The organism is Arthrospira sp. PCC 8006, from assembly GCF_046480465.1.
GTDB lineage: Bacteria > Cyanobacteriota > Cyanobacteriia > Cyanobacteriales > Microcoleaceae > Limnospira > Limnospira platensis.
The window spans coordinates 1-53,714 of record NZ_PKGG01000011.1; the positions used below are offsets into that span (position 1 = coordinate 1).

The 53,714-nt window shown below is 44.7% G+C and carries 48 protein-coding genes and 1 pseudogene; 29 read left to right on the forward strand and 20 right to left on the reverse strand.

The genetic code is table 11. From position 1 onward, the window contains the following. The first annotated feature begins 64 nt into the window (after positions 1-64). Positions 65-817 (forward strand): hypothetical protein, encoded by a 753-nt coding sequence (locus B9T16_RS03370; RefSeq protein ID WP_410244099.1) that lies wholly within the window; start codon positions 65-67, stop codon positions 815-817. 17 nt (positions 818-834) lie between these two features. On the opposite strand, the gene B9T16_RS03375 is transcribed toward B9T16_RS03370, so the two are convergent. Genes B9T16_RS03375 through B9T16_RS03395 form a run of 5 tightly spaced genes read right to left on the reverse strand, consistent with a single transcriptional unit; the run spans position 835 to position 6,406 of the window. Continuing rightward, on the reverse strand, positions 835-1,401 hold the full coding sequence (locus B9T16_RS03375) for a hypothetical protein (RefSeq protein WP_410244100.1): 567 nt from the start codon (positions 1,399-1,401) through the stop codon (positions 835-837). Beyond that, on the reverse strand, positions 1,401-2,459 hold the full coding sequence (locus B9T16_RS03380; RefSeq protein ID WP_410244101.1) for an NAD-dependent epimerase/dehydratase family protein: 1,059 nt from the start codon (positions 2,457-2,459) through the stop codon (positions 1,401-1,403). The genes B9T16_RS03375 and B9T16_RS03380 overlap by 1 nt, the downstream gene beginning before the upstream one ends. Further along, a complete protein-coding gene (locus tag B9T16_RS03385; RefSeq protein ID WP_410244102.1) occupies positions 2,452-4,575 on the reverse strand; it encodes a hypothetical protein in 2,124 nt (707 codons plus the stop codon). The genes B9T16_RS03380 and B9T16_RS03385 overlap by 8 nt, the downstream gene beginning before the upstream one ends. A 51-nt stretch (positions 4,576-4,626) precedes the next feature. Next, positions 4,627-6,045 (reverse strand): GMC family oxidoreductase N-terminal domain-containing protein, encoded by a 1,419-nt coding sequence (locus tag B9T16_RS03390; RefSeq protein ID WP_006619137.1) that lies wholly within the window; start codon positions 6,043-6,045, stop codon positions 4,627-4,629. Next, the gene (locus B9T16_RS03395) at positions 6,038-6,406 is read right to left on the reverse strand and encodes a hypothetical protein (protein WP_006619138.1); all 369 of its coding nucleotides are present in this window, start codon (positions 6,404-6,406) and stop codon (positions 6,038-6,040) included. The genes B9T16_RS03390 and B9T16_RS03395 overlap by 8 nt, the downstream gene beginning before the upstream one ends. 218 nt (positions 6,407-6,624) lie before the next feature. Here B9T16_RS03395 and mnmA point away from each other — a divergent pair, with 218 nt between their 5' ends. Together mnmA and B9T16_RS03405 are read left to right on the forward strand one after the other, a co-directional pair. After that, complete coding sequence (mnmA, locus tag B9T16_RS03400) at positions 6,625-7,704, forward strand: tRNA 2-thiouridine(34) synthase MnmA (RefSeq protein ID WP_006619139.1); 1,080 nt, start codon at positions 6,625-6,627, stop codon at positions 7,702-7,704. A gap of 133 nt (positions 7,705-7,837) precedes the next feature. Continuing rightward, positions 7,838-8,479, forward strand: a complete 642-nt coding sequence (locus B9T16_RS03405) for a ParA family protein (RefSeq protein ID WP_014277482.1) — start codon at positions 7,838-7,840, stop codon at positions 8,477-8,479. A 61-nt stretch (positions 8,480-8,540) separates the two neighbouring features. Here B9T16_RS03405 and B9T16_RS03410 read toward each other — a convergent pair whose 3' ends face one another. From B9T16_RS03410 to B9T16_RS03420, 3 genes are all read right to left on the reverse strand, one after another. Further along, positions 8,541-9,950, reverse strand: a complete 1,410-nt coding sequence (locus B9T16_RS03410) for an NAD(P)(+) transhydrogenase (Re/Si-specific) subunit beta (RefSeq protein WP_006617138.1) — start codon at positions 9,948-9,950, stop codon at positions 8,541-8,543. Further along, the gene (locus tag B9T16_RS03415; protein WP_006617139.1) at positions 9,947-10,243 is read right to left on the reverse strand and encodes an NAD(P) transhydrogenase subunit alpha; all 297 of its coding nucleotides are present in this window, start codon (positions 10,241-10,243) and stop codon (positions 9,947-9,949) included. Before B9T16_RS03415 ends, B9T16_RS03410 begins: the two co-directional genes overlap by 4 nt. A 115-nt stretch (positions 10,244-10,358) precedes the next feature. Continuing rightward, positions 10,359-11,504 carry a Re/Si-specific NAD(P)(+) transhydrogenase subunit alpha gene (locus tag B9T16_RS03420; protein WP_006617140.1) on the reverse strand — a complete coding sequence of 382 codons (1,146 nt, stop codon included), beginning with the start codon at positions 11,502-11,504 and terminating at the stop codon, positions 10,359-10,361. Between the two features lie 479 nt (positions 11,505-11,983). On the opposite strand from B9T16_RS03420, the gene B9T16_RS03425 reads away from it, so the two are divergent. The 9 genes from B9T16_RS03425 to B9T16_RS03465 all read left to right on the forward strand — a co-directional run bounded on the left by B9T16_RS03425 (position 11,984) and on the right by B9T16_RS03465 (position 18,118). After that, on the forward strand, positions 11,984-12,499 hold the full coding sequence (locus B9T16_RS03425; RefSeq protein ID WP_410244103.1) for a DUF2808 domain-containing protein: 516 nt from the start codon (positions 11,984-11,986) through the stop codon (positions 12,497-12,499). A 132-nt stretch (positions 12,500-12,631) separates the two neighbouring features. Beyond that, the gene (rpmH, locus tag B9T16_RS03430; RefSeq protein ID WP_006617142.1) at positions 12,632-12,769 is read left to right on the forward strand and encodes a 50S ribosomal protein L34; all 138 of its coding nucleotides are present in this window, start codon (positions 12,632-12,634) and stop codon (positions 12,767-12,769) included. Between the two features lie 176 nt (positions 12,770-12,945). Continuing rightward, positions 12,946-13,335: a ribonuclease P protein component gene (gene rnpA, locus B9T16_RS03435; RefSeq protein ID WP_410244104.1), complete on the forward strand. Its 390-nt coding sequence runs from the start codon at positions 12,946-12,948 to the stop codon at positions 13,333-13,335. Beyond that, positions 13,307-13,699 (forward strand): PH domain-containing protein, encoded by a 393-nt coding sequence (locus B9T16_RS03440; protein WP_006617144.1) that lies wholly within the window; start codon positions 13,307-13,309, stop codon positions 13,697-13,699. Before rnpA ends, B9T16_RS03440 begins: the two co-directional genes overlap by 29 nt. Positions 13,700-13,839: 140 nt before the next feature. Further along, on the forward strand, positions 13,840-15,012 hold the full coding sequence (gene yidC / locus B9T16_RS03445; protein ID WP_006617145.1) for a membrane protein insertase YidC: 1,173 nt from the start codon (positions 13,840-13,842) through the stop codon (positions 15,010-15,012). 8 nt (positions 15,013-15,020) lie between these two features. Next, positions 15,021-15,497: a protein jag gene (locus B9T16_RS03450; protein ID WP_317266817.1), complete on the forward strand. Its 477-nt coding sequence runs from the start codon at positions 15,021-15,023 to the stop codon at positions 15,495-15,497. A gap of 37 nt (positions 15,498-15,534) precedes the next feature. Beyond that, a complete protein-coding gene (locus B9T16_RS03455; RefSeq protein WP_014277485.1) occupies positions 15,535-16,038 on the forward strand; it encodes a YceD family protein in 504 nt (167 codons plus the stop codon). A gap of 7 nt (positions 16,039-16,045) precedes the next feature. After that, positions 16,046-17,551 carry an AAA family ATPase gene (locus B9T16_RS03460; RefSeq protein WP_035737329.1) on the forward strand — a complete coding sequence of 502 codons (1,506 nt, stop codon included), beginning with the start codon at positions 16,046-16,048 and terminating at the stop codon, positions 17,549-17,551. A 126-nt stretch (positions 17,552-17,677) separates the two neighbouring features. Next, entirely contained in the window at positions 17,678-18,118 is a 441-nt protein-coding gene (locus B9T16_RS03465; protein ID WP_317266820.1) for an SH3 domain-containing protein, read from the forward strand. A 355-nt stretch (positions 18,119-18,473) separates the two neighbouring features. On the opposite strand, the gene galT is transcribed toward B9T16_RS03465, so the two are convergent. From galT to B9T16_RS03480, 3 genes are all read right to left on the reverse strand, one after another. Further along, positions 18,474-19,484 (reverse strand): galactose-1-phosphate uridylyltransferase, encoded by a 1,011-nt coding sequence (gene galT / locus B9T16_RS03470; protein ID WP_006619272.1) that lies wholly within the window; start codon positions 19,482-19,484, stop codon positions 18,474-18,476. Between the two features lie 55 nt (positions 19,485-19,539). Further along, positions 19,540-20,595: a 4-hydroxyphenylpyruvate dioxygenase gene (gene hppD / locus B9T16_RS03475; RefSeq protein ID WP_410244105.1), complete on the reverse strand. Its 1,056-nt coding sequence runs from the start codon at positions 20,593-20,595 to the stop codon at positions 19,540-19,542. Positions 20,596-20,681: 86 nt separating this feature from the next. Next, a complete protein-coding gene (locus B9T16_RS03480) occupies positions 20,682-22,082 on the reverse strand; it encodes an NYN domain-containing protein (RefSeq protein ID WP_410244106.1) in 1,401 nt (466 codons plus the stop codon). A 344-nt stretch (positions 22,083-22,426) separates the two neighbouring features. Between B9T16_RS03480 and B9T16_RS03485 the strand changes: the two genes are divergently transcribed. Next, positions 22,427-23,944: a UbiD family decarboxylase gene (locus B9T16_RS03485; RefSeq protein WP_006619275.1), complete on the forward strand. Its 1,518-nt coding sequence runs from the start codon at positions 22,427-22,429 to the stop codon at positions 23,942-23,944. Between the two features lie 92 nt (positions 23,945-24,036). Here B9T16_RS03485 and B9T16_RS03490 read toward each other — a convergent pair whose 3' ends face one another. Next, complete coding sequence (locus tag B9T16_RS03490; protein ID WP_410244107.1) at positions 24,037-24,834, reverse strand: pentapeptide repeat-containing protein; 798 nt, start codon at positions 24,832-24,834, stop codon at positions 24,037-24,039. A 131-nt stretch (positions 24,835-24,965) separates the two neighbouring features. Then, positions 24,966-27,338 (reverse strand): DNA phosphorothioation-associated putative methyltransferase, encoded by a 2,373-nt coding sequence (locus B9T16_RS03495; protein ID WP_410244108.1) that lies wholly within the window; start codon positions 27,336-27,338, stop codon positions 24,966-24,968. 140 nt (positions 27,339-27,478) lie between these two features. Here B9T16_RS03495 and B9T16_RS03500 point away from each other — a divergent pair, with 140 nt between their 5' ends. Continuing rightward, positions 27,479-28,708 (forward strand): potassium/proton antiporter, encoded by a 1,230-nt coding sequence (locus B9T16_RS03500; protein ID WP_014277492.1) that lies wholly within the window; start codon positions 27,479-27,481, stop codon positions 28,706-28,708. A 28-nt stretch (positions 28,709-28,736) separates the two neighbouring features. Then, positions 28,737-29,291, forward strand: a complete 555-nt coding sequence (locus tag B9T16_RS03505) for a DUF3124 domain-containing protein (protein WP_014277493.1) — start codon at positions 28,737-28,739, stop codon at positions 29,289-29,291. Positions 29,292-29,355: 64 nt separating this feature from the next. On the opposite strand, the gene B9T16_RS03510 is transcribed toward B9T16_RS03505, so the two are convergent. Beyond that, positions 29,356-30,378, reverse strand: coding sequence for a serine hydrolase domain-containing protein (locus B9T16_RS03510; protein WP_043468783.1), 1,023 nt, complete (start codon positions 30,376-30,378; stop codon positions 29,356-29,358). A 15-nt stretch (positions 30,379-30,393) separates the two neighbouring features. Next, the gene (locus tag B9T16_RS03515; RefSeq protein WP_410244109.1) at positions 30,394-33,612 is read right to left on the reverse strand and encodes a hypothetical protein; all 3,219 of its coding nucleotides are present in this window, start codon (positions 33,610-33,612) and stop codon (positions 30,394-30,396) included. A gap of 323 nt (positions 33,613-33,935) precedes the next feature. Between B9T16_RS03515 and B9T16_RS03520 the strand changes: the two genes are divergently transcribed. From B9T16_RS03520 to B9T16_RS03535, 4 genes are all read left to right on the forward strand, one after another. After that, positions 33,936-34,163, forward strand: a complete 228-nt coding sequence (locus B9T16_RS03520; RefSeq protein ID WP_006619282.1) for a hypothetical protein — start codon at positions 33,936-33,938, stop codon at positions 34,161-34,163. Between the two features lie 330 nt (positions 34,164-34,493). Beyond that, positions 34,494-37,601 (forward strand): phosphoenolpyruvate carboxylase, encoded by a 3,108-nt coding sequence (gene ppc / locus B9T16_RS03525; protein ID WP_410244110.1) that lies wholly within the window; start codon positions 34,494-34,496, stop codon positions 37,599-37,601. 184 nt (positions 37,602-37,785) lie between these two features. After that, positions 37,786-38,388 (forward strand): hypothetical protein, encoded by a 603-nt coding sequence (locus B9T16_RS03530; RefSeq protein WP_317265443.1) that lies wholly within the window; start codon positions 37,786-37,788, stop codon positions 38,386-38,388. 45 nt (positions 38,389-38,433) lie between these two features. Beyond that, the gene (locus tag B9T16_RS03535) at positions 38,434-38,937 is read left to right on the forward strand and encodes a YbjN domain-containing protein (RefSeq protein ID WP_006619285.1); all 504 of its coding nucleotides are present in this window, start codon (positions 38,434-38,436) and stop codon (positions 38,935-38,937) included. Between the two features lie 108 nt (positions 38,938-39,045). Here B9T16_RS03535 and B9T16_RS03540 read toward each other — a convergent pair whose 3' ends face one another. Further along, a complete protein-coding gene (locus B9T16_RS03540; RefSeq protein ID WP_410244111.1) occupies positions 39,046-40,347 on the reverse strand; it encodes an LCP family protein in 1,302 nt (433 codons plus the stop codon). 64 nt (positions 40,348-40,411) lie between these two features. On the opposite strand from B9T16_RS03540, the gene B9T16_RS03545 reads away from it, so the two are divergent. Beyond that, positions 40,412-41,461, forward strand: a complete 1,050-nt coding sequence (locus tag B9T16_RS03545; RefSeq protein ID WP_410244112.1) for a mannose-1-phosphate guanylyltransferase — start codon at positions 40,412-40,414, stop codon at positions 41,459-41,461. A gap of 154 nt (positions 41,462-41,615) precedes the next feature. Continuing rightward, complete coding sequence (locus B9T16_RS03550; RefSeq protein ID WP_410244113.1) at positions 41,616-42,581, forward strand: aldo/keto reductase; 966 nt, start codon at positions 41,616-41,618, stop codon at positions 42,579-42,581. A gap of 252 nt (positions 42,582-42,833) precedes the next feature. On the opposite strand, the gene B9T16_RS03555 is transcribed toward B9T16_RS03550, so the two are convergent. Next, complete coding sequence (locus B9T16_RS03555) at positions 42,834-43,052, reverse strand: hypothetical protein (RefSeq protein WP_006619289.1); 219 nt, start codon at positions 43,050-43,052, stop codon at positions 42,834-42,836. A gap of 216 nt (positions 43,053-43,268) precedes the next feature. Here B9T16_RS03555 and B9T16_RS03560 point away from each other — a divergent pair, with 216 nt between their 5' ends. Next, positions 43,269-44,585: a hydrogenase gene (locus B9T16_RS03560; RefSeq protein ID WP_035737334.1), complete on the forward strand. Its 1,317-nt coding sequence runs from the start codon at positions 43,269-43,271 to the stop codon at positions 44,583-44,585. A 10-nt stretch (positions 44,586-44,595) separates the two neighbouring features. Here the strand turns inward: B9T16_RS03560 and cobS are convergent, their stop codons facing one another. Beyond that, complete coding sequence (gene cobS / locus B9T16_RS03565) at positions 44,596-45,396, reverse strand: adenosylcobinamide-GDP ribazoletransferase (protein ID WP_315669731.1); 801 nt, start codon at positions 45,394-45,396, stop codon at positions 44,596-44,598. Between the two features lie 511 nt (positions 45,397-45,907). On the opposite strand from cobS, the gene B9T16_RS03570 reads away from it, so the two are divergent. From B9T16_RS03570 to B9T16_RS03590, 5 genes are all read left to right on the forward strand, one after another. Next, positions 45,908-46,357: a hypothetical protein gene (locus B9T16_RS03570; RefSeq protein WP_006617290.1), complete on the forward strand. Its 450-nt coding sequence runs from the start codon at positions 45,908-45,910 to the stop codon at positions 46,355-46,357. Positions 46,358-46,402: 45 nt separating this feature from the next. Continuing rightward, a complete protein-coding gene (gene tgt / locus B9T16_RS03575) occupies positions 46,403-47,515 on the forward strand; it encodes a tRNA guanosine(34) transglycosylase Tgt (RefSeq protein ID WP_014277499.1) in 1,113 nt (370 codons plus the stop codon). A 102-nt stretch (positions 47,516-47,617) separates the two neighbouring features. Then, on the forward strand, positions 47,618-47,755 hold the full coding sequence (locus tag B9T16_RS03580; RefSeq protein ID WP_006617292.1) for a photosystem II reaction center protein K: 138 nt from the start codon (positions 47,618-47,620) through the stop codon (positions 47,753-47,755). Between the two features lie 196 nt (positions 47,756-47,951). Continuing rightward, positions 47,952-48,749 carry a tetratricopeptide repeat protein gene (locus B9T16_RS03585; RefSeq protein ID WP_410244114.1) on the forward strand — a complete coding sequence of 266 codons (798 nt, stop codon included), beginning with the start codon at positions 47,952-47,954 and terminating at the stop codon, positions 48,747-48,749. Between the two features lie 379 nt (positions 48,750-49,128). Continuing rightward, positions 49,129-50,373, forward strand: a complete 1,245-nt coding sequence (locus B9T16_RS03590; protein WP_410244117.1) for a hypothetical protein — start codon at positions 49,129-49,131, stop codon at positions 50,371-50,373. Between the two features lie 65 nt (positions 50,374-50,438). On the opposite strand, the gene cysK is transcribed toward B9T16_RS03590, so the two are convergent. Beyond that, positions 50,439-51,407, reverse strand: a complete 969-nt coding sequence (gene cysK / locus B9T16_RS03595) for a cysteine synthase A (RefSeq protein WP_006617295.1) — start codon at positions 51,405-51,407, stop codon at positions 50,439-50,441. A 277-nt stretch (positions 51,408-51,684) separates the two neighbouring features. On the opposite strand from cysK, the gene rnc reads away from it, so the two are divergent. Both rnc and B9T16_RS03605 read left to right on the forward strand, forming a co-directional pair. After that, positions 51,685-52,425, forward strand: coding sequence for a ribonuclease III (rnc, locus tag B9T16_RS03600; RefSeq protein ID WP_410244115.1), 741 nt, complete (start codon positions 51,685-51,687; stop codon positions 52,423-52,425). Further along, positions 52,418-53,497 (forward strand): Gfo/Idh/MocA family protein, encoded by a 1,080-nt coding sequence (locus B9T16_RS03605; RefSeq protein WP_410244116.1) that lies wholly within the window; start codon positions 52,418-52,420, stop codon positions 53,495-53,497. The genes rnc and B9T16_RS03605 overlap by 8 nt, the downstream gene beginning before the upstream one ends. A 55-nt stretch (positions 53,498-53,552) precedes the next feature. Here B9T16_RS03605 and B9T16_RS03610 read toward each other — a convergent pair. After that, positions 53,553-53,714, reverse strand: a pseudogene (locus B9T16_RS03610) (photosystem II q(b) protein); the annotation flags it as partial.

Consider the following 53,714-nt stretch of genomic DNA (forward strand, 5'->3'; position numbering starts at 1 on the left):
TCTGCGGATTCTGACTGATTATATTTACCGCCAACAGGATGATTTTTAATTTGCTAGTTTAAAGATGAGTAAAAAATCAAAAAATAGGAAACATTATTGTTTAAATAATCCTGGCAATAAGGATATATTATTGCTGAGAGATGCAGTACATAAGGCTTTAACTAATGAACAATTTATAGTTGAAATTCCAGTCCGTGATGATGAAATAATAGAAATAGAAGAAAATAAAAATAAGAACTCCCCAAATAATCGTCTAGTATCAATTAAGATTAACAAATTGGATTATCATAATGAGAAATCTAAAGTTGAAAAAATTTGGAAAGTTGATTTAGAAAAACCCATACCTGGTATCTCAACCCAAAGTAAAACTCCTGAATGTGCTATTTTAGTATTACAAAAATATCAGGATAAAACACAAAATTTGATTGATGAAAAAATTTATAGATTGATGATTATTTTAATTGAATTAAAATCCTCCATAAATGTGAAAAATTATCATGATTCTATTTTAAAAAATATTGAGGGTAAATTTGCGGATGGCATGAGTAGGATGTATATTTTATTGACTTTAAACAATCACTTAAATCCAATTCAAGGTTATCACGAGGAAACCATATATATAGATTTTCAAGGTATTTTGTTTTATCTCAAAAGCAATTTGATAGATAACAATAGTCAATTGTATTCAATTTTAAATAATGAAACTGATTTGTTAACTTGTCCTACTCTTTTAAAGGAACAAGATAAAATCAAGATTAAACACTTTAAAGTTACCAATCAAATGACTATCAGTTTGGAGACTATCTTATCAAAATAGAAGTTGTTTACAAGTTTTTATGGACTACCGCTAACCTTCCAAATAATGACTCTGCCAGCATCGTAAACTAATGTCGCCAATTCGTAAAGGAATTGGATCGGCGGATAATTATAAAACCATAATCGGGGGGCGATCGCCATAGAATTATCAACCTTTTCGGGACGACAACTTACTACTTTTTGCACGGGAAAATCGCAGGATTTAAACATAATCCAACTTCGGAAACTGTGGGGTTTATTGCAGTATAAAATAACTGACTCTAGGGGCCAATATTTTTCCTGCTTTAACCAATAACGCAATACCCGCGCATTATCAAAGGTATCTAAATAGGTTTTATCTCGGACATTTTGGGGAACCAAAACCTGTAAATCTGGGCGCAATTGCTGGAGAAATTCCCCTGCATAATCTTCCTCAGATTGGGAATGTCCGAAGGGATTACCAGGGGCAACAAACACGCGAGAATTGGGTTCAGCATCGGCGGCTAACTGACAGATTACTGCTTTAAAATAAGGGGATAAGTTATCGACGGCTGCAGTGGCTTCTGTAGCGGTTAATCCCTCGGTGACGATGATATAATCAGCCATTAGTTATCAATTCCTCCGTAATTATCGAACACCCATTTAAGACTACGACGCATCCCTTCTTCTAGGGAAACTTTGGGAGAATAGCCTAATTCTCGTTGGGCTTTGGCAACTGAACAGGCGATGGTTTTATTCATTTCAGATAATACATGAATTTTTTGCTGATATAATCCTAAACTCTGCAAAGTGCCATCTACTAAGGTGGCGATATCTCCGGTAATTCCGGGTAATTTTAAACGTTTGTGGGCGCAAGTTTGGTTAAATTCGGATTCTAGGAGTTTCTCGACTGTATCGATAATTTCATTCATGGAATAGGGGCGATTATCGGCTATCCAGTAGGTTTGACCGTTGGCTTTTTCGGATTCGGCTGATAGCAAAAGTCCCTGACAGAGATTGTCGATATAAGCCATCGATCGCAAATTATTTCCATCTCCCACAATGGGACCTTTTCCATCCCGAATCATTTGGAAAAATAGGGTTTGTCGGGGGGGTTGGTTGGGGCCGTAAAACCAAGGCGGACGGACAATAACGGTTTCTATTTTCCCTGATTTCTGTACCTCGGACACGGCTAATTCCATCAGCATTTTGGATTTGCCATAATTCATATAGGGATGGTAGGGGGATTTTTCATCGAATAGATGATCCGGGTGAGGATTGCAACCACAGGGAGAATTAGAAGAGACAATCACGGCCCTTTTTACGCGATTTGTGATTGCGGAATTTAACAGGTTTTGGGTTCCGTTGACATTAATATGATAAAATTCGGAAACGCGCGGAGGGTGAATGATTCCGGCGGTATGAAATAGAATGGCATGGTTCGCATTTTCACAAAAGCGATCGCAGTCTTGGGGATTCCGTAAATCGCCGACAATCACTTCAATTTTATCGGAGAGGTTGGTGAGACTTTCGGGGTTTTGACCGGGTAAAATTAGACAGCGAATCATCAGATTATTTCTGGGTTGGGAAAAAGCCTCAATATCTGGGAGTCCTTTAACTAAGGCTTTAACTAAACTGAATCCTAACCAGCCTAAAGCGCCTGTAACTAAAACTAGATCACTCATGGTTTCCTCCTTGGTCTTCTGAGAGAATAATTAACGGAATTTCTCGTTGTAGGGTGACAAACTCCCCCCTATCAGGATCATAAACCCAAGCGTGAATAGTGGTTTCTCCGGGGGGAATATCTGGGGCGGAAAGTTCAGCGATCCAAGCGGATTTTGAGTAGCGATCGCTGTTAAAATGTTGCACAATATCGGGGGTCTGTATGTTAATTTCTGTGTCGGCGAAGAAAAAGTCCTGGTCGTTATATGAAAAAAAGACGCGATCGGGTTGTTGGTCGCGATCGCCAAACGCCGCCCAACCGTCTACCATAAAGCGATCACCGGGGTTTAAAGTTAAGGTGGCGAGGGGGGGATTAATATAGCCGTAAATGGTTTCAGGTTGGCGGTTAAAGCGGGGGTTAGGGATGCCATCAAGAATTACTTTAATTTGAGTTTCTCCAGCCAAAGGTAGTAATTCTGCCGATTCCCCTACCCTGATCCAGGCCTGAATTGATGTGTTTTGATACAGATTAAAAACGGCTGTTTCTATGGCAGCCCGCCACATATTTTGGTTGATTTCGGAGTAAGCAATGGCTGTGGTTTCTGAGGAATTGGAAAGTATCAAAAGCTGATTATTGTCATCAACTAGCTGGGGATTAAGTTGTAATTCTCCGGTTAATAGAATCCAGCCATTTTGATGGTTTTGGGAAAACACACCTGGGGAATTATCCCAGATGATCGCACCATAATTTTCGGAACTCTTGATAAATTGTAGGTTAGGACTATCGATAAATCCTAAGTCATTTAAGACCATTGCTGTTTGTTTAAAGCGATCGCGAGAGGGGATAATTTTAAACCATTGCCAGCAGTCAGGAGAGCGATCGTCCCAAACTTGGATCACGTTTAAGCAGCTTGTGATATGGTTAGAAACTCGTCGATAGAATTGACCTTCTTTAATGGCGTATACCGAATTAATTGCGGTTAGAAAAATTATCAATATGGCTACACCAGTTAATCCCCGTTTCCATGGGATAACGGGAAGTTCTCGATTAGGGAAATATAAGCCAATTTGTAACACTGCTACCCACAAAAATAGGGAATTGCTGGTATATCTGGAACCTAAAGCAAAATCTAAGCCTAAATCGGTAAATGCGGCTTCAGCCCTGCCAAAAGTGGTAATGGCGGCAAATAGTAAGGCGAACAATGCTAAACTAATCCAGGGGGCGACGGTTTGTAAAAATTGGAACCCGTTTTTTTGATATCCCCAGGCGATCGCACCCCCAAAGCTGAATAATACCAAAACCCCCAAAATATTGGCTATTGGCACGGAATAGAAACCGAGAGGGGCTCCCAATAGTATCAAGAAAAAACGCGCCCAAAATACGGAATGATTGAGCAGATACAAAAGGTTAAAATTGCTGGGATGATCCCGATTATATCCTATCACATAAACGGCGGTAGTAATTCCAAATAATCCTAGCCATATCAGGCTATTTTTTAATCCTGATTTGATGGTGGTATTAGTTAAAAAAACTGTGGGTAAAATCGCCAACCATCCTATAATACCTTGGGCTAATGTGAAGCTGGCAATCATCATGGGTAGAGTCGCCCAAATTAGGCTTTTTTGGTGCTGGGGCTGTTGTGAATTGAGAACCCAGAGAGAAATTGTCACACACAGATTAACTAGAAATATCCCCAATTGCAATCCCCACAGCCAATTTTGATACTGCACGAGGGAAAACAGAATCAGCCAGGATAGACCATTAATAATGTGGAATCTTTGGGAGTGCGAAATATCTGGATAGCATTGGCGAGAAATTTTGACAATAAAAATTCCGTTGAGGATAGCAAATAACACCCCAATCAAGATTTCATAAATCTTCTCCCAACCGGAAATAAATGCCAAGGGGACGACAATTAATCTCAGGAAAAAGTAGCGATGATCATTGTAGATTTCGGCAAAATCACTTAACCCAGCTTTTCCCTGGGCTATTTTCTCAAAGATGGCGGCGATCGCCCATTCATCCCAGAGGGGAACTCTCACGCCGTAGATAATCACAAAAGCAATTAAAATTAAAACCGGAATCAGGTAGAGTGCTGTGGTTGATCTAATTGTTATTTTCCGGGGAATTGACAACATTATTGATGGCATAAATCAGAACATTTTTGGCAGTTGGCAATTGTTGACCGGCTAAAGTTGGTCTAAAAATTTTAACGCATTCCGTCGAGCGATCGCCATAATCGACCCTTGAGGATTCACGCCAGGGGCGGTACATAACAGACTTCCATCAGCAATATAAAGATTGTCAAAGCCATGAATTTTGCCAAAGGAATCGACCGCACAAAGGCGGCGATTTTCCCCCATAGGACAGGAAGAAAACAGATGAACCGTCATCAAATTGGTACTCGCCGCCGGGAGAATTTCGGGGATGCGATCGCCATCGTCTCCCTTCAACCGCCCAAACCCCGACAAACTGGGATAAACGGCGATCGCCCCCGCCTCAAATAGCAGTTGAGACAACTTCCGCAAGCCGTCACCCAAATCCCGCAAATCCTCACCCGTGAGGCGATAGCGCACCAAAGGATCGCGAAAACCGGGGAGAGTACGCACCGACCCCCGACCGGAGGCGGTAATCATGGCATAATAAATCGCCATATTTTCCCAGTGGCGGTGTACCTCCCCCATATACTCAGGATGATCCACCATTCCCACCGACAGGTAAGGGGGGGAACTAATCGAACAGCCAAAACTGAACCGGGGGGCGAACTCCTTAACCTGATGGACGGGAACCCCCATATCAAGGGCGTTAACAGGTTCGGAAAATTGGGCGATCGCCTTAACCGTCGGATGCAGTTGTAGAGAATTACCAATATTTTCAGTAATCCCACTGCGCCGCAACAAAGCCGGGGTTTGGATAGCCCCGCCACAGATAAACACCGTTTCCGCCTCAATTTCGCCCGTATTAGCCCACAGAGTCCACTTTTGACCCCGGCGACCAATTCGGTTAATTCGCGTCTCTGAGCGCAACCTACACCCCGCCCGTAACGCGCGAGGAATAAAGGTTTTGGTCATTGACTGGCGCTTTCCCTTGGGTGGCAAATTCGGGTCATCCTGGGTTTCATAGCGAAACCAGCGCGGCACTTCTAGGGACTCCCAGCCCAACTTGATAGCCCCTTGGTGGAGTTTCAGAGAGGCGGCGGGGGGTTTTCCTGGTAGGGGACAGACAGTAACAGCCTCTTCGCAGGCTTGAAAATGGGGTAATAGGTCAGCATCCCCTAAACCTTCCACCTGAAACTCAGTCCGCCACCTCTCCAATACCTGCGGCGGGGTTCGATGGTACAGCCCGCTGTTGATTTCGCTACCTCCCCCCACACAGCGACCTTCGACATATTGCACTTTTGGGGTTCCTAGGGCTGCTGTTAACCCGCCATGGCGATATTTCTGCACCATTTCTTCCTGGGAAAAGGGCGCACAGGACTCTAGGGGAAGAAAAGCCCCTTCTTCGATAAGTAGCACATCCCGTCCGGCTTCGGCTAATAAACAGGCGGTAATTGCACCTCCAGGACCGGAACCAATGACGGCAATTTCACAGGACTGGGGTTCAAACATGGCGATCGCATTGATTGGAATTAACCAAAGATTGCCAACACAGTACCACTAAACTCTCATAAAAGCGCATCAAATCCCGACAGGGACTAAAAGGGGAATTTTTCCAGGCTTCGATTTGTTGGCGACGAAGCTGGTGGGGTTGACGATGAAAGGGTGAGGCGTTTAGCCATCCCCAGCAGTCGAAAATAACGGTTAATAGCCAGATGGGAAATTGCAGATAATCCGGCATTCGGCGATGTTGTTCGAGGACAAATCGCACGACATCATTATGATAAAATTCGCGGGTTTCCTCCGTGGGGGTGCGATCGTAAATAATTGAGTAACAGAGGGCGGAGGCGGTACTATTAAATAGTTTCGTCATGGCTATCAATTCGATTCACTCCTGCTTAAAACTTAATTGGCGATCGCCACGAAACTCAACAACTATGTTTCCTTACCGATATTTAGCACAGAAACCCCGTTTATAGGGTTTGACGGTGGGGGAGTTTCCCTGAGCGCGAGCCTACTACTACTTTAGATCTGATAACATATAGTCTAGTCGTGTCGCGACGGGTGGAATTGGTAGAGGCGATAATTTAAATGCAAAAAATTGTTGTTGGTCTTTCAGGAGGGGTTGATAGTTCCGCAGCCGCGGCTATTCTGCATCACCAAGGATATGAGGTGGTGGGGTTAACCCTATGGTTAATGCGGGGTAAGGGTCAATGCTGTTCCGAGGGTATGGTGGATGCAGCCCATATCTGCGAACAGCTTGGCATTCCCCATTATATTGTCGATAGCCGCGATCTGTTCCAAACCCATATTATTGATTATTTGGTCGAAGGATATGGGGCGGGGATTACTCCTTTACCCTGTTCCCAGTGTAATCGTGCCGTTAAGTTTGGCCCGATGCTGGGTTATGCTTCTACGGAGTTAAATATTAACCGGATCGCTACCGGTCACTATGCTAGGGTTTCCTATAATTCACAATGCGATCGCCATCAGTTAAAACGCGCCGTCGATCGCACTAAGGATCAGTCTTATTTTCTCTATGATTTAACTCAGGATATACTAGGCGCTGTGGTTTTTCCCCTCGGAGAAGTCCCGAAATCCGAAACTAGACGCATCGCCGCTCAGTATAACCTGAAAACTGCTGATAAACCCGAAAGCCAAGACCTCTGTTTGGTCGAGGCTAATGGTTCTATGCGCGCCTTTTTGGATAAATATATTACTGGGAAAAAAGGCGAAATTGTCGATCCTGAAGGTCGGGTTTTAGGAGAACATGATGGCATCCACCACTATACTATCGGTCAACGCCGAGGTTTGGGAATTTCTGCACCTGAGCCATTATATGTCCTGAGTATTGACCCCGGACGAAATCGGGTAGTAGTTGGCGATCGCGATCGTATGACTCAAACCGAATGCACCATTAGGCGCGTTAATTGGGTATCTATTGCGCCGCCCTCTGAACCTATCCGCGCCGAGGTACAAATTCGTTATCGCAGTAAGCCATTACCCGTAACCGTGGTTCCTTTATCTTCCGAACCAGACCCCCAAATTGGCACCAGAGTCCGACTGATTTTTGATGAGCCTATTTTCGGAATTACCCCCGGTCAGGCGGCTGTATGGTACTCCGAAGATTTGCTCCTAGGTGGCGGCGTGATTGAACGTCAGACCACTTAACCCATAACCCCAAAATAGAGGCTTGTTCTCCCTATCTTGGGGCTTTCTGGTACGGGGAGGCGATCGCATCTTGTTCGCTACCAAACCACCTTTCGTGTTATGTTTTCTAAGCAAGTTATCCGATTCAGATAGAATGCCGACAATTTTAGCGATCGCCAATGGGAAAGGTGGAGTTGGTAAAACCACAACCGCCGTCAATCTCGCTGCTATACTTTCGAGCAACTTCTCCACCCTCCTAGTAGATACAGACCCCCAGGGTTCCGCTATGTGGTGGGTTGAACAGGGAGAAATGCCCTTTGATGTCTCAGAAGAAACCAATCCTAGTCTCCTGAAACAGCTAAGGAAAGTTCAACAAGTCCAAATGATTGTCGTTGATACCCCCCCAGCCTTGAAATCCGAATCCCTAGCCGCCGTAGTCCAGGTAGCTGATTATCTAATTTTACCCAGCCAAGCCGCACCCATGGATTTAGTAGCCTTAATGGCTACTGTACGCGATCGTGTCGCCCCCATCAACATTGATTATAAAGTCCTGCTCACCAAAGTTGACCCCCGCAGTATTGGAGATGCTTTTGAGGCTCAAAAGTCCTTGCGGGAATCAGGTATTCCAGTTTTCCAGAATTTTATTCGCTCCTACAAAGCCCATGAACGCTGTCCCCTAGAAGGCGTTTCCATTATTCGGTCTCGCAGCAAAAATGCCAGAGAAGCAGCATCAGACTATCGCCGCGTCGTAGCCGAACTCCTGAGAAGCCTAACATCAAACCCCAATACAGACTGACATCCCCCGCCGTCCATGGGACTCGAAGGATGTCAGTAGAACCGGAAATTATTGGAAAAGCCTAGAGTTGTTTAACCTCAGAAGCCAACTTAGCAACCATATCCTTAGCGCTGCCAAATAGCATCATAGTTTTGTCCTTGTAGAACAAATCATTATCAACCCCAGCAAAACCCGTACTCATACCACGCTTAATCACAATAGTATGCTTGGCTTTATCTACATCCAGAATCGGCATTCCGTAGATCGGGCTATTTTTATCTTCCCGCGCCGCCGGGTTAACCACATCATTAGCCCCAATCACCAGAGCCACATCAGTCTGTTCAAATTGGGGGTTGATGTCATCCATATCATACAACTGCGGATAGGGAACATTCGCCTCGGCTAACAGAACGTTCATGTGTCCCGGCATCCGTCCCGCCACCGGGTGAATTGCATATTTCACATCCACCCCCAAGGATTCTAGCATATCCACCAGTTCCTTAACCGAGTGCTGTGCTTGAGCTACAGCCATGCCATAACCCGGAACAATCACCACAGAACGAGCATACCCCAACATCATCGCCCCTTCTTCCGGGTCGATATTGCGAACACTCTGATTGGTTGCACCACCAGAAGCGCTAGGCGCTGCCGCTGTACCTTCACCTGTACCAAACCCAGCAAATAGGACGTTGGTAATCGAGCGGTTCATCGCCTTACACATGATCACCGTAAGGATAATACCAGAAGCACCCACCAAAGCCCCAGCAATGATCAGCAGGTTATTCATCACCACAAAACCCGCCGCACTAGCAGCTAACCCTGAGAATGAGTTTAACAGGGAAATCACCACCGGCATATCTCCGCCACCGATAGGGATAACAAAAAGCACTCCCAGCACCAGAGAAATGCCCACTAAAGCCAGGAAAACCGGGACGTTGAAGGGTTGTACACAGATATAAACACTTGCCCCTACAAAGCTAATTAACAGGGCTAGGTTAAAGGGTTGTTGCAAGGGAAACAGAATCGGAGAGCCACTCATAATCCCTTGCAGTTTGGCGAAAGCGATGAGGGAGCCGGTGAAGGTGACACCGCCAATTAGAACCCCTAACACCGCTGTAACAGTAGTTGGTAGGGGGGGAGCATCAGAGGTAGCTAAATAGCGCCAGAACTCGCCTACAGCCACCATAGAAGAAGCTGCACCACCGAGACCGTTAAACAAACCGACCATCTGAGGCATATCAGTCATTTCGACTTTATAGGCGGCGATGCCACCAATAGCCGAACCTATGGCGATCGCTATCAGAATTGTGCCGTAGTTGAGAACCTGCTGATTAAGAAGCGTAGCCACGATCGCAATTAACATCCCAATAGATGCCAATATATTCCCATTGCGAGCCGTCGCCGGAGACCCCAACTTTTTCAGACCAAAGAAAAACAGGGTTACCGCCACCAAATAACTTAACTCAATGCCTGTTGGTAGAAAGTCGATCATGCTTTAACCTCCTTTTTCTTGAACATTTGCAGCATCCGGTCAGTAACCAAAAAGCCACCCACAACATTAATAGTAGCCAGTACCACAGCCACAATACCCAGAATCACCGTGATGTTCCAATCCTGTTCTCCGGCAATAATAATCGCCCCTAAAACCGCAATTCCTGAGATGGCATTAGCCCCAGACATTAGGGGCGTGTGTAGGGTTGGTGGTACTTTCGTAATCACCTCAAACCCGGCAAAAGATGCCAGGACAAAAACAAATAAAGCCGAAATCAGAGTTTCTGTTGTCATTCAATATCTCCAGTAGCTTGGAAAGCGTCTAGCTGTTCGTCACTGTTACCCAGTGACCCGGCCGCCCACCGCAGTTTCCCCCTCACAAAGAGGCTAGAGATGCCTGTGGTGTTTACTATTGACCCACAGGAACTCCCAAAGCCTCTTTAACCCGTTGGGAACGAATTTCGCCGCCGTGGGTAACACAGGCTCCATCGAGGATGTCATCTGCGAAGTTTAGATCAAGTTCTCCCTCCTTAGTTACCATCAGTTGTAATAAGGCTGAGAGGTTTTTAGCATATACTTCGCTGGCATGAACAGGCATGGAGCCTGGTATGTTAATGGGTCCCATGATGGTGACACCATTTTTCTGGATGTTTTTACCTGGTTCTGAACCCTCGCAATTCCCCCCCTGTTCGGCCGCTAGGTCTACAATCACTGAACCTGGTTTCATTTGAGCCACCATGTTAGCGTTGACTAGAACCGGGGCTTTTTTGCCGGGGACTTGGGCGGTGGTAATCACCACATCAGAAGCAGCGACGTGCTGGGTTAGCACTTCCTGGGTGTGTTGTTTGGCTTGCTCTGAGATTTCTTTGGCATAGCCTCCCTCGGCGACGGTATCTTCGTCTAGGGTGACATCTACGAATTTAGCCCCCAAACTTTGGACTTGTTCTTTGACTTCTGGGCGAATATCAAAGGCTTCTACGATCGCTCCTAAACGCCGTGCTGTGGCGATCGCTTGTAGTCCGGCTACCCCCGCCCCTAGAACTAACACTTTAGCCGGTCGGATAGTTCCGGCCGCCGTGGTCAGCATCGGGAAGTATTTAGGCAAATTCGCCGCCGCGATCAGAACTGCCTTATATCCGGCAATATTAGCCTGGGAAGATAGGGCATCCATACTTTGGGCGCGACTGGTACGCGGGACCATTTCCATACTGAAAGCTGTCACCCGGCGATCGCTTAATTTTTGGATCAGATCTGGCTCTCCCAACGGGTTGAGAAATCCGATTAATACTGCTCCCTCTGCCATTTTGCCAACTTCCTCTTCTTGTGGCGGGCTCACTTTCAGCAGGATATTGGCTTCTCCCCACAGCTTGGCTGAGTCAGTAATCACTTGGGCTCCCGCTTCCTCATACAGAGCATCCGAAAAACAAGACCCTTCCCCGGCTCCGGCTTCCACATAAATTTCTAAGCCTTGTTTAACTAGACGAGATACTACGTCCGGGATCAAAGCCACTCGGCGTTCATTAACGTTCAGTTCTTTGGCGATCGCAATTTTCATCAAAAACTCCTATATCTCAAATTCCGTCCCTTTTCGACGGCTTGACCAAAATCTTTTCGCGTTCTGGGCGGGTTTAGCAGTCTTATTTGTGATAATTGAGGGCTGACAGTTAAACCCGCCCCTACAGGATTCTATGATAGCGATCGAAATTTGATCTGCCTTGGGAAAGTGCGTCACATCAGAATATTTGTCATTTTTTGATGACAAGCATCCCATATTACAGCACCCCACCTCTCTGGCCGTCTGGGTTGAAGTAGCCAATCAAAATGTGCAACCTTTGCTACAACAAGCTAATCACTGCTACCACAGCAACTCGACACAATGATGATGATTGTGCCAGAATGAGTGTCTAGTTTGACATCATAATCGTAGTTGTTCCGATTGATTGATATCTTAGGTTTGTCTTTATGTCAAAAATAATCCTTTAACCATAAGTCAAATTGTTACCGCCGTTACACTTATCGCAGGAGTTTGTATCAATGAAAATCCGTTCTCTAGTTTCTGGTTTGACACTGACTGGCTTTTTATTGGGAGCTTTTCCGACCCTAGCTTGGGCGCAATCAGGTCCGGGTGTGACTTTGTTTGGTGGACCGGAAAGGGCGAATTTGCTCAATTTCTTTCTACAAAGTGGCCGCTCTGGTCGCTGGGACCGCTACAGATTAAGAATTCCGGCGAGACAGCTAAATATGGCTGTGGCTCTGATCTCGATTTCCTATCCTGAACATTTCGAGGGTAGATTTGACCCAGATCGCATTGAAGTTCGGATCGGTGATCAGTCAATTCCCCTAGAGGAGGTAATCTGGGATGCCGAAAACAATTTTATTGAAATCTATCCCGAAGAACCCATCCCAGCCGGACAGTCTTTGGAAATTGTCATGTCCAACGTCAGAAATCCTACCTTTGGTGGGATGTTCCACTTTAATGCTAATGTCCGCAGCCCCGGTGATGTGCCTCTGTTACGCTATGTTGGTACTTGGGTCCTGAGTATTGATTAACAGATGCTGGGGCGGTTGAGTTCATCACATTAACGGCTCCTAGACTCGCCACCTGATGTCTCTAATTTTAGCAGGTGTATGTGCTAAAATAGGGGATTGTGATTTTAACACTGATTGTGGGAGGATAGACAAATGGCTCAACAAACGCTCAAAGGAACTAGCCGTAAGAAAAAAAGAGTATCTGGGTTTCGGGTACGGATGCGGACTAGAAATGGCCGTGCAGTGATTAGGTCTCGGCGGCAAAAAGGACGGTCACGGTTATCTGTTTAAGGGAGTTAACTCACAGCAGATGGTCAATTGAGTTTGGGAATAGTTATAGCAGTGGTCAAAACCCTGAGAAGCAAACCATAGACTCAATCTGTGATTGATATTAGCCCTAGGTTCTATTCCCGGTGATGCACCCTCGCTGGTCTAAGTGTCAACTGCTATAACTAATAAATATCGAAATGTTGCCTCAAGTAAATCGACTGCGCGCTCCCAAAGATTTTAAGGCAGTCTATACTAGGGGACTACATCGTAAAACTGCTCATTTAACCCTAAGAGCATTAAAACGGTTAGTTCCGCCTGAGATAGATGCAGGAGACCCACCGAGTCGGTTTGGTATTTCTATAAGTCAGAAGGTTAGTAAGCGCGCGGTGCGACGAAATCTGCTCAAACGACAAATTAGAGCCGGACTGCGAGAGTTATTACCAAAAATCTCGCCAGGTTGGGATGTGGTGATTGTGGTGAAGCCAACGGCGATCGAGTGCAATTATGCAGAAATTCTGCGAGAATTAGAAAAGTTGTTAGTACAAGCAGAGGTTTTACATGGGCATTCGGGAGGAGAGCTTTTATGAAGGCGGGCCCCATATTGGTGATCTGATTATAAATTTACTGATCGGATTTACAATTATCGGCCTGCCTTTGACTGTGGGAGCGGTGGTGCGGGCACTGTGGCTGCGTTATCGTATTACTAACCGCCGGGTTTCTGTGATTGGAGGATGGATGGGACGCGATCGCACTGATGTGGTGTACTCGGAAATTGTCAGTGTGGCGAAAGTGCCTAGGGGACTGGGAGCCTGGGGAGATATGGTGCTGACCCTAAAAAATGGTAACCGTCTGGAACTAAGAGCTTTGCCGAGATTTCGAGAGCTTTACGACTACATTAGTGAAAAAATTGCTCAAAAACAGGGAAGACCGCCGGGTGTGATCGGTCAGTAACTTCAAATTCACCTGATAGGCTAGAGAGTGTTGATGGGTGGTAATGATCAAGGATCAGATCGAAGGAAAAAGTTCCACCTGGGGAACTAAATTGTTAAAATTTGTATAAAAAATCAAGCAGCTAGGTTAACTATTGACGCATGGACTTTGGTATTGGGTTTCTTTCCAACAATTTGATGTTACCGATCCTGGATTTTTTCTACGGGATCGTCCCTAGTTACGGTTTGGCGATCGTAGCCTTAACTCTGGTGATTCGTTTTGCACTATATCCGCTGAATGCCGGGTCAATTCGGAATATGCGGCGGATGAAGGTGACGCAACCGCTGATGAAAGAGCGAGTGGACAAAATTCAAAAGCTCTATAAAGATGACCCGGTGAAACAACGCGAAGAGATGAGCAGAGTATATAAGGAATTGGGTAATCCTCTGGCGGGTTGCTTTCCATTACTGCTACAGATGCCAATTCTATTTGCTTTGTTTGCTACCCTGCGAGGATCACCTTTCTCGGATGTTAACTACACCATTGACCTGCAAATTTTTCCCCAAGAACAAATTGAGCAAATTCAACCGCAAATATATAAGAGTAAGGCTCAGAATGTTTATGTAGCAGATGGGGTTCACTCTTCGGTACAGGCGTTGATTGATACTGGTAATAGTTTGGCTGTGGGACAAAAAACCGAGGTCAAATTTGAAACAGCACAGGGGGAAAGTCTACGGTCGAAGCTCGATAGTTACGAAAATCCGAAAGTTAAACCCCATTGGATGGTAACTAAGGGGGAAGATAAGGTTCAGATTGATGATGAAGGCAATTTGGTAGCGGTGAAACCGGGTGAAGTGACTATCCAAGCGAGCCTGAAAGGAATTGCTGCTGATAAGGGATTTTTGTTTATTGATGCCTTGGGACGGGTAGGAGCTTTTGATGATGATGGTAATATCCACTGGGATATAGTGGGGATGATTTTGGGATTTGGGATTAGTTTGTATATTAACCAGGTACTATCTGGTCAAAATCAAGCTGGTTCTGGTAATCCTCAACAAGATACGGTTAACAAAATCACGCCAGTTTTATTTACGGGGATGTTTTTCTTCTTCCCACTACCGGCTGGTGTTTTACTGTATATGCTGATTGCTAATATTTTCCAAACAGGTCAGGCGTTTATCTTGTCGCGGGAACCTTTACCGGAAAATCTCCAGAAAATTGTGGAGGAGTCTAGCGCGAAAACCAGCACAAAAGACAAAAAAGACAAGAAACAAGGTGAAAGTGGACGTGCTTCACTTCCTTTTGAACCAGGACATTCTAAGAAGAAGGCATAAACTAAGCAATGGAGAAGACTCAAATTAGTCAAGGTCAGGAGTGGATAGAGGAACTCCTAAAACTAGGAGATATTTCGAGTAATGTGGTCCTGAAGCAGGAGGAGGACTCCTGGTGGTTAACCATTGAAAATCCCAATCTGTCCCCTGAACAGGCTAAAAATCTGATTGGTGATGGTGGTGAGGGACTCGATTCGATTCAGTATTTGGTGAATACAATTCTGAATTTGGGGAAAGACAACGGTGAAAAAGTGGCTTACACTGTGGAGCTAAATGGGTATCGTGCCCGCCGCTACCAAGAATTAAGGGCTTTGGCAGAAAATGCGGCGAGTCAGGTGCGACAAACGGGGATTGAGTTAGAAATTAAGTCTCTATCTTCGGTGGAACGACGGCTAATCCATAATATTCTCAAGGATAGTGAGGGTGTGGAAACTTATAGTCAGGGGACTGAACCCGATCGCCGTCTAGTGATTAAAGTGAAAGGCTGACAAAAATTTTGGCATGGGGAGCGACGGCGGCAAGATTATGGATGCTATTTACATCCCTCATTTGCTTAATGCACATCAGCGGACGGTGGAGTTTCAGTTTGAGGAGTTTATCCCGGATTTGGATACTCTGACTCCGGTGCGAGGGTATATGCGAGTTAGTCATAGGACGACATTTTTGGATATCCAGGGTCGTGCGGAGGCGATTGTGACTTTGACCTGCGATCGCTGTCTGAAACAGTACAACCACCGCTTGAAAATCAAGACTTCTGAGGTGATCTGGTTGGAAAAATCGGATTACCAGATCGCTGAAGAGGTGGAGGTGGCTTTTGAGGATTTGGTGGAAACTCTGGACCCTCAAGGGCATTTTTCTCCTACGGATTGGTTTTATCAGCAATTGTGTTTGGAACTGCCAGGTCGTAAACTCTGTGACCAAGATTGTCAACTACCTGCTGCACCGAAGCCGGTTTCGGAATCAGTAGATGCACAGATTGATAGCCGCTGGGCAGCCTTGGAAGCGTTAAAAAAACAATTATCTGGATAAAAAAGCGATGAGCCAATTTAACCAGGAGTTTGAATTATTACTGCGATCGCGCTATCCGGTCATTTATATTCCCACATTAGAGGAGGAGCGCCTGGAGTTAGCTATCAAGCAGATAGGAAAAAACCAAGGCAATCGAGCGGTTTATGTGTGGGATTTTGTGGACGGTTACAACGAGGGAAATCCTAATGATATAGGATTGGCGGTTCGTAACCCCTTACTAGCTTTGGAGTTTGTGGAAAAAGTGCCGGACACGACACCGGCGATTTTTATTTTGCGGGACTTTCATCGGTTTTTAGATGATATTTCGATTTCTCGTAAAATCCGTAATCTGGCGCGTAGCCTGAAGTCTCAACCGAAAAATTTGGTGATTATTTCCCCCCAAGTTACTATTGCTGAAGACCTCAGCGAAGTGATCACGATTCTGGAATTTCCGTTACCCGATCGCCCCACTATTGCTAAGTCGGTAGAAGGGCTATTGATGGCAACGGGACAAACCCCGGAACCGCGTCTGTTAGATGAAATGGTGCGCTCGTTTCAGGGTCTGTCTATGGAGCGAATTAGGCGGATTTTGGCTAAGGCGATCGCTAATCATGGGGAACTACAACCCAGTGATATAGAGCTGATTTTGGAAGAAAAACGCCAAACTATTCGCCAAACTCAGATTTTGGATTTCTACCCGGCCAAGGAAAATATATCTGATATTGGCGGACTCGATAACCTCAAAGATTGGCTACTACGGCGGGGCGGCTCTTTTTCGGAACGGGCGCGACAGTATGGATTGCCCTATCCCCGTGGTTTGCTGCTGGTGGGGATTCAGGGGACGGGTAAATCTCTGACGGCTAAGGCGATCGCTCACCATTGGCATTTACCCTTATTACGTTTAGATGTGGGGCGGTTGTTTGCGGGACTGGTAGGGGAGTCAGAATCTCGGACTCGCCAAATGATTCAGTTAGCAGAGGCTCTCGCTCCCTGTGTCCTATGGATTGATGAAATAGATAAAGCCTTTGCGGGGGTTGATGGTAAGGGCGATGCGGGTACAACTAGCCGGGTATTTGGCACTGTGATCACTTGGTTGGCTGAGAAAACTTCTCCGGTTTTTGTCGTGGCTACTGCTAATAATATCCAATCTTTACCGCCAGAAGTTCTGCGTAAGGGTAGATTTGATGAGATATTTTTTGTGGGTTTGCCTAACCAAGATGAGCGGAAGGCGATTTTTGAGGTACACCTAACTAAATTGCGCCCCCAAAGTCTCAAAAATTACGATATGGATCGCCTAGCTTATGAAACGCCGGATTTCTCTGGGGCGGAAATTGAGCAAACTTTGATTGAAGCTATGCACATTGGTTTTAGTCAAAATCGTGATTTCACTACTGAGGATATACTGGAATCGGCTAGTCAAATGATACCTCTGGCTCGTACAGCCCGCGATCAGATTCAATTTTTGCAGGATTGGGCGGCGGCGGGTAAGGCTAGATTGGCTTCCCGACAAGATAGCCTCAATAAGCTATTTTAGACGGGGAATAGGCTATGTCATTTGTGGCTCCCCTTGATGTGGTCCCAATGTTCGCTATCATCAGGTTTGATTTAGTCGATTGTTTTTGGCGATCCGGATCAGATAATAAATGTTTCCCCAAATACTATGAGTCTTTATGGCATCTTTAAGTTTTTAGTCGGTGTGTTCCTAGCTATCTTGATTTTGGCGGGTGCAACTCTGGCCGCGGCTTTGTACTTTGCCGCTAGGTTGACAGAACTCCCGGAAAAGCCGACTTTTGCTACTGATCAACCAGTGGTGGTTGAAACAGCCAGCACCCCTACTCCTGAGCCTACTCCTGAGCCTACTCCTGAACCTGAGCCACAATTAGAGGAGGGAGCCTATCGGGCGATCGTGGTTCAACCCATTGGGTTAATTATCAGGGAGAGTCCTAGCCTTGATGCTAACCGGGTCGGTGGGGTCGGATATCAAGAAGAGGTTATTGTTTTGGAAGATAGCGGAGATAGACAATGGCAGCGGGTTCGCGCTGCAACTGATGAGGGTCGCACGGGTTGGGTAAGGGGTGGCAATACAGAGCCTATTAACTAAATTCTTGGGGTTGATGGCAGATGTGATCTGAAACACAACTTTCACCATGAGGCGATCGCACTTAGGGTATGAAACCCATCACCAGTTTCCATCCGTAAATTCACTGATTTACTTGATCGCGATCACTGCCAAATCTGCCACACCTTGAGATTATATATAATACTTACCTATTCTGAGCATCACAGCTCACTCATCTTTCGTAGCATCTCTTTCGTAGTATCTCACTGGATTAGTGTCTAAAACAAGGCCAACAATTCAGAACGCGGTTTTCATCAGATATAAGCGGCCCCTGGGTCGCCTTTTTTTTGCTCCTGTAAGCGGCCCTCAGCAATGACCCACAGCAATGATGACTTTTTCAAATACTAGAGGGAATTTTGATAGAGCGTAAAAATTCGGCACTTTCTTCGGGAACAGATGTATTAATATACATTCCGCTTCCTAGTTCAAAGCCGGCGGTTAGGGAAACGCGGGGAATGATGGCAATATACCAGTGGAAATAATCCGTGCGCTGTTCAGCCGTGGGTATGGAACGAATAGTATAGTTGAAATCGGGGTTATTTAAACCAAAATAAAATTGAGACATTACTACTTTTAGCGTTTGGGCTAAATCCGGGATTTCTAAATCAGTAATTTCATCAAAGGAAGAAGCGTGATTGCGGGGAAAAATCCATGTATGAAACGGGGAAAGGGCGGCGTATGGAATAAATGCCACAAAATGCTCCCCTGCGTAAATAATGCGATCGCCTGCTTTTAGTTCATCTTTGAGGGTGCGACAAAAAAGACATTCTCCCGTATCATCGTAGTAGCGGACTGCTTCCCTAGCGCGATCGCGCCATTGATAAGGAACAAGAGGAAGCGCCGCAATTTGTGAGTGAGGATGTTCTAAAGAAGTCCCAGCACTTCCTCCATGGTTTTTAAAAATAATGATGGTTTCCACTCTAGCATCTTGTCGTAGTTCGCTATAGCGTTGGCGATAGACCCGGAGAATATTGCTAATGTCTTGAATATCCATCAAAGCAATATTTAAATCGTGGCGAGGGTGTTCGATTACTACTTCATGATATCCCACTCCCGACAGGGATTTAAAGATACCCTCACCATGACGAACTCGTTGACCAACATCAGAGAGAGCCGGATATTTATTCCCCACTACTCTCACTCGCCAACCACCATTATCAGCCAGTCGTAAACACTCTTTAGTTCCGGTTAGATGTTCATTTCCTGGACAAAATGGACAATCATCTCGGTAGGTAGGTAAGGGTTCTAGTTTAGACAAGGGGGGCGCAAATTCATGGGGTCTTTTCGCCCGTTCTGAGGCAATAATTACCCAGTCTCTAGTCACCAAGTTTTGTCGTAGTTCCGTCATGATACTTTCCTGGTTATGAGAAAAAATAGGCAGTTATTTAACAAGTAAATCAGTATTAACTTCGCTGGATTTGTTGCCGTTCTATGGCTTCAAATAAAGCCTTAAAATTGCCTTCACCAAATCCTTGGGCTGACTGACGACGTTCGATTAATTCCCAGAAAAAAGTGGGTTGATTAAAAATTGGATTCGTGAAAATTTGCAACAGCATTGATGCTGAATTTGAAGGATTCCAGTCTACTAAAATTTGATTTTTTTTGACGGCTTCCCAATCTTGCTGTAGTCGGTAAGCGGCTCCTCTCCCCTCGATTGTATCATAATAAGTTTCGGGAATTGATAAGAATTGTAAATCCTGATTTTTGAGAAAACTGACCGTTTCAATAATGTTGGTTGTTGTCAGTGCAATATGTTGTATTCCCGAACCTCGGTTAAAATTCAAAAATTCTTGAATCTGGGAATTGGGAGAGGCGGGTTCATTGATGGGAAACTTAATTTTTCCTTGGGGGGATGTCATCACCTGACTGTATAAGCCAGAGTAATCAGTTTGAATGTTAAAACTTTGTTCGGGGTTGAGTCCTAAAATGGAATTGTACCAGTTGGCGGCGACATTCATATCACCGACTTCGACATTTAAGACTACATGATCAATGGCTGTTAAATGAATCGGCGATCGCTTTAGTTTAATCGGATATTGACAGCCGGGAAGCCATTTATAGGGGGAAATAGTCTTAACTTCGATCAGGGAATGTTGCAAGGAACCCCAACCCGAAATAATTGCCCATTGACTAGAGGCGATCGCATGGTGATAGGTTTGTACAGGTTGCAGAAGTTTTGCGCCGCCAGAAATAGCGCGATCTATTGTTTGGGATAAATTATCTACCCGAAAGGCTATATCAGCAATTCCGGGGGGGTGTTGGCGGAGAAAGTTCGCCACCGGACTCTGTGGGTGGCGGGGTGAGGACAGGAGGATATAAATAGGGCCATTGGCGATAGTAATTGTATGATCATGATCATTGATGTTTTGGAGTATCTCCTCAAATCCGAATTTGTCGATAAACCAGTTGCGAGATACTATGGCATCCTCAACATAGATATGAATGTGGTCAAACTCCATAAATTAGTGATGACAAGTTGGCCATCATTGAGACAATCCACCTTTTAGTATAAAAGATACAGACAAGCGATCGTCGCTCAATTAACTCAGTGAGGATTTAATAAACCAACCTCCCAACCTTTGGGAGTTTGTTTGAGGTGAAAGGAACCGCAAGACTCCAAAAATTTGGGAAATTTTTTGCTATCATTAAATTGGCTAAGTAACTGATTAATAGGTACATGATATTTGGTCATAAAATGACTAGCTAAAATTGAAATATGCACCGGAGAATTAGGGGATTTTTTCGTTAATTCTTTCAGAATACTAACTAGCGCCTTTTCTAAATCATCGCTGGATTTAATTGTTGTCGGTGCAGTGGTTGGCGTAGTTGCATCGACAGCCTGGAGTGATACGTTATCCGTGGATATGGTTAAATTTTCATTAAATAAAGTCACATAAATTTGAGATTGCTCTGAGATTTTATGCACCGCAAAAATCAGAGGATTTTTGATAAAAATATCCTGGACTTTAAAATCAACAAAGTGTTCAGATATAACCTGGGTCAACGTCAATTTATATTGATTATGATAAAGGGTAGAGATTTTGGTTAGCTTAATCCAATAGCAATTACTGCGCTTTTGTTCTAATAAAATTAACTCTTGTAATTGTTCCAGCAATTCTTCCACTTTGGGAATCACTTTTTTTGAGGATGATAATGAATATTTTTGAGTCGTCCCATTTTGACTATTAAATACCACAATTTGGTCTTGAGTTTTGCGGACATGATAAACCGTCAAACCGTGAGATTGTAAAGTATTACAGAGATGAATTAACGCTTGATCTGACGAGCAAACCAGCACTTCTCGCGCCGTCGGATAATGTACAAAAATTGATGACCCCACCGTTGCCATTTTCAAATCAGCGCTATCTTTTCCAGCCGGTACATGAATCAATTGATAGCCTCGTTGATGAAACTCAGCATCTTTTTTACCTAAACTGCGCCAGTTAGCAAAAGCCACCCTAATTTGTAACGGATAATGACAGATTTTTTCTAAAAACTTTTCTGCGTCAGCGTCGAGCTGGATATTTTCCGCATCAAGTAGTAGAATACTCGCCCCATTATCCATCATTCCATGACCATTGAAGTTAGGAATCGAAGTATTTAGATGTTCGTTGATTTCGGCATTGAGGAGTTGCTGAAGTTGAGGCTTGAGTTGATTAAAGATATTAGTAGCGATCGCCTCTGAATTTAGCAGAGATTTCAGATAAGATCTCACCCTAGATAGCAATGCTTCTGGGTTCGGCGCTTGACCCAACCCCTGATTCAATTTAGCTAACAGTTTAGTTTGATACTGGGGTTGTTCCCAGGAAATACCCTGATAGCGAACATTCAAGCACTCCGGGTGCTGTTGTTGAAACGAGACAACGGTCTGATAGATCAGGTTACTGATCTGACTAACCGCCGTAGTTCCATTATTTGTCTGTGGCACGAGCGACTGATGGGGCATACCCCTACACAAACCGTCAAAATTTGTTATCTATTATTTAGATTAGCATGGAGGATGGCGATCGCGTTGATCATGGTCGCTAATATTATCTAGCATCTAAAGGTGGGCCTATCACTCCCCTTTTTGGGTCTAATCACACAGCCCAAGAACATTATACACCCTGATGTTGATAATCATATCATACTTTGGTAAAATCTGGCTTGGGCGTAGTCAGCCAACCATGCTGATCAGCGAAGACTGAGGGGATAATGGTTCGATCGCACCATAATTGACGTTTGAGAAGTACCATGATTAAGCGGATTATGTCACAATAGAAAACAGTTAATTTAAAAACTGTAAAAATCATGGCACGAGATCTGCGGGGATTTTTGAAAATCTTAGAAGAACGGGGACAGTTACGAAGAATTAGCGCCCTGGTAGACCCGGATTTAGAAATTGCCGAAATTGCCAACCGAATGCTACAGTGTGGCGGTCCTGGGCTGTTATTTGAAAATGTCAAAGGTGCCGCTTATCCGGTAGCAGTGAACCTGTTGGGGACTGAAAAAAGGGTGTGTTGGGCGATGAATATGGAAGAGCCCCAGGAGTTAGAAGAATTAGGGAAAAAACTGGGGATGTTACAGCAACCTAAACCACCCAAAAAAATCTCCCAAGCCATAGATTTTGGTAAGGTTTTATTTGATGTGGTTAAAGCCAAACCCGGACGGAATTGGTTTCCTCCCTGTCAGGAAGTAGTGATTGAGGGGGAGGAAGTAGACTTAACCAAAATTCCCATGATTCGCCCTTATTCTGGTGATGCTGGCAAAATTATTACTTTAGGATTGGTAATCACTAAAGATTGTGAAACCGGCACTCCTAATGTAGGCGTATATCGCTTACAATTACAGTCTCATAATACCATGACTGTTCATTGGTTATCCGTGCGCGGTGGGGCGAGACATCTGCGGAAGGCAGCCGAAAATGGTAAAAAGTTAGAAATAGCGATCGCCCTAGGTGTTGATCCGCTGATTATCATGGCGGCGGCTACTCCCATTCCCGTAGATTTATCTGAATGGTTATTTGCCGGATTATATGGGGGGTCTGGGGTGCAATTAGCTAAGTGTAAAACCGTAGATTTAGAAGTTCCCGCAGATTCAGAATTTGTCCTAGAAGGAACTATCACACCTGGGGAAATGCTACCCGATGGACCCTTTGGTGATCACATGGGTTATTATGGGGGTGTAGAAGATTCGCCACTCATTCGCTTTCACTGTGTTACCCACCGCCATGATCCAATTTATTTAACCACTTTTAGCGGACGACCACCCAAAGAAGAGGCGATGATGGCGATCGCTCTTAATCGGATTTATACTCCTATTCTGCGACAGCAGGTATCAGAAATTTGTGATTTCTTTTTACCAATGGAAGCCCTCAGCTACAAGGCTGCAATTATTTCCATTGATAAGGCTTATCCCGGACAAGCGCGGCGGGCTGCTTTAGCCTTTTGGAGTGCTTTACCGCAGTTTACATATACCAAATTTGTCATCGTTGTTGATCGAAATATTAATATCCGCGATCCGCGCCAAGTCGTATGGGCGATCGCCTCAAAAGTTGATCCATCAAGGGATGTATTTATTCTCCCTAATACCCCCTTTGATAGTTTAGATTTTGCCAGTGAAAAAATTGGTTTAGGGGGCAGGATGGGTATTGATGCCACCACTAAAATCCCCCCAGAAACTGAACACGAATGGGGGGAAGCCTTAGAATCAGATCCAGATGTCGCTAAAATGGTCGAACGTCGCTGGGCTGAGTATGGGTTAGCAGATGTGAATTTAAACGAAGTTGACCCTAATAAATTTGGCTACGAAATCAATTACATTCACTGATCCAAATCAGATTTACGGGCGGGTTTATAGGTGCTATTGATAGCTATTTACAGCTAAAAATAACCCCCAAAACCCGCTTTTTAGGAGTTTATTTAATCAAAAATTGCGCCCCGGCTTTTCAAGTCAAACTTGGCGTTTTCGGAAATTCCGATCGCCCCTTTAAATTTAGCCCCCTCTACTTGAGCATTAGTTAAAAAAGCACCACTCAAATTAGCCTTTCGCAAATCGGCACCCTTGAGATTAGCCTCCTTCAAATTCACCCCAATTAAATTAGCTTCCGTCAAATCAGCATCAGTTAAATCATGTTTTTGACCTCCATGATTAGCAATTTTCCAAATCACACGCCACTTAGGGTCTAACTGAGTGTCATCATTAATTAAAGTACTACTCAAATTAGCACCCCTAAAATCAACATTGAGTAACATAGAACCACGCAGATCTGCACCAATCAGATTAGTATTATTTAGTTGTGCATCTTGCAGGTTAGCATTACTCAAATTAGCCCCAATTAGTTTGCTTTGAGTTAAGTTAGCCTGTCTGATATCCGCGCCAATTAGCTGGGCATAAATTAAATTGACACCATCCATACTGGTACTAAATAGTTTAGCCTTATTCAAAGAAGCCCCCATCAAATTAGCCCCATTCAAATAGGCTTTGGTAAAATCTGCACCCCGGAGATTAGCATGACCCATATCCGCATTAATTAAATTAGCTTTTATCATTTCTGCTAGACTCAAATTCGCTTGAATAAGGCTGGCATTCATCAAATTAGCTTTATTCAGATTAATGCTATTAAGATCAGCCCCTTGGAGTTGAACCCCAATTAAAATAGCCTTCTGAAAGTCTCGCTCCCCTTGAGCATAAGATGCTAGTAATGTTTCAGCATTCATCTGGCTTTCATCTCCTAGTTAAAATTAAACGGTAATTGTCCGGGTAGTTCATATCAATATCATCAATTCGTCATGGGAGGTTAAAAAACACAAAAATATGCTACTATGGGGAGGTTTAAGATGATAATGAATTACTCCTCACTTGGTGTAGTTTCCCCGTTTTCACTTCCGGTATGGTCGGTCACTGATTGGGATTTTTGGCGACGATTTCGGCGGGCTGATTTAATCAGTTTAACCTGATAAGGATCAGCATCCGATCGCCAATAAACTCTATGTCCTCGAATTTCCGCGCAGTGTTCCTCCAGACATTTTAACCAACCTCCGAGGGTTTGAATAGCTGATTTGTCATCGAGAAGCCCCCAGTCTTGTTCCTGACTGGTAAGTTTAGCAAACTTTTCATAGGAGGGATAGTCTGGGGTAACGAAGGCTTCCTTAGCATAAAGAATGGGAGCATTAGCACCCTGATAACTTCGATAACTGACCTGTAGATCTCGCAGGTCGATCGCCATTTTGGTTTGTAGGACCGGATGGGGATTAGTATCAAAATCAGGATAAAATAAATAGGTGATTTTCGGCGTTTTAATGTGAAATTTAATCAAGGTTGTTCCTTCTAAGCGTCCAATCGTCCGATGGGCGCACCCCTCATATACCCTTAACAGGGGGTCGAGTTTCTCTAAGGCGCTAATATGAACCCAAAGGGAGTTTTGGCGCTTCTGACCTATATCACTATTGTAACAGCATTCAGCAATTATATCAGGATTCCCCATACTATAAAGCATGACATCAGCCAAAGCACAAGCCTTTTTATAGCTACCAAATAACCCTTTAATGTCATTTTTGACCTGTTCTGACAAATCCGACAATTTCCGCCGTTTACCAAAGTGACTGAGGGCTAGATAAACCAGCAAATCTTGGCGACGACGATCTGCTACTTGTTCCCATTCGGGCGAGTTAGTGGCTTGCATAATTACCTTAAAAGCGCGTTTAATAGTTCCAAATTCTGCCTCAATTTCCGAAGTTTGTTGAAGTTCAGCACCCACCGGAAGCCGACCACGATCGCACAAAAACTCTATCAAAGGTTGCAGGAGTTCTTGATATTCTTCAAAACGCTTAACCTGGGCACAAATACGGGGAGAAGAAACCCGCGATCGAAATCGGGAGGCGCGAAAATCCTCAGCTTCTGATTCATCTCTAAATACCACATAAACACCCAAATCAATCGGGATAGAATCCACATTCAAAACCTGATCAATATAGATTTTCAATTCTTCTTGCTGGTAATACTTTTGAAAAGTATTGCGATTAGTAATCACCCCATCCCCATAGGCAATAATACCACGATCGCAATCATCAATCAAAATTTGCGCCGCCACAATTAACACCCTTTGCGTTAACTCCCAAGCCCGAATTAATGCTTCCCGTCTTTCCACCTGACATTCAATCACATTAATCACATAACCCAGATTCACAATTTCCGATACAATTTGGGGAGTTTCTGGGGAATAGTAAGGGTCCCAACCTGCTGACAAATAACCGCGATCGCTTATTTGTTTTAGATCACCTCCATAACCACAACCATAATCAAAGAAACTGCTATTTTCCCGAAATAATCCCGCTTCCAGCGCCAGGCGTACAGGGCGAGATAAACTTTTCCGAATTATCGCAGCCTTGTGGCGTTCAATGCGAGGAGTAATCCTCACCGTTTCCACTTCCTGATCAGATAAATAAACCACCTGATGATCCTGAATAGCCACACCACATCTAGCCAGATGATTTAACCAGCCTTGGCGTGTTCCAATACTGCTATAAAGTCGAGTTTTTTTACTTAATAATCCCAAATTTTCCTCCATCTTAGTTAATTGGTTAAAACTTTCATATAGAGGATATTCCGCCGCCACAAAAGTTTCTTTACGGTGTAGGATAGGCGGGTTATTGCTGTTAGTATAGTTAGAAAAATTAACTCTCCCCCTGGGGACTAGCACTTGATAACTCGTGGCTAAATCCGGGTGAGCATCTGTATCAAAATCCGGGTAAAACAAATAAGAAATAATCGGTTTATCCGTATGAAATTTAATCAGAGTTGTGGGGGGAGGTGGGTTAAGGGCTTGGCGGGCTAGATGTTCATATAGGCGCAGCAGCGGGTCAAGGCGGTTAAGGGCAGAAATATGCACATACAGGGCGACGGGGAGTTTTTTACCAATGGGGCTTTGGTGACAACAATGGGCGATCGCCCTAAGTTCATGAAGCCCTAGTAAAAGCTGGTTAACCGCCACACAGGCTTGCTGGTAGCTACCAAAAGTGCGATCGATTTCCTCATGCCACTGAGCAGAAAGGTCACTAAATCGGTTAATCTGGGGGGGAAGCTGAAATTCAACTGCCTTCAGGGCTAGGTACAAAATCAAATCATCAGCCGTTGGGTGAACATTTAAACCCCTCGTTAGGCGGTGATTGATGGCAAAATCCCAACTGTCACTGCTACACTGAATGACATCATGGCTGTTCATTGCAACTGATCTCCACAGTCGGACTATCTTGGCAGGTATTATATGACATAAAGACCTCCAGGAAAATTCCTCCCTTGTCTTTTTTCAAAAAGATTGCTATGTATTTAGCAGTTTCCGTCAAACCTTAACCGAAATTTTAGATGATTGCGATCGAATATTTATCTATTGCCATTGCTATCCTGCTGTTAGCTAGTGTCATTGCTAGTAAAGCCGCCATTCACTTAGGTGTTCCTAGTTTGCTACTGTTCCTAATGATTGGAATTTTAATGGGTTCCGAAGGTTTAATCGGTATTAAATACAACAACCCCGAATTAACTAGGGCTATCGGAGATATGGCGCTGATTATTATTTTATTTTCCGGCGGACTAGATACTAAGTGGGCGAAAATTCGTCCCGTGTTAATTCCCGGACTCACTCTCGCTACAGTAGGAGTCGGGTTAACCACTCTTTTATTAGGGATTTTTGCTTGGTTTACGCTGGGTTCCTTTTCCACCTTTAATATTGGCGTAAGAGGAATTAATTTAACTGAAGGATTATTGTTAGGGGCGATTATTTCTTCTACTGATGCAGCCGCCGTATTTTCAATTTTGCGATCGGGTAATTTAGGTTTGCTGGGAAATCTGCAACCTTTGCTAGAATTTGAATCTGGCAGTAATGACCCCATGGCCGCTTTACTAACTATTGAAATCGTGCAAATCTTGGAACAAGGGCAGTTCTCATTGTGGTCTTTAATCCTATCGGTGATTATGCAAATGTTGATGGGCCTGGCGATGGGATATGGCTTGGGCAAGGGGACAGTTTGGGCAATTCGTAGCATGAATTTAACTGCTGAAGGGCTATATTCTGTAATGACACTCGCTCTAACTTTGCTCACCTATGGTTTAAGTACCGTTGTCGGTGGTAATGGTTTTCTGGCTGCTTATATAGCAGGTTTAGTGGTTGGCAATTCCCACCTTCCTAGTGCAGGAAAAAATATTTTTAGTTTCTATGAAGCCCTAGCTTGGCTGATGCAAATTATCATGTTCTTAAACCTAGGATTGCTAGTGATTCCGTCCCAACTTATTCCTATCGCTGCGGTGGGAATAGCAATGGGTTTATTTTTAATTTTCGTGGCGCGTCCCATTGCTACCCTTTCTTGTCTATCATTAGTAAAGATGCCAATTAAAGAAAAACTTTTTGTGTCTTGGGTAGGTTTACGGGGGGCTGTTCCCATTGTTTTAGCAACTTTTCCTTTAACCGCTGGTATTCAAGGTGCTAATCAGATTTTTCATGTCATCTTTTTTATGGTGATTATATCCTTACTGGTTCAGGGTCTATCCCTATCACCTCTAGCTAAGAAACTTGATTTAATGGCGGAGTCAGAAAATTAAAAATCTCAATTTGCGGGGTAAAATTATCATGAAAATCAACATATTTATAGGGGCGATATTGGCGGTGATTTTAGTCGCCTGTACACCCCAACCAACTACCACAACAGGTCAGCAACAATCGGGGTTAGAATCAACTACAACCGAAAAATTTACCGATGCGGCTCAAACCATTGATATTAGTGAAATTCAAGCTGTAGCCGGACAAACTGTTTATATTCCCGTTTACTCTCATATCTATTTCCGAAACACCCAACAAGCCTATAATTTAGCAAGTACGCTTAGTATTCGCAATACCGACCCACATTCTCCCATCATTATCACTTCTGTGAGTTACTACAATACTGATGGTAATTTGGTGAAAAATTACCTTGATAGTGCCTTAAAAATGCCACCTCTCGCCAGCATGGAATTTTTTATTGAACAAAGCAATACTAGCGGGGGTTCTGGTGCTAATTTTCTGGTTGAGTGGGTATCAGAAAGCACCATTTCTGAACCGATAATGGAGTCAGTCATGATTGGTGTATCAGGAACCCAGGGGTTAGCTTTCACCAGTCGAGGACAAGTCATTAATAATCAACAATAGTGGATTAGATAGACCGTTGACAGAACCCTCTCGCTGGGGGAGAGGGTAGCTTAACTACAGTCAATTATAATTCATCCTCAAGAATAACCGCCAGAACCCGCTCAATGATATAATCGGGAGTGGTATCAATATCTTCATCCAGCAAAACTACAATGGTCATTTCCTCATCAGGAAGATGCCATAAGGCTGATGAATAGCCATCTATTCCACCAGTATATCCCCAAACATCTCCCCATTCTTTAGCATCCCAACTATTAACTCCCAAGCCATAGAAACCCCCCTCATTATCTTGAAACCAATTAATCATTTTATCAAAAGTATCCTCATTGAGGAGTTCATCGGTCATAAATAGAGTTTCGGCAAATTTTCCCACATCATAAGCACTGGAAATTAAGCCACGATCGCCTAAACCAGTGCCTAATTTTTCCGGACTGATGCAATTTTGACAACTCTTGTGTTTCGGGGGGGGAGTTTCGCGGTATTCGGTAAAAGTATCCTTTAAACCGAGGGGGTCAAAAATCCGCGATCGCATTTCTTGATAGAGAGGATTTCCGGTTACTGCTTCCACAATCAACTCTAGCAAAATATAGTTAGTATTTGAGTAACAATGACCCGCCCCAGGAACCCCCAGAGATTCTAAATTATCTGCCAAACAGATAGCTTCTTTAGCCGTCCAAAACTGATTTTTATCCCGTTGACTAACCGCTTGTTGAAACTCATCAGTTTCCAGGTAATCATCCAAACCGCTGCTATGATTAAGCAATTGTCGAATCGTAATTTTGTCGCTATTTTCCAGGCGATCGCATATTTCTTTATCCAGCCATTTGGTCAAATTATCTTCTAAATTCAGGGCACGATTTTGGTATAATTGTAAAACCACCGTAGCCACAAAAACCTGAGTAATAGCACCAATCCGAAAGCGATCGCGACGCTGGACTTTATGGCGTTTAGTCACATAAGAAAAACCCGATGCTATCTCATATTTTCCTTCAGGAGTTGCCACATAAAGAACTCCCCCCGGAACATTTTGTTCCGCCGTCGCTTCATCTAAAAGAAATTGTAAACTTTCAGTTAAGGCCATCATCATTACAACTAGAGTGTATTATAGTTTAGGATTAGCTATAATATCATTATCCGGCCAAGGAATCACCTGTTGAGTTGCCAAATATTCAGCCACAGCGATCGCGCCATAGCGGTTGAGATGACTAGGGTCAGAGAAATAGTCATAATTATCCAGCCAGCGCCACCCCAAATCAAGAAAAACCAAACCAGTTTCAGCAGCCACCCTCTCCATGTGTTCCCGGAATTTCTCCTCATAGGCACTGCGAACCGGGTCAAAATAATGATCAGTTAGTGGCATATTGACAAATACCACAGGAATCCGAAACGATTGAGTATAAGCGATTATATTCTTCAAAGATTGGGTCTGGATGCCTTGTAATTCAAACCCTTGATAATCGCTATCATAATAACCCGAAACCCTAGCATGGTTTTGATAGTAAATTTCTGGGTCAAAGCGCACCGACAAAGGCAAAAATCCATTAGGCAAAAATCTAGCTTCCTCCTCGGTGTCTGCCTCGGCTAATTCCTGTTGTTCAGAGGGGGTTGGCGGCGTAGCAAAGGCACGACCATTAGCAATAGATTGTAAAACAGCCTTGAAGCGATCGCGCTGTTTATAGGCTTGGGAAACCTGGGAAATTTGCTCTTGAATAGCCTGTTGAAACTGCTGTTGGTCCCACCTTCCTTCTAGGGCATTTTCAGTTAATGCCAGCAAAGTTTCCTGAAGATTTGGTGGTGGTTCAAAGGAATCTGGGGGGACAATTTGAAAAGTACCTTGGCTAATTTGCTGATAGCCTTCTGATGCCGAAATCGCCTGATAAGTCCGGTCTTCTCGACCACTATTTAGCGCCCGCACCCCATCAGCTAAAATAATCAACTGAGGCAATTGTTCAGGGGGCAGAATCCGCCGAATAATTAAATCGACAATTTGCACAGTTGCCCCATTTATACCAAAATTAAACACCCGTAAAGGCGGATGACCTTCTGCTACCAATCCCCTACTCAAAACCTCTGGATCAATGCCTCGCAAGGCGCGAGAACTGCCTATAATTAGTATATCTGGGGGTCTTTTATGGGTAGCGATATATTGTTGATAGCGGACAATCTGTTCATCTAGTTGTGAACTTCGGAAGGTCGGGTAAACAAATTGCGACAAACGGCATTGAGTATCATCAACATCACAAACAGCAGCGATCGCCTGGGACGGTCGGGAAGTAAAACCAGAGTTATTAAAAACCCCATCCTCTTCACCGGAACCTAACGCCTGTAAAGCCGATAACCAACCCGTGGGCGGTGCCGCTGATAAGGAAGGGCCTGTAGGGGTTCCCTCCTCCGTTTCCGCCTCAGAAATCTCAGCAGAGATAGCAGTCATAGCAATAGAATCAAGCAGATTTCCCACCAGGCGATCGCTTTGCCAAACCATCAAAAATCCCAGTATCCCACAAGCCACAGCCAGAGCGCGTTTTTGATAGCGCTGAGAGGTTTTTTCAACTACAATATCCGGGCTATTTTTACTGACAAATAAGTGAGAAGCCATCAAAAATTGGCTAATGGTTTCGCTCAGGTAATGCAGTCCTGATAAAACCTGAGATGATGGCAAATCACTATCTGCACCATCAACATTAATACCCGGAGAAAATACCAACTGCCCCATCTGTTCTCCCGCCCCCGTGGCGGTTAATTCTGAGGTGATAAAATCTTCCGAAGCAGTTAATGGTTGATCTATCTCCGTCGGTTTTAAAGAAATACCATAGCGCCAGAGGGGGTATTTTTGACCCGCCCGCCGTCCATAGATGCGGACTCCTTCCACCCCTTCAATACCTTGGGCTTGTAAAAATCTGGCGATCGGGAGGGCGACGCGAGATTGAGAAGGACAAGTAGGCGCTTCTGTCATCACATGGATCAGTTTCCCCTTGCGTAATGCCAGAACTTTAGTTCCCCCGGTGGCGAGTTTAGTTTCTAGGTTAGGGTTAATCAGACGTTCAATTTGGAATTTAATCGCATCGATATCTCCCAGGGTGGCGAGGGTCTCGGTGGGAGTTTGCAGGTCGGGATGTTCAAAAGCAGGTAAATTCAGCCAATCAATCCAAGTCGGCTTTTGGGCTTCTTGACCTGTTGGGCTGATTTCTACCCCGTAAATAGTGGCGGCGCGAATACCTTGGGGGGCGATCGCATTTAAAATTTCCCGACAAGCGGTGACAACGTTTTCCTTCGGGGGGGAGGGGCGACGACGATTATTTTTCGTATCTCCTAATTGGTGACAAAACAGGTGTAGGGTAGATTCTTTGAGGGTAGCCCTAAGTCCAATACCTAGATCCGCCAGCTTTTGATTAAGCAGAATCGCGATCGCCTCAGAGTCTCCCCACCGCGCCCAATCTTTCAGAATGCGATCGGGCGGAGTTAAGTCAATCCGCAGCATCCAATCAGCTTGAGTTTCCCCTTCCACCCGTAGTAAAATGCAGGCATCGCGGAACTCTTGCAGTTGCAATTCCCGCAGCCTACTAGCTATCGGTTCTGCTAATAGGGAAGGGTCCGGGCTGTAGGCTGACTCACACAGTACCCATAACCGCCGCCGTTTCGATGGGGTTGGGGTTGATTTGTCGCCTTTATAGTTGCGAATGCTGACTTTGACACTGACCCCTAACCCACCCAGAATTTCGCTCAGAATACTGGCGATCGCATCAGGATTACCCCGGCGCGCCAAATTTTCCGGGGTTGCCACTAGGGCAGGTTCCACCGGACTATCGGGAGGCGTAGCTAGGTCAGTTGGTGGCGGGTCTGTTTCCGCCGTCGTAGTTTCACTAACCGGGGTAATGATTACCCGGGGCGCGTCAGAGGTAGTAGTTGACGAAGATGGGCGATCGCCAATGAAAGTGCGATCGGCTAGACCTCCCAACCATTTTCGCAGTCCCACCCCCTGACTCTCATCTTCTGTTGACCCGTTAGGGGTCCTTGTCGGTGTTTCTGTCCCCGTAGTCGGATAATCCAGTTTAACCGTCCACTCAGGGCGTTTAGCACCTGTCTCGCGACCCGAAACAAATATCTTATAAATTTTCGGAGCATCGCGGGGCAGTAAAGACTCTAGCGGCGTGCGGTCTAAAGCCATCTTGAATTGAGACACCACCACTGTCTCTCGAGGAGAGGGGAGTGCCTCGCACAAAATATGTAAATGATTCCCTCGCAACCTGGTCTGTACATCAACCCCGGCAGTGCCAGCAGCATCAATTGACCATTGCTTTAATCCTGAATAATCCCTAACCACGCGCTACATTACGCCAAAATAAGTTACTATGTATACTGTGCGATTAGTTCAGTGCATCCAATCAGGCTTCAACCCCGGACTAGATCCGCTGACCACGCTTTTAAACCCTTGGCAGTAGAGACAGGCAATGGCTTGTCTCCAACTTACTGTTTTTATGTCTGTTTTGAGAGTCTAACGGGCTCGCTTAAGCCCCGACAATACCATTATACATATTCCCATAGCCAATTTTCATTGGGCTATATCCAGCGGTCTATTGCGGGCAGTTTGCCCCGGATCACATCTTCTGGCATAGTTAGTTAACCAACTGTTGAGGCAAGTTACAGATGTCTTCTGCTTCCGATGATACCCCAGTTTCCGACAATATATCCCCGAAACCCCCCCTTTTAGCTTCTGATTTACTTATGGCATTGGCAACAGCCCCTGTAGTTGTGGCTTTCGCCGCCATTCATAATGTGCAAGAGTTGGTGTTGAGTTTGAGTGAGGGTAGCGAGGAAGTTTTCCGAGGCGATCGCCTACCCGTCCTACATTTTCCTAACCAAGTTGATAATTGACAGCCCAAAAACCTCCCTGGGATGTTGATTTTCCCCATAATTCCTAGCATAATAAGGGAGAATTGAAGAATAAGGGCTGATGGGTGGGGGAGATTTACCTAGGGGGAAAGCCGATTACCTGGGGACAGTATATCTGCAAGTATTTGTATTTCCCTAAAATGTCTCTCACTAATTTTAGCACAACTAGGGATAATTTAATTGATAAATTAGATACATTCATCGAAAATTTAAGAGTTGGATGATGGGAGTGTCAAGGGTAGATATTTTACCGAATGTCTACCGGGGAAGTATAATGACTAAGATATTCTTGCTAACTACGGAACAGGCCCTATGAGTTCACTGGTCCAATCCTCAGAACCAATCCCTAGCGCAGTAGTTTCATCTAATGCACCTGTACAAGCCTCTGACCTGTTGTTAAGGAATCGCCTAAAAATTGTCGAAGATTTATGGGAAAGTGTCCTACGTCAGGAGTGCGGAGAGCAATTAGTAGATTTACTTCTCCAAATGCGATCGATGACCTCACCAGAAGGACAAGCATCGCCGCATTTACAAGCCAATGTCTGGCAAATTATCAAAGATCTTGATATCAATGCAGCTATTCGAGCAGCGCGAGCATTTGCCTTGTATTTTCAACTGATCAACATAGTCGAGCAACATTATGAGCAGCGCGAGCAAGAGTTAGCCTATGCTCAGATCAAACACCAAGGACCCGCAGAGAGTCCCGCCGACAAGTCGAATCGCTCCATTTTTGAAACTCGTCATCAGCGCTTTTCCACAGCAGAAGAAGCACCAGTAGAGCTATTAAATCAAACTAGCCGACGCCAAGACGATCGCGATTTAGCCACATTCCATAACCTATTTCCGATGCTGCAACGGCTAAACGTCCCTTCCCAGGTGATTCAGCGCCTGCTAAATCAACTGGATATTAGGCTAGTGTTTACAGCTCACCCCACAGAAATTGTACGCCATACAATCCGCACCAAACAGAGGCGGATCGCCAAAATTCTCCAGCAACTAGACACAGTAGACGAAAGTTATGGCAAAGTAGACAATACAAATCCCGAAGCCACCGGGTTAGTAAAAACTTGGACAGGCGAACTACAAGAACAACTAACCGAAGAAATAAGGCTGTGGTGGCGTACTGATGAACTGCACCAATTTAAGCCCACAGTTTTGGATGAAGTCGAATATAGTTTGCACTATTTCCAGGAAATCTTATTTGATGTAATTCCGCAACTGTACCAAAGGATTAAACAAACCCTGCAACCCCATTTTCCCCACCTGAAACCACCCAACTACGATTTTTGTAAATTTGGGTCCTGGGTGGGAGCCGATCGCGATGGTAACCCGTCCGTCACCCCAGAAGTCACCTGGAAAACAGCCTGTTATCAACGGGGTCTGATTATAAACAAATACATTCAAGCCGTTGATCATCTAAATCAACTGTTAAGCCTATCTCTGCATTGGAGTGACGTTTTACCAGAATTACTCGAATCTCTAGATCGCGATCAGGTACAACTTCCCGAAGTTTATGATCAGGTAGCCATCCGCTATCGCCAAGAACCCTATAGACTGAAATTATGCTACATCCTCAAGCGCCTAGAAAATACCCGCGATCGCAATCAGAGACTTTCGACCAGTAACGAAGTAGAAAGAGAACGCGAGCGCATTGTCACCAAAGAAAACGCCGGAAGTCTCTACCATTCAGGAGCTGCATTTCTCAAAGAATTAAAGCTAATTGAGCGGAACCTAATGGCTACAGGTATTCAATGCCGAGATTTAGAGAATCTCATCTGTCAAGTGGAAATTTACGGCTTCTATCTAGCGCGGATGGATATGCGGCAGGAATCCTCCGTACATAGTACAGCCTTAAATGAAATTGTAGACTATCTGCAACTACTAGCGAGGCCCTACGATGACCTGACCGAAGCCGAGCGCACCCTGTGGCTAATCACAGAATTGCAAACCCGCCGCCCCCTAATTCCCGCCGAGTTACCCTTTTCCCCAAAAACCTGTGAAACCATTAACACTTTCCGGGTCATGCGAGAATTACAGCAGGAATTTGGTCAGGAAATTTGCCAAACCTATATTATCAGCATGAGTCATGATGTTAGTGACCTGCTAGAGGTGCTGTTGTTAGCCAAGGAAGCCGGACTGTATGACCCAGCCACCGGAATTGGTAATTTGCAGGTAGTACCCCTGTTTGAAACCGTAGAGGATCTTAAAAAAGCCCCCTCAGTCATGAAAGACTTGTTTGAGTTACCCCTATATCGGGCGATGCTTGCGGGTGGCTACCAAAAATATGAGCAGGTCAGCCAAGATATGAACGCTTCTCTACAGGAGATTATGTTAGGTTACTCCGACAGTAATAAAGATTCGGGGTTCCTCAGTAGCAACTGGGAAATTCACAAAGCCCAGAAAGCCCTACAAACCTTGGCTGAATCTTACCATATCAGTATTCGCATCTTTCACGGTCGCGGTGGGTCTGTGGGACGCGGCGGCGGACCAGCTTATAAAGCGATTTTGGCTCAACCAGGTAAAAGTATTAATGGCCGCATTAAGATTACCGAACAGGGAGAGGTTCTCGCCTCCAAATATTCTCTGTCTCAACTGGCTCTGTATAATTTGGAGAGTGTAGCCACAGCGGTCATTCAAGCTAGTTTACTCCATACCGGGTTTGATGAAATTGAACCCTGGAATCAAATCATGGAAGAGTTATCTGTGCGATCGCGATCGTGTTATCGAGCTTTAATTTATGAACAGCCCGACTTAGTTGATTTCTTTGAGCAGGTAACACCCATTCAGGAAATTAGCCAATTGCAAATTAGCTCCCGACCCGCTCGTCGCCAAAGTGACAAGAAAAAAGATATTTCCGGTTTACGAGCCATTCCTTGGGTGTTTAGTTGGACTCAGAGCCGCTTTTTGCTACCCTCTTGGTATGGGGTCGGTACAGCCATAGAGCAGTTTATTCGAGAACAACCCGAGGAAAATATCAAACTGCTCCGTTACTTTTACATCAAATGGCCGTTTTTCCGTACCACCATCTCTAAGGCGGAAATGACCCTAGCTAAAGTTGACCTAGAAATGGCTCATCACTATGTGCGGGAGTTGAGCCATCCTCAAGATCGCGATCGCTTTGAGGATCTATTTCAGCGTATAGCTAAAGAATTTAATCTGACCCGCCAAATGGTTCTGGAAATTACCGGACAGAAACAGTTACTAGATAATGATCCCGTACTTCAGCGCTCAGTGCGACTGCGTAATGGCACAATTATTCCTCTAGGTTTATTGCAAGTGTCTTTACTCCAGCGCCTGCGTCATCATGGAACTTCTGCTACTCCCGGAGTAATTCATTCGAGATATAGTAAAGGGGAATTGTTGCGCGGTGCCTTATTAACCATCAACGGTATCGCCGCTGGAATGCGTAACACAGGCTGATCATCTCCAGACCGGGGAGGGAGTTTNGGGGGCGCGTGTCCTTAGACTTCCTTGCTACCACAGGAAAAACGTGCTATTGATTAGGGGTAATTTTAAGACGTTCCGGGGGCGGGTTCCGTGAGTTGACTGGTTTTTCCAATGGCATATCTAGCACCCGCCCCTACAGTTCACCCTATCGCAATTTATGTCTGTACAACTTGTACCTTTGCATATCCCTAGTGGTTGGGCAATTCTGCACAATTCTTTTGGTGATGTAGACCCAGTGATTGAACATGGCTACATTATCAATGGTGAGTTTTTTAATCAAAATTTGCTATCGGCTAAACCAATTGAGTTCAACGGAATAGACTGGGTGACGGTCGGTGACGGCTATCTATTGCAGTTGGGATGGTATCCTGAATATCGTCCAGAAGGCTGTTATCGCCTAACCGTCAGTCAAGGAAGTGATGATCAAAAAATTGTGGTTAAATACGAGTCTAAAGAACGGGAGGAAATTCGTCAGGTCCTACAGCGTTGTTTGGGTTGGGTTTCCCGTCATGTGGGTATAGATGAAATTGGTAGCCTACTAGAGATTGAAGGAAAACAAATTGATAAAAATCCGCTGGGTTTCCGGGGAGTCCGCAAAAAAATTGCGGGTATTTCCGGGGATAAACTCAATAGATTAACCTATAGCCAGGTGGGTTGGTGGTCGCCTGTTTACTATGAGGTTTGCAATATGGCTTATCTCGACCAAAAATCAAATCGGATAGACTATAATGGCTTTACACCAGAGAACAAGATGGCATAATAATGCTCGCCAATAACTTACTTGATTGAGGAGATTTACACACTAATGGTCGTGTCTGAACAAAATCAACAAGCATCCACATCTACAGACGATCGCTTTTTTAACCTGCCCTTGTTCGATATCTTAATCGAGTTCTTTAATGAGGATGGTTGGGTTTATAAAGAAATAGAACATCGCCGAGTTGTGGCTTTGGGAATTGAGGGAAAAAATGGCCGTTTTGATTGCTATGCGATCGCCCGGGAGGAGGAAAAACAAATCACGGTTTACTCGATTTTTCCGGTGAAAGTACCAGACTATAAACGCCAAAATATCTCGGATTTTGTCACCAGAGCTAATTATGGCATGGTTATTGGTAATTTTGAGATGAATTTCTATGATGGGGAAATTCGCTACAAAACCAGTTTAGATGTAGCAGGCGATCGCCTAACTCCCGCTTTAATTAAGCATTTGATTTATACCAATGTTTCGACAATGGATAAATTTCTCCCTGGTATTATGTCGATTATTTACGGCAATATTTCACCAGAAGAAGCCATATCACGGTACTAATTGAGTGGGTCACTAGGGGCAACCGTCTCTGGTTGCCTACCTTTTTTCACCCCCCATAAACCTGACTAAACACTTGACAAAAAGGCAGATTTATGGTAGCATATCGGCTTAAAATCGTTGTTGCCAATCGTCACCAACCCGGATGGTAAAATCCGAATTAATCGCACCAGTAGAAGAAGCCCTAACTGTACCAAAACCGATATGTTCTTGCAACAGTTCAGCACTAGCTAAATCTCCCCCCTGCACAATAATCTGAGTCGATCGCATAGTATAAGGCAACCCCGGCACAACATAAACATTATTAAAGCCTTGCTTAAACAAATAATCCGCGACTCGTTCGGCTGCTTGGGGGTTTCCAGAGGCATTTTGTACAGCAATTTTAATACGTTTAGACAATTCCTGATAACCCGATCGCTCCATAGGTCCAGGTAAGACAAACCCGGTAGAATCCACCCGAAAATATTGAGCCATAATGCGATCGCGTGCCGCGTCATCAACCACCCAATAACTCGTATATCCGCCCATGTCTCGCCCAGGTAACATCACCATTCGCACCTGTTGAGGTTCCAAATTCAACCCAAACTTAACCAGAGTCAGCATCTCCTCAAAATCCAAATTAGTATCAACATACTTCAACATCACCCGAATAATCTGAGGAATACGCCGCAATACATCAGGACTCTGTAAACGTTCCCGAATAGCCTCCATTAAAGCCTGTTGGCGTTGAATCCTGCCAATATCTCCATAAGCATCACTACGGAAACGAGCAAAATGATCAGCCTGATCACCATCAATAGTTTGCCATCCCGGAGATAAATCAATCTCCAACTGTTGGGTATTATCCCGATAAGACATGGGATAGGGAACAAACACCTCCACCCCCCCCAACAAATTCACCAACTCCTTAAAAGCGCCCGTGCTAACCCGGACATAGCGGTTAATCTGCACCTGGTTAAGAGTATCGGCTACCACCTCCGTAGCCAAGGAAGCGCCGCCCCAATAGTTAGCCTCATTAATCTTACCCACACCCATACCAGGGATAAAAACCTCGGTATCACGGGGAATTGATAGCAAATTCAGATGGCGATCGCTCGGATTAAAATTAACCAAGATCATGCTATCACTGCGACCCCCAAAAATTGCCCCATCTTCTTCCTGGTTGGGTAAGGGGGGATCTATCCCCATGACCAAAATATTCACAGGTCGCGACAGACGAAACCGAAAGCGATCGCGCCATAATGAATTGAGGACCATCGAGCTATTTTGTGGCTGTTCCGGTTTCAATGGAGACAGCAAAGCCGTTAGCGCCCCCAAAGTCGCGGAAGCGCTAGTAATGATCAGTGCAATAAAACTCAAAAATATTACCCGCAGGACTTTAGGTTGTCTTTGGTTGGTGGTCGGATAACTCATAAAAATCGCCAATATCCTTTAATCTTGAAAATGAAGTCAACTGAAGCTGAAAACTTTAAATCGCATGATACCCGTTATTCTCGCTGGTGGTAAAGGTGAGAGGTTCTGGCCTCTGAGTCGTCGTATCCGACCCAAACAATTTCTCAGTTTAGACGGTACTGGTCAAAGTTTATTACAAAGCACAGCAGAACGCTTGCTACCTTTGAGTAAAGGTGGTCCGGGTCTGTGGGTGATTACCTCCGCACTCCTGGAAAATGGAGTTCAGCAACAGTTACCCAATATCCCACCCGAAAATATTTTAGCCGAACCCCAAGGACGAGATACCGCCCCCGCCGTCGCCTGGACTGTGATTGAAGTGGTCCGTCGCTATGGGGAAGATGCCGTCATTGGCTTTTTCCCGGCTGATCATTGGATTGGAAAACCGGATATTTTCCAGGAGGCGATTAAATCAGCGGAAAATTTAGCTATCAGCCAGGATCTCATTGTCACCCTAGGGTTACAACCTCAATATCCGGCTACAGGTTACGGTTACATTGAACAGGGCGAAAAAATTGGCACTTTTGGCGATTTCACTGCTTATCAGGTAGCCCAGTTTACGGAAAAACCTGATCAAGAAAGGGCTGATCAATTTCTAGCTACTGGTCGCTTTAGTTGGAATGCGGGAATTTTTATATTTCGGGCTGGGGTAGTTCTTGAGGAATTACGCACCTATGCCCCCGATTTAATTGCCGCCCTGGAAGCTGAAGGAGCCCAGGCTTATGCTAACATTGAAAAAATCAGCATTGACTATGCACTGATGGAAAAAACCCAGAAAGCCTGTGTTTTACCAGTCTCTTTTGGCTGGGATGACCTGGGAGATTGGAATTCTTTAGAACGTCTTTTACCGAAACAAAATGGCAATGTGGCATTAGTCCGTCATTTGGGACTCGATACCCAAGATTCTATTCTGTATGGGAGTGATGAAAATGAGGTGATTATTACTATTGGGGTTCAGGATTTGGTGGTGGTTCGCGATGGTAATGTGACTTTGATTGTTGATAAGAACCGCACCCAGGATATTAAAAAGGTCTTGCCTCAGTTGGAGGATGATCCTGATTTGAGAGAACTTTTATAGGGAGGGCTGACTACTTATCTGGTAGGGTGCATCTATGTTTGAGATGAGAAGGGATAAATCTTGAGTAATCATTGTTAGTTATAATGCGATCGCTTTGTTTGATACTATTAAGGTTGATTGTTGAAGTAAAACAGTTGGGAGCCAAAGAGCCAACATGAAAACACGAAAACTTGGGAAATCGGACATTGAAATCACCCCGATTATTTTAGGGACTTGGCAAGCTGATAAACGTTGGTGGAAAGGTATTGAAAAAGCGGACTTAATCAAGGCTATGCAGCAGGCGGTTGACCTGGGAATTACTACCATTGACACTGCGGAAATCTATGGTGATGGTATCTCGGAACAACTGATAGCTGAGGCGTTGTCAGATAGACGCGATCGCCTCATTTATGCCAGCAAAGTATTTGCGACCCATTTACAATATGACCAGGTAATTGAAGCGTGCGATCGCTCCTTAAAAAATCTGGAGACCGACTATATAGACCTGTATCAAATTCACTGGCCAACGGGTTCATTTAATACAGAAATTGTGCCTATTTCCGAAACAATGGCTGCCCTAAATTTGCTCAAACAACAGGGGAAAATTCGAGCCATTGGAGTCTCCAACTTCTCCAAAAATCAACTAGAAGAAGCCAGCCAATATGGTACTATAGATAGTATACAGCCTCCCTATTCCCTATTTTGGCGCGATGTGGAAAGGGAAACCATGGCTTATTGTGTAGAACAGAAAATCTCAATTCTCGCTTATTCTTCCCTAGCCCAGGGACTACTGACGGGAAAATTCGGAGTTAATCATCAATTTCATCCCGAAGATCATCGACTCAAAAATAAACTCATCCAAAACCCAGAACATTATAGCCGGGTTCAAGAAGCAATTAATCAGTTACGACCCATAGCTGCAGACAAACACTGTACCATAGCACAATTAGCACTGGCATGGCTAATTTCTCAACCTCAAACTAACGCCATTGTGGGGGCTCGTAATAGCGCCCAAGTTGAGCAAAATGTGAAAACCATAGATATTCAACTTTCCCGGGAAGAGGTTAGCCAAATAGACCAAATTGGGCGTATAGTTACGGATCATCTGGAAAATGAATACCCAATTTTATGGAAATTTTGACATAGCGATCGCCAAAGCAGTCGGAAAGGGGAAATTCTCAGGGTTTCAAGAGAGGAAATGGCAGTTAGTTAACTAACCCAAAACTTAGATAGTCACAGCCAAAAATATCCGTTCATTACGAGGCTAGATGAGCTATAAAATAGCAGCATCAATCGGAAATTAAGGCAACCGTTGAACCTAGGTAAATAGACAATAACTAAATTGTCGGATCAGTCTTGAGTCAATGAATTTTCCAATCAGCCAAAGCTGCATCTAGTTAAGAGAAGCCGCCATAGACTGAGATGATAAAATTTCGCGAGATTCTTGTCGGACCTGTCCACTCATAGCGGCTACTTGCAAGTTAGCAAAAGCATTGAGTTCAATAGCATCATATTGAGAATTTTGGAGAATGTACCGGAGTTGATTTTCAGCTTCCAAGGTTAAATAACCAGTGGCGATCGCTTGTTGGACTACATCTTGAATACACAGCATAGTGAAATTACGGAGTTGTGATTGGTTTAAACTATATTTAGTATCGCTGTTTGTCAAGATAAGGGCAGTGATTCTGATATGGTGTCACTTGTGATGTTCGGCTGATCAGCCTATGATCTAAGTCCACGCTTACCAGGTGAGCCAGATCACGGATATCCATAATTTTAGGCAATTGTAGGCCTAGTTGATGTACAGCGTGTAGTTTTCCCCAACCTCTTGCCTGCCTGGATCGCCATAATTTATGATGAGCCGAGGGATGATCTGATCAGTAATGGAGGGGAAATGATGGCAACAGACGACCTACAACAATATCTAAACAGTTTAGGCGATCGCTACCCTAAACTAGGGCAGGCATTAGAACAAGCAGCAAAAGCCCTAAAAGACTCAGGAACTCCCATAACGGATCAGTTACTGCAAGGGTTGATTAACTATAACCGTGATTTCGCCAATTTCCAACAAACACTACAAAACCGGGGACAAACCACCGCCCTAGCCGCTAGATCCCTGGTAGAGTTACAGCAGTTATACCAAAAAATAACCCCAGTCACAGATGAGGGAGCCATTCCTCAGCAGGTTTTATCCTTGCTAGAGCAAATTCTCGGGCTGACCCACAGCGAACAGAAAGACTTTGCACCCCTACAACAGGCCCACAAACAGGCGCAACAACTCAAACAGCAAATTTCCCAAATAGATCTCAAATCAGACCCACGGGTAAAAGCATTGCTCACCGGAGAGCATCCCCTCAATATTCTCCTAAACTTGGTGAATAGGGGAGACCAACTCAATGATGAACAGTGGGCAAAATCGGCAGAAATTCTCGAAAATGCCTTTGGGAAATCTTTGGGGGTAGCTATTTCCAGAGGAAAAATTGTCAGTCAGTCGGGGGGGTCAACAACCACTCAACCGCCATTGAATGTGACAGCAGTTGAACGTCCCACGGCTAACCCAGATATTATCATCTTAGAAGAACCTACCACCACTACAGCCCCCAGTGATGTGATTATTGTTCCCAGTGTGGAAATTAACCCGAAACCTCTGACTATTGATGGACAAAATATTGTGTTTGGCAATACTGCCATTGTCGGTCAGCCGACAGGGAAAGCGGAAGTTAAACCGGGAAGTGTGGGGTTGCGCGTGAGAGTGCATTTACAGGGGTTAGGCGATCGCGATTTTGGCGGCGGAGAATATGCTGGCACTAAGGGTCAAGGTCGCCGCTTGGAGGCTTTCCAAATGGCGATTAATCCTCCGGTTCCGGGTTTGGATATACAATACATGGCTCATATTGCTCAAGTTGGTGATAGTCCCACAGCCTCTAACGGTCAAATGGTGGGAGAACCCGGCACAAATCGCCAAATAGAAGGCTTTGCGATTAAGCTCACTGGACCAGAAGCCCCGAAATATGATGTTTTCTATAATGCCCATATTCAAAATAAGGGAGATGTTCCCGTTTGTAGTAATGGTCAATATTGTGGTACTCGTGGGCAATCTTTACGAGTTGAGGGGATAAAAGTTTGGGTAGAACCCAAAAAATAATCCCCCTTGGTTAATCTCCCTCTAGGGCTACCAGTAAACATAATAATAGGGCTTCTGTCCACTCAACCACAGCCCCATAGGTGTCTCCGGTATGCCCGCCTAGGCGGTAGTTTAACCAGATTCCTGTCAGAATAGCGATCGCACTTCCCCCAAGCAGTAGACCCACCCCTACCAGCCAGCGATCGGGTTCTAACCAAATCTGCAAGCCACTCAACCCCGAAAGTAGCAAAACCCCGGGGAGTAAATCCAAGGGAGAATAGCTCAAATCTTTGTGAAATGCTCCCTTTCCTTCTGCTTTCAGATAAGGATAACGAGCGATCGCCACTAGCTGTCCCCAGCGTCCCCAAGCAGCCACCCCCATCAAAATTAACCAGCGTGTGCCGTCTAAATCAGCTAGGGCGGCGGTTTTTAGCAGTAAAATAGCTACAGCGGCGATCGCCCCAAAAGCCCCAGTTAAACTATCAGCCATCACCTCTAAGCGTCGCTTCTTGTCAGTCACCGCCAACCCATCAGCAGTATCCATCGCCCCATCTAAATGCAGTCCCCCGGTAATGGCAATCCAACCTACCACTACCAAAGCCGCCCGCGTTAATACCGGACAGCCCAACAACTGCAAACCTATATCAGCCAGCCCTAACAATCCCCCAATCATTAACCCCATTACCGGCGCGAGTCTCGCAATTCCCCGAAACTCCAACGTCCAAGACGGAGGAATAGGTAAGCAGGTATAGAAAGCCACAGCAGCAGCTAAAGCCGCTCGTAGCTGTTCCATATACCTAATGAGCGATCGCCAGACTGTCTCAAAACCCATAAAACTTAAACTTCGATTTTGCCATAGCTCTATAATATTTCTTAGCTTATGCCACAATTGAGATGAAACCTGTTGGGGTCTAAACATATACTCTAATACCGCCCAGATAGTTCCAACCGGCTATGTAAAGTTAAAAGTCAAGAAACATCAAGAAAATCTGATCAGATCGACTTTCACAGTCCTACCTTTGCTACAATTGTGTATAAAGTTAGATCTCCAACACACCCAAGCTGAAATATAATCTCAGCCACCGGGTTATCGGTAGATTTCTGAGAAGAATGCAAGTGGCGAGACAATCTAAGTAGTACAATTACTCTGTTTTTCTCAAAACTTGCTTCGTTAAGCCTTATACGGTCAACGGTTCAGGGAAAAAATCTGTCATACCTAGGGTGCTAAATTGTCCTAAACTCTCTGCGTGAAACTGACCTTATAACTATCGGCTTAACTAGGTAAAGGTGCCAGGTGGCGGTTTTGGTTTAGGAGAAACTATAAAACTAGAGGCTTTTGCTCTATGAGTTACGATCAATTAAATTGCAGGGTGTCTGCTCCATGTATTATCGATACCGGAATCGTTGTTAACAAGCGCGATATGCAGAAGTTGCTGGTTGACCTCGGTAGGGTTCGCTATATACATATCCAAGACAGCCAGGTAAAAAGTCAAGGCGAAGGTCATATCCTGGAAGTGTTTGCGGATCAACAGCAGGCTACTCTCATTGCTAACCATGCTTTATATTTGAATGTTTACAGTTTTGATTATCTCGAACTCAAACAATCCTCCGATAATGAAACCTATTTCGACTTAGTGCAAGATGGGCGATTACTGCGATTAGTTCCCCTGTCTAATCCTTTACAAGACCAGGCGACAAGGAATTTACAAGCCGCCGCCTTTGATGCGGTCATGGATCAAGTCCTATCAAATAACTGGGATACCCCCATTGATGATGATGATTGTCCCTTTTAATTGTCATCAATTGATATGATTTTCTCAGTTTTGTAGTTTAACTTCATGCCCGAATCATTTTCGTTTCAAATACAGGCTCGCTGCACTCAAACTCAAGCGAGGGCAGGGGTTTTTGTCACTCCCCATGGTATCGTGGAAACTCCCCGATTTATGCCAGTGGGAACCTTGGCTAATGTCAAAACTTTGACCCCAGCTCAACTCCTGGATACGGGCGCTCAGATGGTGCTATCCAATACCTATCATTTGCACCTACAACCAGGGGAAAAAATTGTGGCGGCGGCGGGGGGACTACATAAGTTTATGGGCTGGAATGGTCCGATATTAACGGATTCAGGAGGTTTTCAGGTTTTTAGTCTCAGTGAAATGCGGACGGTGACAGAAGCGGGGGTGCGGTTTCGATCGCCTCACGATGGAGCAATTATTGAATTGTCCCCAGAACGCTCCATTGAGATCCAAAATCAATTGGGGGCTGATGTGATTATGGCCTTTGATGAGTGCCCCCCTTATCCGGCTTCTAGGGAAGATGTGATCGCAGCTACCGATCGCACTGTTAGATGGCTAGAACGCTGCATAGCTGCTCATAACCGACCAGAGGCAGCCCTGTTTGGTATCGTACAAGGGGGAGTTTACCCAGATTTACGGGTGGCAGCAGCTAAAAAATTAGTAGAATTTGATTTACCAGGTTATGCCATTGGCGGGGTGAGTGTCGGTGAACCTACCGATTTAATGGAAATGGTGGTTCGTGTCACTACCCCCATTTTGCCAGACCATAAGCCTAGATATTTGATGGGGATAGGAACTTACCGGGAAATGGCACAGGCGATCGCATCTGGTATAGATTTATTTGATTGTGTCATTCCTACCCGTTTGGCTCGTCATGGGGCGGCTTTGGTGGCCGGAGAACGCTGGAATTTGAAAAATGCCCAATTTCGAGAGGACTTTCGCCCCCTCGACCCCAGTTGTCCTTGTTACACTTGCCAAAATTTTAGCCGCGCCTATATTAGTCATCTGGTACGCGCTAAGGAACTTTTAGCCTATACTCTCCTGAGTATTCATAATGTTACTGAACTGATTAGGTTTACTACCCGTATCCGAGACGCGATTTTGAGCGATCGCATGACTGACGAGTTCGGACAATATTTGCAAGTTGATTGCTAACCATAGCCCGATCATCTCAGAAATTATCGCTTAAATGAGAATTGTCGCCAAGATTTGTTAAAATTCTGTAAGCCATATTTTTAGTAAAAGGTTAATTGATTCATGGAAGCAGCACTGCTATTGGCAAAACTGCCAGAAGCCTACTCGATTTTTAGCCCGGTTGTTGATATTTTGCCCGTTATTCCCGTATTTTTCCTGCTGTTGGCTTTTGTGTGGCAAGCTGCTGTCGGTTTCCGATAAGCCCAAACCCGCTCAGGCTATCGGTCCTATAGTGGGTGTGTGGTGTGTGAAATCCCACAGCCTAGCGTGCCGATAGCCCCTTGGAATTCCATCAATGGGCATAAGCTAGAATATTAAGCGCCCACTTCATTTAACTTATGTCATGATGTTGCTAGGTTGAGGTGGTCTGGATCAGGATTTCAGAAATAAAGTTGTTATGCGTACTAATGCGATCGCCCTGTGCAAGTCTGTTGTTATATTGACAACTATAGTTTTAACTCAGGCAGTCCCMCCGTCTGTGGTAGCCCGGTCTTCTCCAGGGGTTGTTAGTCAAATAACCGCTAAAGAGTTTTTTGATCGCGGTGTCGCCCGTTACCAACGGGGAGATAAACAAGGGGCGATCGCTGATTTTACCCAAGCTATTCGCCTGAACCGTAACTATGCCCTCGCTTACTATAACCGGGGAGTGGTAAGGTTTAAGGGTGGCAATAACTTGACTGAGGCGATCGCTGATTTTACCCAAGCTATCCGCCTTAATCCTGAATATGTTGATGCCTACTATAATCGTGCCATTGCCCGTGTCAAAGTTCAACAATACTGGCCGGCTATTGATGATATTACCCAGGTGATCAGGCTCGACCCCTCTCATGATCGGGCTTTCTATCTGCGGGGATTAATTTATTCGGAAAATCTTAAAGATTATCAAACGGGGATTAATGATTTTACTGAAGCGATCCGCCTTAACCCCGGAAACCCAGCACCCTATTTCAAGCGCGGGAATGCTCGCTATCGCATTGGCGATCGTGAAAGGGCTATTGATGACTATAACAAAGCCATTGAGATCAACCCATCAGACCCAGAACCTTATTATAACCGAGCCATCAGTCGCTACCAAATTGGCGATCGCCAAGGCGCTATCTTTGACCTACAGAAGTCCGCAGACCTATATATGGATTTGGGTAATTTCGAGAAATACCAAAAGGCGATCGATACCTTAGAAAAATTTGAGAATTAATTCCCCTAGCGCGGACCTAGCAACACACCTTTACCGAATCTTTACAAACTTTCGGCAAATTTTACCAAAGTTTTATAGACTTGGTGTTATGTTTTGCCTAGAATGTGGGTAGACGGGTGTTAGATACTTAACCTTAGTGTCCGTCTGACTCCTGTACCACAGGACAGACATGGGGACTAAACAAAGAACTATCGCATCTATTATAGCATTTTTCCCCGTTTCCTGTCGTCATGGGCTGGGTTTAGGGACATATTTTAAGGATTTGATCAGACCTATCAGTTCTGATCAGTTTTGGTCGTGCCAGTCTCAAGGGTCAGTGTTCGCTGTGTTTGTTGGTAGGTAAAAATTAATTCTTGATGAGGATAGAGAAATTACCGTGATGAATTATGGGTTCACCCACTATCATCAGACGACCTTGGACGAGCAACTCCTGTACAACCACTTGCAAAAGTTGGTTGGGGTGTCGTCCCCACAGGAGATGCTTGCTTCTTTTCGTGGTCTGTTTTTGGGTGAACAGGAATATCAAGTCACGGAAGTTTGGCAAGCCTTGGAAAGAATTGTTGATTCCGAATCAGTCCGCGATCGCTTTCCGTTTATAATTAACCGCTGCTGCTATATTTTGGTGAACCAATGGCAGAAGCAGTCCCGTCTACAGTGGGCTATTCCAGAACTGATTGATATACTGCTCATACAACCGACTACTTTACCCTCTTCCTGGACCGCTCATCGTTTGCGTAGATTACTCTACAAATTTGTGCAAACTGACCAATATCAGGCACTACGTCGGCTCGCTAATGCTTTTCAAGATAGCACCAAACCCGAACCAGATTGTCAACCCAAGCTAGAAAATTTGATTGTTCGTTATCCCTATCTGTACGAACATTGTTTTTTGACCGATCATAGTGAAATTGATCAACGTCAGCAAATTCGGAAAATGCAGGAGGCGGCGGGACGGAAATTTGATCGCGACTTGTATCAATACATTAGCTATCAACAAAAAACCACCCTCCAGGAATTGGGGGTAAATCCTCCCCATAATCCTACCCTATTGAGCGATCGCCAACTTAGCCAAGCTATTGACCACTTTACCGGACAAGTAGATGGGGGATACACCTATAACGAGTCCTCTCGACTATTTCTGAAACAGAGTAGTAAAGCCGGTTCATATCATAGTTTTAAAGGGGATCTATATGAGTATTTAACTAGCTCTATGGATGGGAAATATGCTAACCGTTACTTTAAAAGGCGGCTGGAGCAAACCCTAAAAAATACCCTATCCCACAATGATTCTCATAGCGTCAACAGTAGTCTAGTTGCCGGAACCTGTAAAAGGCTATTAGATTTTTTGGTAGTTGAAAGTCCGCAAAAACCTCAGCATTTTGTCTTAATTGACCTCACCAATAACCTCGGTGTAACTAACGTCATGGGTTTAATGCTAAAAATTGTTCTGGTATGTCGGCAAACCAAACGAGAACTAGAAAAACGATTCGCTGTGTTATTTACCCATTATAGCAATTTTGAACGACCCCAAGTCGTTTGGCTGATTGAGTCCCTGGAAAATATGAATATTGCTTTTAGCACTCATTTCGGAGCATCCGCTATGCGATCGCTCAAGATTTCCTAGACAGATTGGCGAGGGAGAAGGAATCATGATCAACCCTCTCCCCAACGAACAATATCGCCCTTTTATTAATTATTAATTAGCAGGGTTTGTTGTTCCTCATATAAATCTTGGAATAACGGCGTACTCAGGTAACGTTCCCCGTAACTCGGTTGAATCATCACAATTAACTTATCTTGATTTTCTGGTCTTTGAGCCACTTTAATCGCCGCACACAAAGCCGCACCGGAGGAAATCCCAGATAGTAACCCCTCTTCCCTGGCTAGACGGCGACTATAGCTAAAGGCTTCCTCATCACTAACTGTAATTACCTCATCAATTAGTTCCACTTTCAGCACCTCTGGTACAAATCCTGCACCAATACCCTGAATTTTGTGGGGTCCAGGTTCACCACCAGAAAGAACCGGACTGTTAGTGGGTTCAACGGCGATCGCCTTTAATTGTGGTTTTCGTTGTTTAAGCACATCCGCAGCCCCCGTAATTGTACCACCGGTTCCCACTCCCGCGATTAAAATATCAACCCGTCCATCCGTATCGTGCCAAATTTCTTCAGCCGTAGTGCGGCGGTGAACCTCTGGATTAGCCGAATTGTTAAACTGCTGTAACATATAGGTATTGGGAACCGCATCGACCAGTTCATAAGCGCGCTGAATGGCTCCTTTCATCCCTTTAGAACCGGGGGTTAATTCTAATTTAGCTCCATAGGCGCGGAGCATAGAACGCCGTTCTAAACTCATGCTATCAGGCATGGTTAGAATTAACTCATAGCCTTTCGCAGCCGCCGTCATAGCCAACGCAATGCCAGTATTTCCTGATGTAGGTTCAACTAGGGTAGTCTTACCTGGAGCGATCAAGCCTTCGAGTTCCGCAACTTCGATCATATATGCTCCAATGCGATCTTTAACTGAGGCTGTCGGGTTCATCCCTTCGAGTTTAACCACAATTTGAGCTAAACAGCCTTCAGCTTGAGGAATTCGATTCAGTTGTACCAAAGGGGTACGACCAATCAATTCTGTGATGTTGTGAGCAATACGCATGGTGATCTCAATAACTACAGTTAACCTCAATTCTATAGTGATTTGGGCAGGCAAAAGTCAACCGTGAACCTGACCAGGACAGCAGAAATTGTCAAACTTTCAATATATATGCTAAAATAATCTACTTTTAGGGCAGACTTTGCCATGATTGAATGCCTACATCTTGGCGGAAATTTAATCATAATTAACCTAACATATCGACGATATCATATGTTATAATCATGGTTAAATCCACCTATTAAAGATACCATAAAAGTTAAATTTGAGGTAATTAAAGTTGCAAAAGTTTAACCGAGTTACTCATCCACAACGACAACATCAGTTAGAAAAGTTAATTGAACGGTTGGGATTATCTCCTCAACATAAGATTGCATGGCAATTGCTTGATTTGGCACTAACTCATCCCAGTGTTTCAAGTCAGGATAATTATGAACAACTGGAATTTGTGGGTGATTCGGTGGTGCGTTTAGCGGCTTCAGAGCTTCTGTTTGAAACCTATCCTAATGCACCAGTGGGAGAGTTTGCGGCGGTGCGATCTATTTTGGTGAGCGATCGCATTCTGGCGGAAATTTCTGAGAGCTATGGTTTGGGAAGATATTTGCTGGTGGGAGGAAGTGCTACCCGCGATCGCCTGGGAGAAGAATCTCGTTTAGCAGATTGTTTTGAGGCGGTTTTGGCTGCACTATATCTCAGTACCAATACCCTAGAGTTAATTCGTCCTTGGTTAGATCCACACCTGCTAGAGCGAGCTACTGAGATTTTTAATGATCCGGCTCGCCAAAATTATAAGGCTGCTCTCCAAGAATGGACTCAAAGTTGCTATAAAATTTTGCCCCAATATAAAGTTAATGAAACAGGTTATGCTGGTGATGAAGGGCGCTTTACCGCTTCCGTGTGGCTGAGGGACGAACAATTAGGTACAGGAACAGGTAAAACTATTAAAGCTGCTGAACAGGCGGCGGCTCGTGTGGCTTTTTTATCAGTAGCCAAAAATGGAGGAGAAACAGATAATGAATGACCCGATTAAAATAGCAGTTCTCGGTACAGGACGCTGGGGTGTCCACTTGATCCGAAATTTTCAAAATCATTCTGGGTTTGAGTTAATAGCAGTAGCTGATAGTAATTCCGAACAGTTAAAAGCTGTGGGAGAACGATTTACACTCAACCCCGAACAAATGTTTGAGCATGGGTTGGCGGCTCTGGAAGTTCCGGGACTACAAGCTGTGGCGATCGCTACTCCCGCCGGCACTCATTATCACTTAATTTCAGCCGCGCTACAACGTGGCTATCATGTCTTAGCTGAAAAACCTTTAACCATAAACCCCGCTAAATCTTGGGAACTTTGGGAACTGGCTCAACAGCAAAATCGACAATTATTTGTCGATCATACCTATCTATTTCATCCAGTCGTTAACCGGGGTAAACAAGTCCTTGCTCAAGGTGTCTTAGGTCAACTACGCTATGGCTATGCTACTCGCACCCACTTAGAACCTGTCCGCCAAGATGTTGATGCTCTGTGGGATTTAGCGATTCATGATATTGCTATCTTTAATACCTGGTTGGGTCAAAAACCTGTAGCCGTACAAGCCACCGGAACTGTCTGGCTACAAGGCGATCGCCTTTTGCAAACGGAGGATAATTCCCCAGCATTTCCCGGTAGTAAACCAGGTTTATCTGATTTAGTATTAGCTACCCTCACTTACCCCGATAACTTTCAAGTTTTTCTACATCTATGCTGGTTAAATCCTGACAAACAGCGCCGTTTAGCAGTCGTCGGAAGCCAAGGAACATTAATTTTTGATGAATTATCTTCCGAGTCTCCTTTAACCCTACAACGCGGCTATTTAGAACCTGTCAATGGTGGCTGGAAAGGAGCAGGTCAAAGTCGGGAAGTTTTACAGGTCGAACCTGGGGAACCTTTAAAACAAGTATGCGATCGCTTTTTTCAATGTGTTAAAGCCAATCAACCCTGTCCAATTTCTTCCGGTCAAATCGGAGCCGAATTAGTCGATATTCTGTGGGGTTTAAGTCAATCAATACAAACAGGAGGACTCCCTCACCCCGTCGGCGATAATTCCTCAGAGAGTTAAACAAACAAAAAGCGCCCCCCTGGTGGGAGGCGCTTAATTTAATCGAAGCTATAAATTAGCCGATTTGAGGTGCAACCAAAGCTACAGGCTCAGACTCAGCAGAAGCCAAATCTAAGGGGAAGTTGTGAGCGTTACGCTCGTGCATTACTTCCATACCCAGGTTAGCCCGGTTGATGACATCAGCCCAGGTATTGATTACCCGACCGCTCGAGTCCAT

Coding starts and splice junctions, on each gene's coding strand:
- B9T16_RS03370 (WP_410244099.1), top strand. CDS start 65: ATGAGTAAAAAATCAAAAAATAGGAAACATTATTGTTTAAATAATCCT.
- B9T16_RS03375 (WP_410244100.1), bottom strand. CDS start 1,401: ATGGCTGATTATATCATCGTCACCGAGGGATTAACCGCTACAGAAGCC.
- B9T16_RS03380 (WP_410244101.1), bottom strand. CDS start 2,459: ATGAGTGATCTAGTTTTAGTTACAGGCGCTTTAGGCTGGTTAGGATTC.
- B9T16_RS03385 (WP_410244102.1), bottom strand. CDS start 4,575: ATGTTGTCAATTCCCCGGAAAATAACAATTAGATCAACCACAGCACTC.
- B9T16_RS03390 (WP_006619137.1), bottom strand. CDS start 6,045: ATGTTTGAACCCCAGTCCTGTGAAATTGCCGTCATTGGTTCCGGTCCT.
- B9T16_RS03395 (WP_006619138.1), bottom strand. CDS start 6,406: ATGACGAAACTATTTAATAGTACCGCCTCCGCCCTCTGTTACTCAATT.
- mnmA (WP_006619139.1), top strand. CDS start 6,625: ATGCAAAAAATTGTTGTTGGTCTTTCAGGAGGGGTTGATAGTTCCGCA.
- B9T16_RS03405 (WP_014277482.1), top strand. CDS start 7,838: ATGCCGACAATTTTAGCGATCGCCAATGGGAAAGGTGGAGTTGGTAAA.
- B9T16_RS03410 (WP_006617138.1), bottom strand. CDS start 9,950: ATGATCGACTTTCTACCAACAGGCATTGAGTTAAGTTATTTGGTGGCG.
- B9T16_RS03415 (WP_006617139.1), bottom strand. CDS start 10,243: ATGACAACAGAAACTCTGATTTCGGCTTTATTTGTTTTTGTCCTGGCA.
- B9T16_RS03420 (WP_006617140.1), bottom strand. CDS start 11,504: ATGAAAATTGCGATCGCCAAAGAACTGAACGTTAATGAACGCCGAGTG.
- B9T16_RS03425 (WP_410244103.1), top strand. CDS start 11,984: ATGAAAATCCGTTCTCTAGTTTCTGGTTTGACACTGACTGGCTTTTTA.
- rpmH (WP_006617142.1), top strand. CDS start 12,632: ATGGCTCAACAAACGCTCAAAGGAACTAGCCGTAAGAAAAAAAGAGTA.
- rnpA (WP_410244104.1), top strand. CDS start 12,946: ATGTTGCCTCAAGTAAATCGACTGCGCGCTCCCAAAGATTTTAAGGCA.
- B9T16_RS03440 (WP_006617144.1), top strand. CDS start 13,307: ATGGGCATTCGGGAGGAGAGCTTTTATGAAGGCGGGCCCCATATTGGT.
- yidC (WP_006617145.1), top strand. CDS start 13,840: ATGGACTTTGGTATTGGGTTTCTTTCCAACAATTTGATGTTACCGATC.
- B9T16_RS03450 (WP_317266817.1), top strand. CDS start 15,021: ATGGAGAAGACTCAAATTAGTCAAGGTCAGGAGTGGATAGAGGAACTC.
- B9T16_RS03455 (WP_014277485.1), top strand. CDS start 15,535: ATGGATGCTATTTACATCCCTCATTTGCTTAATGCACATCAGCGGACG.
- B9T16_RS03460 (WP_035737329.1), top strand. CDS start 16,046: ATGAGCCAATTTAACCAGGAGTTTGAATTATTACTGCGATCGCGCTAT.
- B9T16_RS03465 (WP_317266820.1), top strand. CDS start 17,678: ATGAGTCTTTATGGCATCTTTAAGTTTTTAGTCGGTGTGTTCCTAGCT.
- galT (WP_006619272.1), bottom strand. CDS start 19,484: ATGACGGAACTACGACAAAACTTGGTGACTAGAGACTGGGTAATTATT.
- hppD (WP_410244105.1), bottom strand. CDS start 20,595: ATGGAGTTTGACCACATTCATATCTATGTTGAGGATGCCATAGTATCT.
- B9T16_RS03480 (WP_410244106.1), bottom strand. CDS start 22,082: ATGCCCCATCAGTCGCTCGTGCCACAGACAAATAATGGAACTACGGCG.
- B9T16_RS03485 (WP_006619275.1), top strand. CDS start 22,427: ATGGCACGAGATCTGCGGGGATTTTTGAAAATCTTAGAAGAACGGGGA.
- B9T16_RS03490 (WP_410244107.1), bottom strand. CDS start 24,834: ATGAATGCTGAAACATTACTAGCATCTTATGCTCAAGGGGAGCGAGAC.
- B9T16_RS03495 (WP_410244108.1), bottom strand. CDS start 27,338: ATGAACAGCCATGATGTCATTCAGTGTAGCAGTGACAGTTGGGATTTT.
- B9T16_RS03500 (WP_014277492.1), top strand. CDS start 27,479: ATGATTGCGATCGAATATTTATCTATTGCCATTGCTATCCTGCTGTTA.
- B9T16_RS03505 (WP_014277493.1), top strand. CDS start 28,737: ATGAAAATCAACATATTTATAGGGGCGATATTGGCGGTGATTTTAGTC.
- B9T16_RS03510 (WP_043468783.1), bottom strand. CDS start 30,378: ATGATGATGGCCTTAACTGAAAGTTTACAATTTCTTTTAGATGAAGCG.
- B9T16_RS03520 (WP_006619282.1), top strand. CDS start 33,936: ATGTCTTCTGCTTCCGATGATACCCCAGTTTCCGACAATATATCCCCG.
- ppc (WP_410244110.1), top strand. CDS start 34,494: ATGAGTTCACTGGTCCAATCCTCAGAACCAATCCCTAGCGCAGTAGTT.
- B9T16_RS03530 (WP_317265443.1), top strand. CDS start 37,786: ATGTCTGTACAACTTGTACCTTTGCATATCCCTAGTGGTTGGGCAATT.
- B9T16_RS03535 (WP_006619285.1), top strand. CDS start 38,434: ATGGTCGTGTCTGAACAAAATCAACAAGCATCCACATCTACAGACGAT.
- B9T16_RS03540 (WP_410244111.1), bottom strand. CDS start 40,347: ATGAGTTATCCGACCACCAACCAAAGACAACCTAAAGTCCTGCGGGTA.
- B9T16_RS03545 (WP_410244112.1), top strand. CDS start 40,412: ATGATACCCGTTATTCTCGCTGGTGGTAAAGGTGAGAGGTTCTGGCCT.
- B9T16_RS03550 (WP_410244113.1), top strand. CDS start 41,616: ATGAAAACACGAAAACTTGGGAAATCGGACATTGAAATCACCCCGATT.
- B9T16_RS03555 (WP_006619289.1), bottom strand. CDS start 43,052: ATGCTGTGTATTCAAGATGTAGTCCAACAAGCGATCGCCACTGGTTAT.
- cobS (WP_315669731.1), bottom strand. CDS start 45,396: ATGGGTTTTGAGACAGTCTGGCGATCGCTCATTAGGTATATGGAACAG.
- B9T16_RS03570 (WP_006617290.1), top strand. CDS start 45,908: ATGAGTTACGATCAATTAAATTGCAGGGTGTCTGCTCCATGTATTATC.
- tgt (WP_014277499.1), top strand. CDS start 46,403: ATGCCCGAATCATTTTCGTTTCAAATACAGGCTCGCTGCACTCAAACT.
- B9T16_RS03580 (WP_006617292.1), top strand. CDS start 47,618: ATGGAAGCAGCACTGCTATTGGCAAAACTGCCAGAAGCCTACTCGATT.
- B9T16_RS03590 (WP_410244117.1), top strand. CDS start 49,129: ATGAATTATGGGTTCACCCACTATCATCAGACGACCTTGGACGAGCAA.
- cysK (WP_006617295.1), bottom strand. CDS start 51,407: ATGCGTATTGCTCACAACATCACAGAATTGATTGGTCGTACCCCTTTG.
- B9T16_RS03605 (WP_410244116.1), top strand. CDS start 52,418: ATGAATGACCCGATTAAAATAGCAGTTCTCGGTACAGGACGCTGGGGT.